This is a genomic window from Rubrivivax gelatinosus (genome assembly GCF_016583785.1).
GTDB lineage: Bacteria > Pseudomonadota > Gammaproteobacteria > Burkholderiales > Burkholderiaceae_C > Rubrivivax > Rubrivivax gelatinosus_B.
The window spans coordinates 1-56,335 of record NZ_NRRU01000020.1; the positions used below are offsets into that span (position 1 = coordinate 1).

Genomic DNA, 56,335 nt, shown 5'->3' on the forward strand with positions numbered 1-56,335 from the left:
GGGCCGTCCTCGGGGATCTCGCGCCGGCGCTGGCGTTCCTGCTGGATCGCGCGCTGTGTCAAAACTCTGCCGCGGTCCCTCGCGGTAGAATCAAAAGCTTTGCCAAGTCCTTGATTGAAGGAGAATTTTTAGATGGCCATCGAACGCACCCTCTCGATCATCAAGCCTGACGCCGTCGCCAAGAACGTCATCGGCCAGATCTACGCCCGCTTCGAAGGCGCCGGTCTGAAGATCGCTGCCGCGCGTCTGGCGCAACTGTCGCGCGCCGAGGCCGAAGCCTTCTACGCCGTGCACAAGGCGCGTCCGTTCTTCAACGACCTCGTCAGCTTCATGATCTCGGGCCCGGTGATGATCCAGGTGCTCGAAGGCGAAGGTGCGATCGCCAAGAACCGCGAGCTGATGGGCGCGACCGACCCGAAGAAGGCCGACAAGGGCACGATCCGCGCCGACTTCGCCGACAGCATCGACGCCAACGCCGTGCACGGCTCCGACGCCCCGGAAACGGCGGCCGTCGAGGTCGCGTTCTTCTTCCCGGCGATGAGCGTCTACAGCCGCTGAGTCTGCGATGGCCGTCAATCTTCTCGATTTCGACCTCGAGGGGCTGGCGGCCTTCTGCGACAGCCTGGGCGAGAAGCGCTTCCGCGCCGTCCAGCTGTTCCGCTGGATCCATCAGAAGGGCGAGTCGGACTTCGACAAGATGTCCGATCTCGCCAAGTCGCTGCGCGGCAAGCTCGCCGGCGCGGCGCTCGTGCAGTCGCTGCCCGTGATCAGCGAGCACGTCTCGGCCGACGGCACGACCAAGTGGCTGTTCGACGTCGGCGGCGGCAACGCCGTCGAGACCGTCTACATCCCCGAGGACGACCGCGGCACGCTGTGCGTGTCCTCGCAGGCCGGCTGCGCCGTCGGCTGCCGCTTCTGCTCGACGGGGCACCAGGGCTTCAGCCGCAATCTGAGCACCGGCGAGATCATCGCCCAGCTGCGCTACGCCGAGCACCGCCTGCGCGGACCCGATGGCGAGCGGGTCGTGGACAACGTCGTGATGATGGGCATGGGCGAGCCGCTGCAGAACTACGCCGCCGTCGTGCCGGCGCTGCGTGTGATGCTCGACGACCACGGCTACGGCCTGTCGCGCCGCCGCGTGACGGTCTCGACCTCGGGCATGGTGGCGATGATCGACCGCCTGCGCGAAGACTGCCCGGTGGCGCTGGCGGTGTCGCTGCACGCGCCCAACGATGCGCTGCGCGACATGCTGGTGCCGATCAACCGCAAGGACGGCATAGACGCGCTGCTCGACGCCTGCGTGCGTTATGTCGAGGCCGCGCCGCGCGACTTCGTCACCTTCGAATACTGCATGCTCGACGGCGTCAACGACGCGCCCGAGCAAGCCGAGGAACTGGTGCAGCTGGTGCGCCGCCGGCGCGTGCCCTGCAAGTTCAACCTGATCCCGTTCAACCCCTTCCCCGAGTCGGGGCTCAAGCGTTCGCCGCGTGACCGCGTGACGGCCTTCGCCAAGCTGCTGCAGGACGCCGGCTTCGTGACCACGATCCGCAAGGTGCGCGGCGACGACATCGATGCCGCCTGCGGCCAGCTTGCCGGCGAGGTGCAGGATCGCACCCGGGCGCGCGAACGTTTGCTGGAGCGCCGGCGCACGATCCCGATCGCCGCGGCGGAGGGCGGACGGTGAGGCTGGCGACAGTTCTGCTCCTGCTGTTCAGCGCCGTCGTCGCCGCCTGTGTCGCCCAGCCGACCACAGTCGACGGCGGCCGCGAGATCCGCACCGCGTCCGACCAGACCGACGCCGACCGCCGCGCGCGTGTGCGCCTGGAGCTAGCCTCGGCCTACTTCACGCGCGGCCAGACGACGACCGCGCTCGACGAGGTCAAGCTGGCGCTGGCGGCGCGCCCCGACATGCCCGAGGCGCTGGGGCTGCGTGGCCTGATCTACGCCGCGCTCGGCGAGCCGGCGCTGGCCGAGGAGAGCTTCAAGCGCGCGCTCGCGCTCGCCCCGCGCGACGCCGACATGCGTCACAACTACGGCTGGTTCCTGTGCCAGGAGCGCCGTTACGTCGACGCCGACCGCGAGTTCGACGGCGCGCTGGCGCAGCCGCAGTACCGCGGCGCGGCCCGCACCCTGCTCGCCAAGGGGGTCTGCGACGCGCGCGAGAACCGCTGGGCCGAGGCCGAGGTGGCGCTGTTCCGCAGCTTCCAGCTCGACGCGTCCAGCCCGTCGACCGCCTACAACCTCGCCGACGTGCTCTACCGCCGCGGCGACCTGGAACGTGCGCGCTTCTACGTGCAGCGTGTCAATGCGGTCGCACCGCAGTCCAACGCCCAGTCGCTGTGGCTGGCCGCCCGCATCGAGCGGCGCCTCGGCAACCTGGTGTCCATGCGCGAGTTCGGCCGCCAGTTGCGCGACCGCTTCCCCCAATCCCCCGAAGCTGTCCTGTTCGAGCAAGGCCGGTTCGATGACTGATTCCGTGACTCCCCCGGCGCCCGAAGCCTCTGCCGGCGCGCTGCTGCGCGCCGCGCGCGAGAAGCAGGGCCTGCACATCGCGGCGCTGGCCGCGTCGATCAAGGTGCCTGTGGCCAAGCTCGAGGCGCTGGAGGCCGATCAGTATTCGCTGCTGCCCGACGCCGCCTTCACGCGTGCGCTGGCACATGCCGTCTGCCGCGCGCTCAAGACCGACCCGCAGCCGGTGCTCGCGCGGCTGCCGCTGACCGACACCTCGTCACTCGACCACGTCGTGGGCAACCTCAACGCGCCTTTCCGTGAGCGTTCGGGGCCCGACCTGCCGAGCGTGAACCTGGGCGCGGTCCGGCCGATGGCCTGGGCGGGCGGGGTGCTGCTCGTCGCCGCCGCGGTCGTCTACTTCCTGCCGGGCGATGTCTGGCAGCAGCGTCCCGCGGCCGAAGAGCCGGCGCAGGCCGTGGCGCCGGCGGCGTCAGAGGCCGCAGCATCCGAGCCCGCCGCGGTGGCCGAGGCCACGCCGGCGGCACCGGCGCTGGTGGCCGCCGCGCCGGCCTCGGCAGTGGCCGCGCAGCCGATGGTCGAGACGGTGCACGACGCGCCGGCGATCGAGCAGGCGGCGTCGGTGGGTGCGCCGGCGACGCTGGTGCAGTTGCGCGCCGACGAGCCGTCCTGGGTCGAGGTCTTCGACGGCAAGGGGCAGGTGCTGTTTTCGCGCCTGCTGCTGGCCGGGGAAACCGTCGGTGTCGACGGCCAGACACCGATACGCCTGAAAATCGGCAACGCGCCGGCGACGCGGCTCAGCTTCCGCGGCAAGCCGGTCGACCTGACGCCGCTGACGCGCAACGCCGTCGCCCGCGTCGAGCTGCAGTGAGCGCAGCAGTCATAGCAGTGAGGTTTCGATGAACGCTCCGCAAACGCCCGCCACCATTCCCTGTGCAGCGCCGTTGGCGCGCCGTTCGCGCCAGGCGCGTGCGGTCTGGGGCGACCGGGTCGTCACGATCGGCGGCGACGCACCGGTGCGCCTGCAGTCGATGACCAACACCGACACGACCGACGTCATCGGCACCGCCATCCAGGTGAAGGAACTGGCCCAGGCCGGCTCCGAGCTGGTGCGCATCACCGTCAACACGCCCGAGGCCGCCGAGGCCGTTCCGCACATCCGCGAGCAGCTCGACCGCATGGGCATCGACGTGCCGCTGGTCGGCGACTTCCACTACAACGGCCACCGCCTGCTCACCGAGTACCCGGCGATGGCCCAGGCGCTGTCCAAGTACCGCATCAACCCGGGCAACGTCGGCAAGGGCGACAAGCGCGACCGCCAGTTCGCGATGATGGTCGAGGCCGCCTGCCGCTGGGACAAGGTGGTGCGCATCGGCGTCAACTGGGGCAGCCTGGACCAGGAACTGCTCGCGGCCATGATGGACGAGAACGCACACCGCGCCCAGCCGCTGGACGGTAAGCAGGTGATGTACGAGGCCTTGGTGCAGTCGGCGCTGAGCTCGGCCACGGCCGCGCGCGAGCTCGGCCTGAACCCCGACCAGATCGTCATCAGTTGCAAGGTCAGCGGCGTGCAGGACTTGATCTCGGTCTACCGCGGCCTGGCGCTGCGCTGCGACTACGCGCTGCACCTGGGCCTGACCGAAGCCGGCATGGCGACCAAGGGCACGGTCGCGTCCAGCGTCGCGCTCGGCATCCTGCTGCAGGAGGGCATTGGCGACACGATCCGCGTCAGCCTGACGCCGCAGCCGGGCGAGGCGCGCACCCAGGAGGTCGTCGTCGCCGGCGAGATCCTGCAGTCGCTGGGCCTGCGCACCTTCAATCCCAGCGTCACCGCCTGCCCGGGCTGCGGCCGCACGACCAGCACCACCTTCCAGGAGCTGGCCAAGCAGATCGACGACTTCCTGCGTGCGCAGATGCCGGTGTGGAAGAGCCGCTACCCTGGCGTCGAGAACCTGAAGGTCGCGGTCATGGGCTGCATCGTCAACGGCCCCGGCGAGAGCAAACATGCCGACATCGGCATCAGCCTGCCCGGCAACGGCGAAGCGCCGGCGGCGCCGGTCTTCATCGACGGCGAGAAGGCGCTGACGCTGCGCGGCGAGGCAATAGCGCAGGAGTTCCACAAGATCGTCGAGGACTACATCGAGCGCCGCTTCGGCGCCGCCGCGACCGCGGCCTGATCCTCTTTCGGGCGGGCCGCCGGCCCGCCGCAGCAACCTGTTTCCCATGGCCGAGAAGATCGTTGCCGTCAAAGGCATGAACGACATCCTGCCGCCCGAGTCGGCGCGCTGGGAGTGGTTCGAAGACACCGTGCGCGCGCTGATGCGCCGCTACGCCTACCTGAACGTGCGCACGCCCATCGTCGAGCACACACCGCTGTTCGTGCGCGGGCTGGGCGAGGTGACCGACATCGTCGAGAAGGAGATGTACTCCTTCGAAGACAGCATGAACGGCGACCAGCTGTCCCTGCGCCCCGAGGGCACGGCCGGCGTCGTGCGCGCCATCGTCGAACATTCGGCGCTGTACGAGGGCGGCAAGCGGCTCTTCTACATCGGTCCGATGTTCCGCCACGAGAAGCCGCAGCGCGGGCGCTACCGCCAGTTCCACCAGGTCGGCGTCGAGGCGCTGGGCTTCGGTGGCCCGGACGTCGACGCCGAGGTCATCCTGATGTGCCGCGCGCTCTGGAAGGACCTGGGCCTGGGCGAGGTGCGGCTGGACATCAACAGCCTGGGCCAGCCCGAGGAGCGCAAGGCGCACCGCGCGGCGCTGATCGCCCACTTCGAGCAGCACGCCGAGCTGCTCGACGAAGACGCGCGCCGCCGCCTGCACAGCAACCCGCTGCGCATCCTCGACACCAAGAACCCGAACATGCAGGCCATGGTCGAGGCCGCGCCGCAGCTCATCGACTACCTCGGCGAAGCCTCGCTGAAGCACTTCGACGCGCTCAAAGCCATCCTCGACGCCGCCGGCCAGCCCTACCGCGTCAACCCGCGCCTGGTGCGCGGCATGGACTACTACAACCTGACCGTCTTCGAGTGGGTGACCGACAAGCTCGGCGCCCAGGGCACGATCTGCGGTGGCGGGCGCTACGACGGCCTCGTCGAGCTGATCGGCGGCAAGCCCGCGCCGGGCATCGGCTGGGGCATGGGCATCGAGCGTGTGCTCGACCTCGTGCAACAGTTGGGCGTGGCGCCGCCGGCACCGGTGCCCGACGCCTACGCCGTCGTGCCCGACGCCGCCGCGCTGCCGCAGGCGGTGCGTGTCGTCGAGGCGCTGCGCGGCGCCGGCGTCTCGGTGCAGCTGCACGCCGGTGGCGGCAGCATGAAGTCGCAGTTCAAGAAGGCCGACGCCAGCCAGGCGCGCTACGCGCTGATCTTCGGCGGCGACGAACTCGCCCGGGGCGAGGTCGCCGTCAAGCCGCTGCGCGACGCCGCCGCGGCCCAGTGCACGCGTACCATCGCCGACCCCGCCTCCTGGGCGAGCGAACTGCTCCCCGCATAATCGACCGTTTTTCGTCCGCATCACCGACATGGCCACACAACTCGACCTGCAGGAGCAGGAGCAGCTCGACGCCCTCAAGGCGTTCTGGAAGCGCTACGGCAACCTGGTCACCTGGGTGCTGATCGCCGCGCTGGCCGCGTATGCGGGCTGGAACGGCTGGAACTACTGGCAGCGTGGCCAGGCGCTGAAGGCGAGCGCGATGTACGACGAACTCGACCGCGCCGCGCTCGCCGGCGACGCCGACAAGAGCGGCCGCATCTTCGCCGACCTGAAGGAGCGCTACCCCGGCACCGCCTACGCGGAGCAGGGCGGGCTGGCAGCCGCCAAGGTCCAGTTCGAGAAGGGCCAGGTCGAAGCCGCCCAGGCGACGCTGACCTGGGTCGCCGAGAAGGCCGTCGAGGACGAATACCGCACGATCGCGCGTCTGCGCCTGGCGGCGCTGCTGGCTTCGGCCAAGCAGTTCGAGCCGGCGCTGGCCCAGCTCGACGGCGCCAAGGCTGCGGGTTTCGAGGCGCTGGTGGCCGACCGCCGCGGCGACGTGCTTGCCGCCGCCGGCCGCAGCGACGAGGCGCGCACCGCCTACGAAGCCGCGTACAAGGCGATGGACGACAAGATCGACTACAAGCGCCTGATCGAGGCTAAGCTCACCGCGCTCGGCGCCTCCCCGGCGCCGGCGGCCGCGGCTTCCGGAGCCGCATCGTGATGCGCCGCCTCACCCTCGTGCTGGCGGTCGCCGCCGGCGTGCTGGCAGGCTGCGGCTCGTCCAAGCCCAAGCCGATGGCGCTCGAGTCCTTCAAGCCGACGATCGCCGGCCGCGAGGTCTGGAGCGCGCGCCTGGACAGCGTCGAGTTCCCGCTCACGGTCGTCGTGCGCGACGGCAAGTTCCGCGTCGCCGGCAGCGACGGCTCGGTCGTCGTCTTCGACGCCCAGAGCGGCCAGGAGCTGTCGCGTGCCAAGGTTGCCGCCAAGCTTGCGGCCGGTGTCGGCAGCGACGGGCGCTTCGACGCCGTCGTCACCGTCGGCAACGAACTCGTCGTGCTCGAAGGCGCGCGTGAAGTCTGGCGCCAGCGCCTGTCCTCGCGTGTCGTGACCGCGCCGCTGGTGGCCGGCGAACGTGTCTTCGTGATGGGCGTGGACCGTGTCGTGCACGCTTTCGACGTGCTCGACGGCCGCCGCCTGTGGAAGCTGCAGCGCCCGAGCGACGCGCTGACGCTGTCGCAGGCTGGCATCGTCGTGCCGTTCAAGGACACGCTGGTCGTCGGCCAGGGGCCGCGTCTGACCGGGCTCGATCCGCTGCGCGGCTCGGTGCAGTGGGAAGTGGCAATGGCCGCACCGCGCGGCACCAACGAGGTCGAACGCCTGGCCGACCTGCTCGGGCCGCCGCTGCGCCTGGGCGACCGGATCTGCGCGCGCTCGTTCCAGTCGGCGGTCGCCTGCGCCGATGTGGCCAAGGGCACGCTGCTGTGGTCGCGCAACGTCGGCGGCACGCAGCCGATCGGCGGCAACGTGACTGCGATCTTCGGCGCCGACGGCACCGACCGCGTCGGTGCCTGGCGCACCGACACCGGCGAAGTGCTTTGGAGCAACGAAAAGATGCTCTACCGCGGCCTGAGCGCGCCGCTGGCCGTCGGCCCCAGCGTCGTCTTCGGCGACGCCGAAGGCTACGTTCACTTCCTGTCGGCTGCCACTGGCGAGGCCCAGCTGCGCCTGCCGACCGACGGCTCGCCGGTTGTCGCGGCGCCGGTGCTCTCGGGCACGACGATGCTTGTCGTCACCCGCAAGGGCGGGCTGCACGCCTTCCGGCCGAACTGAGGACTTCCATTTGAAACCCGTCATCGCGCTCGTCGGCCGGGCCAACGTCGGCAAGTCGACGCTGTTCAACCGGATCACGAAGAGCCGCGACGCCATCGTCGCCGACTTCGCCGGCCTCACGCGCGACCGCCACTACGGCGATGCGCGCCTGAACGGCCGCGAGTTCATCGTCGTCGACACCGGCGGCTTCGAGCCCGACAAACCCACCGGCGTCGTCGCCGAGATGGCCAAGCAGACGCGCCAGGCCGTCGCCGAAGCGGACGCCGTGATCTTCGTCGTCGACGTGCGCAACGGCCTCGCGGCGCAGGACCACGACATCGCGCGTTTCCTTCGCACCCAGCACAAGAAGGTGCTGCTGGCGGCGAACAAGGCCGAGGGCATGGTCGAGTCGCCGCTGCTGGCCGAGTTCCACGAGCTCGGCATCGGCGACCCGCATCCGATCTCGGCCGCGCACGGGCAGGGCATCCGCAGCCTGCTCGAAGCTGCGCTCGAGGACTTCCCCTTCGACGAGGACGCCGAGGAGGCAGAGCCCGATCCGGATGCTCCCATTCGCCTGGCCGTTGCCGGCCGCCCCAACGTCGGCAAGTCCACGCTGATCAACGCCTGGCTCGGCGAGGAGCGGCTGGTCGCCTTCGACCAGCCCGGAACGACGCGCGACGCGATCAGCGTGCCGCTGGAACGCGAGGGCCGTCGCTTCGAGCTGATCGACACCGCCGGCCTGCGGCGCAAGGGCAAGGTCTTCGAGGCGATCGAGAAGTTCTCGGTCGTCAAGACGCTGCAGGCCATCGCCGACGCCAACGTCGTCGTGCTGATGGTCGACGCGACCATCGGCGTCAGCGAGCAGGATGCGCACATCGCCGGCTACGTGCTCGAGTCCGGCCGCGCGGTGGTGCTGGCGCTCAACAAGTGGGACGCGACCGACGAGTACCAGCGCCAGCAGCTGCAGCGCTCGATCGAGAGCCGCCTGGCCTTCCTGAAGTTCGCGCCGCTGCTGCAGATCTCGGCCCGCAAGCGCACCGGCCTGAGCGCGCTCTGGAAGGCCATCCTGCAGGCGCACGCTTCGGCGACGGTGAAGATGCCGACGCCGGTGCTGACGCGCCTGCTGATCGACGCCGTGCAGCACCAGGCGCCGCGCCGCGACGGGCGCTTCCGGCCGAAGATGCGCTATGCCCACCAGGGCGGCATGAACCCGCCGCTGGTGGTGGTCCACGGCAATTCGCTGGAACACATCACCGACGCCTACAAACGTTTTCTGGAAGGGCGTTTCCGCGAGCACTTCAAACTCGTGGGGACACCGATGCGGATCGAGTTCCGCTCGGCGAAAAACCCCTTCGACGACCGCAGCCCCTGAGGCAATCTGCTTTTCCCGTCGGGGTTGCCCCTGTGTGATAACGTGGGCGACTCGACCTCTAACACGGAGCATATCGTGAGCAACAAAGGCCAACTTTTGCAGGACCCCTTCCTGAACCTGCTGCGCAAAGAGCACGTGCCGGTTTCGATCTACCTGGTCAACGGCATCAAGCTCCAAGGCCATATCGAATCCTTCGACCAGTACGTCGTCCTGCTGCGCAACACCGTCACCCAGATGGTTTACAAGCACGCGATCTCGACCGTCGTGCCCAGTCGCGCGGTCAACTTCCACCCGAACGAAACGCCCGAGCAGGCCTGAAGCCCGGCCCCCGGCCCGTCAACCCAGACCCGTCGCCCCACAAGCCTTGAGTTCCGCTTCACCGCAGACGTTGTCGCACGAGAGCGGCCCGACGCGCGCCGTGCTCGTCGGCGTCGATCTCGGTGCCGGCAGCCACTTCGACCCCAGCCTCGACGAGCTGGCGTTGCTGGCCGAATCGGCCGGCGACGTCGCCGTCGCGCGCGTGACCGCGCGCCGCAAGGCGCCGGATGCAGCGCTGTTCATAGGATCGGGCAAGGCCGACGAGGTCAAGGCGATGGTCGCCGCGACCCAGGCACACGGCGTCATCTTCGACCAGGCGCTGTCGCCGGCGCAGCAGCGCAACCTGGAGCAGCATCTGGGCGTGCCGGTCGCGGACCGCACCTCGCTGATCCTGGACATCTTCGCGGCCCGTGCGCAGAGCCACGAAGGCAAGCTGCAGGTCGAACTCGCGCGCCTGCAGTACATGGCGACGCGGCTGGTGCGGCGCTGGTCGCACCTGGAGCGCCAACGTGGCGGCATCGGCACGCGCGGCGGCCCGGGTGAAGCCCAGATCGAACTCGACCGGCGCATGATCGGCGACCGCATCAAGTCGGTGAAGGCGCGGCTGGAGAAGGTCAAGCTGCAGCGCGGCACGCAGCGCCGGGCGCGCGAGCGCCGGGGCACCTTCCGCGTCTCGCTCGTCGGCTATACCAACGCCGGCAAGTCGACGCTGTTCAACTCGCTCGTCAAGGCGCGCAGCTACGCCGCCGACCAGCTCTTCGCGACGCTGGACACGACCACGCGTTCGCTCTGGCTGGGCGAAGCCGAGATGTCGGTGTCGCTGTCGGACACGGTCGGCTTCATCCGCGACCTGCCGCACAAGCTGGTCGAGGCCTTCGAAGCGACGCTGCGCGAGGCCGCCGACGCCGACCTGCTGCTGCACGTCATCGACGCCGCCAGCCCGGCGCTGCCGGAGCAGCAGGCCGAGGTCGAGCGTGTGCTCGAGGAGATCGGCGCCGCGGGCGTGCGCCAGGTCCTGGTCTACAACAAGTGCGACCTGCTCGAGGAGTCCCGGCGTCCGCGCCAGGCACTCGACGAGGTCGAGGCCCATCCCGGCGTGCGCCGAGCGCGCGTCTTCGTCAGCGCGCGCGACGGGCAGGGGCTCGATGTCCTGCGCCAGGTCGTCGCCGACGCCGCGCGTGCCGCGCGCGAGGCGCAACTGATCATCACCGAATGAAGCACACACCACCGTTTCGAGTCTCGCGGCTGCGCGCTGCGCTGGCAGGCTGGGTCTTCAGCAACCGCAACGACGGCCCGCCCGACCTCGACGAACTCTGGCGCGATTTCAACCGCAAGCTGAGCGGCCTGTTCGGCGGCAAGGGCGCGGGCGGCGGCGGCAACCGCAACGACGGCGGCGGCTCCGGCGGCCCGTCGTTCCAGCCCGACATGAAGAGTGCCGGCATCGGCATCGGCCTGATCTCGGCCGTCGTCGTGCTGGTCTGGCTGGGCAGCGGCTTTTTCATCGTCCAGGAAGGCCAGCAGGCGGTCGTCACCACCTTCGGCAAGTACAGCCACACGGCGGACGCCGGCTTCCAGTGGCGCTTCCCGTACCCGATCCAGGCGCACGAGACGGTGTCGGTGACGCAGCTGCGTTCGGTCGAGGTCGGCCGCAGCACCGTCGTCCAGGCCACCGGGCTGCGCGACTCGTCGATGCTGACGCAGGACGAGAACATCATCGACATCCGCTTCACCGTGCAGTACCGGTTGAGCGACGCGCGCCAGTACCTGTTCGAGAACCGCAACCCCGACGAGGCCGTGGTCCAGGCCGCGGAATCGGCGGTGCGCGAGATCGTCGGCCGCAGCAGTGTCGACTCGGTGCTCTACGAGCAGCGCGACGCGCTCGCTGCCGACCTCGTGAAATCGGTGCAGAACCAGCTCGATCGCCTGCGTGCCGGCATCATCGTCGCCAACGTCAACGTCCAGAACGTCCTGGTGCCCGATGCGGTTCTGGCCGCGTTCAACGACGCCGTCAAGGCCGGTGCCGACCGCGACCGCTTCAAGAACGAAGGCCAGGCCTACGCCAGCGACGTGATCCCGAAGGCACGCGGCAACGCCTCGCGCCTGGCCGAGGAGGCCGAGGGCTACCGCGCACGCGTCATCGCCCAGGCCGAGGGTGACGCCCAGCGCTTCCGCTCGGTGCTGGCCGAGTACCAGAAGGCACCGGCGGTCACGCGCGACCGCATGTACATCGACGCGATGCAGCAGATCTATTCCAACGTCAGCAAGGTGATGGTCGACTCGCGCAGCGGGTCCAACCTGCTGTATCTGCCGCTGGACAAGCTGATCCAGCAAACCGGCCCTGCCGCCGCGCCCCAGGCGCCGGTGGCGGTGCCGACGCCGGCGAGCACGCCCGACCCGCTGGGCGGCAGCTCCGACATCCGGTCCCGCGACGCCGCGCGCGCCCGCGACCGCGAAGGCCGCTGACCCAGGAGCACGCGCCCCATGAATCGAATCGGTATTTTTGTCGCTGGCGTGCTGGTCGCGCTGATGCTCGCTGCCTCGACGCTGTTCGTCGTCGACCAGCGCCAGGTGGCCGTGGTCTACGCCCTCGGCGAGATCAAGGAAGTCGTCACCGAACCCGGCCTGAAGTTCAAGATGCCGCCGCCGTTCCAGAACGTCGTCTTCCTGGACAAGCGGGTGCAGACGCTGGACAGCCCGGAGACGCGGCCTATCTTCACCGCCGAGAAGAAGAGCCTGGTCATCGACTGGCTGGTCAAGTGGCGCATCACCGAGCCGCGCCAGTTCATCCGCAACAACGGCACCGACATCCGCAACCTCGAGTCGCGGCTGGCGCCGGTGGTGCAGGCCGCGTTCAACGAGGAGATCACCAAGCGCACCGTGCGCGGCGTGCTCGCGACCGAACGCGAACGCGTGATGAACGACGTCAAGAGCCGCCTCTCCGACGAGGCCAAGGGCTTCGGCATCGAGATCGTCGACGTGCGCATCAAGCGCGTGGACTTCGTTGCCGACATCACCGACTCGGTCTACCGCCGCATGGAGTCCGAGCGCAAGCAGGTCGCCAACGAACTGCGTTCGCAGGGCGCCGCCGAGGGCGAGAAGATCCGCGCCGACGCCGACCGCCAGCGCGAGATCATCCTCGCCGAGGCCTATCGCGACGCCCAGAAGATCAAGGGCGAGGGCGACGCCAAGGCGTCCGCGCTCTACGCCGAGGCCTTCGGCCGCGACGCGCAGTTCGCGCGCTTCTACCGTAGCCTGGAGGCCTACCGCGCCTCGTTCCGCTCCAAGAGCGACGTGATGGTGCTCGACCCGAACAGCGAGTTCTTCCGCGCGATGCGCGGCGGCGACGCGCCGGCCGCGGCGGCAGGCAAGGGCCGCTGACGCCCCTGGGCCCGGGCCGTGTCCGATGCCTTGTGGGGTGCGCTGGCGCTGGTGCTGGTGTTCGAGGGGCTGCTGCCCTTCGCCAGCCCGGCCAGTTGGCGCCGCATGTTCGAGCAGATGACGCGGCTGCAGGACGGGCAGATCCGCTTCTTCGGCCTGGCCTGCATTTCTTTGGGACTGCTGCTGCTCGCGCTTTGGTGAAGCAGCCGCCCTGCGCCGCGGTCGCCGATCGGCGACCCGGCCGCCGGTGCCCCGTACAATCCCCTTTTTAAGCGCTCCAGGCCTTTCGAATGTTGTCAGCTTGGCTCCTGCCCGAGCATTTCGCCGACGTCCTGCCCGCCGACGCCCGACGCATCGAGGAACTCCGGCGCCGCCTGCTGGACCGGGCCCGCGGCTACGGTTTCGAGCTCGTGATGCCGCCGCTGCTCGAGCACCTCGAGTCGCTGCTGTCGGGCACCGGGCGTGAACTCGACCTGAAGACCTTCAAACTCGTCGACCAACTGAGCGGCCGCACGCTCGGCCTGCGCGCCGACACCACGCCGCAGGCCGCGCGCATCGACGCCCACCTGCTCAACCGCGAAGGCGTGACCCGGCTGTGTTACTGCGGCCCGGTGCTGCACACCCGGCCTTCGGGCCTGAACGCGACGCGCGAGCCGCTGCAGTTCGGCGCCGAGATCTTCGGCCACGCCGGTCTGGAAGCCGACCTCGAGGTCACCGAACTCGCGCTCGACTGCCTGCATGCGGCGCGCCTGGACGCGCTGACGATAGACCTGGCCGACGCGCGCATCCTGCGCGGCGTGCTCGCCGGCGCGCCGGTGGACGCCGCGCGGCTGCAGGACGTCGTCGCCGCGCTGTCCGAGAAGGACGCGCCGGCGCTGGAGACGCTGGCCGCCGTGCTGCCCGACGAGACGCGCCGCGGCCTGCGTGCGCTGCTGCGCCTGTACGGCGGCGACGAGGTGCTGGCCGCGGCGCGCACCGGGCTGCCGCAGCGCCCGCTGGTCACGGCCGCGATCGAGCAGCTCGAGTGGACGGCGCGCCATCTGCGTGCCGCCTTCCCGCGGCTGGCGATCGGCTTCGACCTGTCGGACATGAGCGGCTACGCCTACTACAGCGGGCTGCGCTTCGCCGTCTATGGCAGCGGCAGCGCCGACGCACTCGCACGTGGCGGCCGCTACGACGAGGTCGGTGCCGTCTTTGGCCGCAACCGGCCGGCCGTCGGCTTCAGCCTGGATCTGAAGGCGCTGTCCGAACTGGCGCCGGCCGTCGCCGCCGGCCGCGCGATCCGCGCACCCTGGGGCGACGACGCTGAGCTGCGCGCCGCGGTGCGCAGTCTGCGCGCAGCCGGCGAGACCGTCATCGCCGCGCTGCCTGGCCACGAGGTCGAGACCCAGGCTTTCGAATGCGACCGCGAGCTCGTGCTGCTGGACGGCAGCTGGCAGCTTCGCGCCTGCTGAACCTTCCGAAGGAAACACCATGCAAACAGGCATCCTCCCGACCGCGGGACGCAACGTCGTGGTCGTCGGCACCCAATGGGGTGACGAGGGCAAGGGCAAGATCGTCGACTGGATGACCGACCACGCCCAGGGCGTCGTGCGCTTCCAGGGCGGCCACAACGCCGGCCACACGCTGGTCATCGCCGGGCGCAAGACGGCGCTGCAGCTGATCCCGTCGGGCATCATGCGCGAGGGCGTCAAGTGCTACATCGGCAACGGCGTCGTCGTCGACCCGCAGCATCTGATCGGCGAGATCGAGCGTCTGGAGGCGCTGGGCCTGGAGGTGCGTTCGCGCCTGTTCATCAGCGAGTCCTGCCCGCTGATCCTGCCCTTCCACGTCGCGCTCGACCGCGCGCGCGAAGCGCAGCGCGAGAACGTCGGCAGCGGCAAGATCGGCACCACCTGCAAGGGCATCGGCCCGGCCTACGAGGACAAGGTCGCACGCCGCGCGCTGCGCGTGCAGGACCTGAAGCACCCCGAGCGCCTCGAAGCCAAGCTGCGCGTGTTGCTCGACCTGCACAACGCCGAACTGACCGGCGTGCTCGGCGCCCCGGCGCTGGAGCTGCAGCCCATCCTCGACGCCACGCTGCTTGCCGCCGAGCAACTGCGCCCGATGATGGCCGACGTCGGCTACCTGCTGTTCAACGCCCATGCCAAGGGCGCCAACCTGCTGTTCGAAGGCGCGCAGGGCACGCTGCTGGACATCGACCACGGCACCTACCCCTACGTCACCTCGAGCAACTGCGTCGCCGGCAACGCCGCCGCCGGCTCGGGCCTGGGCCCGGGGCTGCTGCACTACGTGCTCGGCATCACCAAGGCCTACACGACGCGCGTCGGCAGCGGCCCGTTCCCGACCGAGCTCGACATCGACACCGCCGGCACCGTCGGCCACCACCTGTCGACCGTCGGCCAGGAGCGCGGCACCGTCACCGGCCGTGCGCGCCGCTGCGGCTGGCTCGACGCCGCCGCGCTCAAGCGCTCGATCATCATCAACGGCGTCTCGGGCCTGTGCATCACCAAGCTCGACGTGCTCGACGGCCTGCCCGAGATCCAGATCTGCACCGGCTACCGGCTCGATGGCCGCACGCTGGACGTGCTGCCGCTGGACGCCGACGAGATCGTCGCCTGCCAGCCGATCTACGAGACGATGCCCGGCTGGAGTGAAACGACGGCCGGGCTGACGAACTGGGAACAACTCCCGCTCGCCGCGCGTCGATATCTCGAGCGTGTGCAGACGCTGATCGGCGCGCCGATCGACATGGTTTCCACCGGCCCCGATCGGGTCCACACCATCCTGCTGCGGCATCCGTTCCGCGCCTGAATCCACGATTGCGACAAGGAGAATCCATGCTCACCGACGACGGCAAGCACCTCTATGTTTCCTGGGACGAGTTTCACCTGCTGATCGAGCGCCTGGCGCTCAAGGTGCATGCCTCTGGTTGGGAGTTCGACCAGATCCTGTGTCTGGCGCGCGGCGGCATGCGCCCCGGCGACGTCCTCTCGCGGGTATTCGACAAGCCGCTGGCGATCATGTCGACGAGTTCCTACCGCTCCGACGCCGGCACCATCCAGGGCCGCCTGGATATGGCCAAGTACATCACCATGCCCAAGGGCGAACTCGCCGGCCGGGTGCTGCTGGTCGATGATCTCGCCGATACCGGCGTGACGCTGCGCGCCGTCGTCGACCGCCTGCGCGGCATGCCGTCGATATCCGAACTGCGCGCTGCGGTGCTGTGGGTGAAGGGCGTCTCGAGCTACGTCCCCGACTACTACTGCGAAATGCTGCCGACCAGCCCCTGGATCCACCAGCCGTTCGAGGAGTACGACAACCTGCGCCCCGACGGTCTCGCGAAGAAATTCGCCGTTTGACCGCCCATGAAAAAGGCCAGCATGTTGCTGGCCTTTTTTATTTTTCGCCCCCTGAAAAGACTAACGGGGTTTCGAAGACAATCTTCGAAACCCCGCAGTTTGTTTGGTGCCCAGAAGAGGACTCGAACCTCCACGCCGTTAAGCGCTAGTACCTGAAACTAGTGCGTCTACCAATTCCGCCATCTGGGCGTCTCAGGGAAGAAAGAACTATAGCATCGGAATATGGACTCTGCAAGCCCCCCCGCAAATTTTTCTGCTGCCGGACTGTTGGCCGAGGTCGAAGGCCGTGTCGAAGGACACCGTGACGGCCATGGTTTCGTCGTGCCCGACGTCGGTGACACCTGGATCTATCTGTCGCCTCAGGAGATGCGCTCGGTACTGCACCGCGACCGCGTGCGTGTGCGCATCGTGCGTTTCGATCGCAAGGGCCGGCCCGAAGGGCGCGTGCTCGACATACTCGAGCGGCGCAAGACGCCGATCATCGGCCGGCTGCTGCACGAAGGCGGCCAATGGGTCGTCGCACCCGAGGACCGGCGCTACGGCCACGACATCCTGATACCCAAGAACGCCACCGCCAGCGCGGCGGTGGGGCAGGTGGTCTCGGTCGAACTGACCGAGCCGCCGTCGCTGCACTCGCAGCCGGTGGGCCGCGTCGCCGAGGTGCTGGGCGAGATCGACGACCCCGGCATGGAGATCGAGATCGCGGTGCGCAAGTACGAGGTGCCGCACCGCTTCACGCCCGAGACCCTGGCCCAGGCCGCGGCGCTGCCCGAGAAGCTGCGCGCCGCCGACCGCAAGCACCGCGTCGACCTGAGCGACGTGCCGCTGGTCACGATCGACGGCGAGGATGCACGCGACTTCGACGACGCCGTCTACTGCGAGCCCTTCAAACGCGGCCGCGGCAAGACCGCGGTCGAGGGCTGGCGGCTCATCGTCGCCATCGCCGACGTCAGCCACTACGTCAAACCCGGCGAGGCGCTGGACGAGGACGCCTACGAACGCGCGACCTCGGTCTACTTCCCGCGCCGCGTGATCCCGATGCTGCCGGAGAAGCTGTCCAACGGCCTGTGCTCGCTGAACCCCGAGCAGGAGCGGCTGGCGATGGTCTGCGACATGGTGATCGCGGCCGACGGCGCGCTCGACGCCTACCAGTTCTATCCGGCGGTGATCTGCTCGCAGGCGCGGCTGACCTACAACGAGGTCGCCGCGGTGCTGCAGAACACGCGCGGCCCCGAGGCCCAGCGCCGCGCCGAACTGGTGCCGCACCTGGTGCACCTGCACGAGGCCTACCGCGCGCTGCTCAAGCAGCGCGGCCTGCGCGGCGCGATCGACTTCGACACCGTCGAGACCCAGATCGTCTGCGACGAGAACGGCCGCATCGAGAAGATCGTGCCGCGCGTGCGCAACGACGCCCACCGGCTGATCGAGGAGGCGATGCTCGCGGCCAACGTCTGCGCCGCCGACTTCATCGCCCAGGCCGGCCACCCGTCGCTGTACCGCGTGCACGAAGGCCCGACGCCCGAGAAGCGCCAGGCGTTGCAGGCCTACCTGAAGGCCCTCGGCCTGGGCCTGCACCTGAGCGAGGAGCCCAAGCCCGCCGAGATGCAGGCGATCTCGCAGGCGGTGCAGGGTCGGCCCGACGCGCAGCAGATCCAGACCATGCTGCTGCGCTCGATGCAGCAGGCCATCTACACCGCCAGCAACGCCGGCCACTTCGGCCTGGCCTACGGCGCCTACACCCACTTCACGAGCCCGATCCGGCGCTACCCGGATCTGCTGGTGCACCGCGTCATCAAGGCGCTGCTCGGCCAGCGCCACTACCACCTGGTGCCCAGCGCGAAGACGCGCGTGCCCGAGGTGCGCCGCGGCGCCCGGGGCGCCAAGGCGGTGGTCAAGCCGGCCAAGCCGATGACGCAGGAGATGGAGTCCTGGGAAGCCGCCGGCGCCCACTGCAGCGCCAACGAACGCCGCGCCGACGAAGCCTCGCGCGACGTCGAGGCCTGGCTCAAGTGCCGCTACATGCGCGAGCACCTGGGCGAGGAGTACCCGGGCACCGTCAGCGCGGTCACGGCCTTCGGCCTGTTCGTGACGCTGGACCCGCTCTACGTCGAAGGCCTGGTGCACATCACCGAGCTCGGCGGCGAGTACTTCCGCTTCGACGAGACGCGCCAGGAGCTGCGCGGCGAACGCACCGGCGTGCGCTACGCGATCGGCACCCGGGTGCAGGTGCAGGTCAGCCGCGTCGATCTGGACGGCCGCCGCATCGACTTCCGCATGGTGCGCGAGGGCGAGGGCGAACGCCTGCTGTCGCGTGGCCGTTCGCAGGCCGAGCGCGCCGGTGCCGACAAACCGGGATCGGCGAGCGAGGAGCTGGCGGCAGTGCGTGCAGCCGACCGCGCCGCCAAGGCCGCCACCAAGGCGCGCAAGACGGCGACGGTGCCGCGCAAGGGCGGCGCCCGCAAGACGGCGCCCAAGCCGCGCACGCGGCGCTGAGGCCGGCCGCGGCCGGCCTCAGGCCGCGGCGTGCAGCGCGTCGATCAGCGCACTCGCGAGCAGCGGGTGTGTCGCGCCGCACGCCAGCGCCAGGTCGGCCGCGCGCCCGTGCTGCCAGACGGCGTCCACCGCGACCGGGTGCGCCTCGCGCCCCGGCATCCAGCCGCCGGCCATCCAGCCGGCGAGCACGTCGCCGGTGCCGGCGCTGGCCAGCAGCGCGTTGCCGGTCGGGTTCAGTGACGGTTTCGCGCCCGGCGCGGCGACGATGCTGCCCGAGCCTTTGAGCACGACGACCGCGGCAAAACGTGCGGCCAGCCGCTCGGCCGCCGCGATGCGGTCGGACTGGACTTCGGCGGCGCCGGTGCCGAGCAGGCGTGCTGCTTCCAGCGGGTGCGGCGTGAGGATGGTCTGCTGGCCGCGGCCGGCGCGCCCGGCGAGCAGCCGTTGCAGCGAGGGGTCGGAGGCGACCGCGTTCAGCGCGTCGGCGTCCAGCAGCAGGCGTACGGCGTGCGCCAGCAGCGGCGGCAGCGCCGCCCGCACCGCGCCACCGCCGCCGCAGCCGCAGACCACCGTCGCCGCCGCGAGTTCGGCGGGCGGCGAACGCCACCAGGTGCCGCGTCCCATCAGCTCGGGGTGGGCCGGGTCCAGCAACGCCGCCGCCGGGTCCAGCGGGCTGCAGTAGACGCGGCCCGCGCCGGCGGCGAGTGCGGCGCGCGCCGCGAGCCAGGCGGCGCCACCCATGCCGGGTGCGCCGCCGACGACGACGACGTCGCCGAAGCTGCCTTTGTGCTGGACGTGGGCGCGCGGCCGCGGCTCGGGTGCAGGCGCGAGACGGGCGCTTTCGGCCCCGGCCTCGACGCCGAGGGTGTCGAGCCAGACGCTGCCGGCGAGGTCGCGCCCGGCGCCGGTGAACAGGCCGGGTTTGAGCGTCAGCAGCGACAGCGTGGCCGTCGCCCGCACGCAGGCGGCTCCCAGCGGCTGGCCGGTGTCGGGGTGCAGCCCGGTGGGCAGGTCGACCGCGAGCACCGGGCCGCCGCGGGCGGCGGCCCAGGCGATCGCCTCAGCGATGCGGCCTTCGGGCGCGCGTGTCGTGCCCAGGCCGAGCAGGGCGTCGACGACGAGATCGGCAGGGGCCTCGTCCAGGCGGTCGGTGATCGGGACGCCGGCCGCGCGCGCCGCCTGCAGCGCATCGGCGGCGTCGGCCGGCAGCCGCTGTTCGTCGCCGAGCAGCACGACGCGCAGCGCCTTGCCGGCGGCGTGCAGGTGACGAGCTGCGACCAGGCCGTCGCCGCCGTTGTTGCCGGGGCCGGCCAGCACGGCGATCGTGCGCGCGTGCGGCGCCAGCGCGAGCGCGAGACGGGCGACGCCGAGGCCGGCGCGCTGCATCAGCGCGTGTGGCGGCGTCACCGCCAGGGCCGCAGCTTCGGCGGCGCGCGAGGCGGCGCTGGTGTGCAGCGGCCAGCCGCGTTCGGGGGTGACGGGAACCGGGCTCATGCGCCGATTCTCCGTCCGCCCCGGGGTCAGCGCAGGCGCTCGATGCCGAGTGCCGTCATGTCCAGCGGCGCGGCGCGGCCGGCCACCTGTTCGGCCAGCACCCGGGCCGAGCCGCAGGCCAGGGTCCAGCCGGCGGCGCCGTGGCCGAGGTTGAGCCAGACGCCGGCGGCGCCGCTGGCTCCCAGCACCGGTGGCCCGTCGGGCAGCGCCGGGCGTGCGCCCTTCCAGCGCTGTGCCTGCGTCGGCACGAAGGCGCCCGGGAACCAGTCTTCCAGCACGCGGTAGAGCGTGCGCAGCGCGCGTTCGTCGTAGTGCTCGGCCGAGCCGCCGATCTCGCTGCAGCCGGCGACGCGCACGCGCTGGCCCAGCCGCGTCACCGCGACGCGGTACTTCTCGTCGAAGACCGCCGAACGCGGGCCGAGATCCGGATAACCCTCAAGCTGGCGCAAGGGTGCCGTCACCGCGTAGCCCCAGACCGGCGCCAGCGGCAGGTGCAGCTTCAAGGCGCGCAGCAGATGGGTCGCCGCGCCGCTGCACAGCACGACGGCGTCGAAGGCGTGTTCGCTGCCGCCGGCGACGACCACCGGCCGCGTGCCGGGCACGACAGCCTGGACCTCGGTGCCGAAGCGGAAGTCGGTGCCGCGCAGCACGGCCTCGGTCTTGAGCTGCTGCGCGAACTGGCGACAGTTGCCGACGCCGTCGTGCGGCAGGTGCACGGCGGCGCGCAGTGCGGTCTCGGGGTTGAGCCCTGGCTCGACCTGGCGTGCGCGCGCGGCATCGAGCAGCTCGAAAGGCACGCCGAGTTCGGCCAGCAGCTTGAGCCCCTGGCGTGCGCGCGCGAGTTCGCGGTCGCTGCGCAGCAGCACCGTGTAGCCGCGGCTGTGCTCGTAGTCCAGCCGCAGCACCTGCGTCAGCATCGTCAGCCGCTCCTGGCTCAGCCGCGCCAGGCGCAGCATCGCCGCACGGTTGGTCGCGTGCACCGCCGGGCGGCAGGCGCGCCACCAGCGCCACAACCACGGGATCTGGCCCCAGACGCCCAGCCGGTCCAGCGTCAGTGCGCCTTCGCGGCTGAACAGCTGGCCGAGCAGCTTCAGCGGCATGCCGGGTGCGGCCGAGGGCATCAGCGAACCGGGTGCCAGCACGCCGGCGTTGGCGAAGCTGGTTTCGGCCGCGACGCTGCCGCGGCGCTCGAAGACGACGACCTCGTGCCCGTCGGCGGCGAGTTCGAACGCGGTGCTGACGCCGACGATGCCGGCGCCGATGACGGCGACCCGCATCGTCAAACCTCCCGCGCGGCCAGCGCGCGCTCGATCTCGAGCGCGGCGCCGAGCACGCTGTCGTCGGCCAAGGCCGGTGCCCAGAGCATCAGCCCGACCGGCAGCGTGCCCTCGCGCTGGCAGGGCAGCGACAGCGCGCAGCCGTCGAGAAAGTTGACGACCGCCGGGTTGCGCAGCACGAGGCCGTTGGTGGCGAAGAACTGCGTGTCGTCGGCCACCAGCGGTGCCAGCGGCGGCGCGACGATGGGTACCGTCGGCGAGAGCGCGGCGTCGAAGCCGGCGAGCGCCGCCGTGACGCGGGCGATCCAGTCGCGGCGGGCACGCTGCAGATCCAGGTAGTCGGCCGCGGCCATCGTCTCGCCGCGGCGGATGCGCGCCGCGACACGCGGGTCGTAGCGCTTGCCGCGGTCGGCGAGCAGGCGGCGGTGCCAGGCCCAGGACTCGGCCGCCGGGAAACCGCCGGCGGCGTTCAAGACCGCCAGTTCGGCCAGTTCGGGCAGTGCGATCTCGACGATGCGGGCACCACCGGCAGCCAGCGTTGCCAGCGCGGTCTCGAAGGCGCGGGCGACGGTGTCGTCCAGGCTGTCGAGCATCAGCGTGCGCGGCAGCGCCAGGCGCAGGCCGGCCAGCGGGCGCGGGGCCGGGCGCACCTCGCGTGCGGCGAGGATGCCGTGCACCAGAACCGCGTCGGCGACCGAGCGTGTGATCGCGCAGGCCGTGTCCAGCGTGGGCGACAGCGGTATGCAGCCATCCAGCGGCACCAGCGCCTGCGTGCTCTTGAAGCCGACCAGGCCCTGGAAGGCGGCCGGGATGCGGATCGAGCCGCCGGTGTCGGAGCCCAGCGCGGCCCAGGCGGCGCCGGTGGCAACGCTGACGGCGCCGCCCGAGGTCGAGCCGCCCGGCACGCGCGGCGTGCTGTCGAGCGCGGCCGTGACCGGGTTGGCCGGCGTGCCGTGATGCGGGTTCAGCCCCAGGCCGGAGAACGCGAACTCGGACAGGTTGGTGTGGCCGACGAGCGCCGCGCCGGCGGCGCGCAGCCGGGCCACCGCGGGGCAGTCCGCCGTGGCCGGCTCGGCGTCGGTGAGGGCCGCGGACGCCGCGGTCGTCGGCTGGCCGGCGACCTCGAACAAGTCCTTCACCGAGACCGCCAGCCCGGCCAGCGGCGGCAGCGGGGCGCCGCCGGCGCGCTGCAGGTCGACCGCGGCGGCGGCGGCGCGCGCCGTCGCGTCGAAGCGGCGCACGAAGGCGCCGCGGCAGGCTTCGGAGCCAGCGGCGGCGAACGATTCCTCGAGCATCGAGGCGGCGCTCGATGCGCCGGACACGATGCGGTTCCGGGCGTCGCCCAGATCGGGGGCGCCGCGGCGTGCTAAACTCATTGGGTTTGTCTCAGACAGGGTGCAGGCAGATTGCCTTGATGCCCGATTTGTTCGAGGCAAACACATCCGCGAACCCGGGCACCTGAGGTGTCGCTGACGGAACGACGCGAGATGCTCAACATTGAGCGACTCCGTCACTTTCGGCAACGATCAAGCGCCGGGATTCTAGATCCAACCTTCGGAGTCTCCATGACTGTCTCCATGCGTGAAATGCTGGAAGCCGGTGTCCATTTCGGGCACCAAACGCGCTTCTGGAACCCCAAGATGGCCCCGTACATCTACGGCCATCGCAACAAGATCCACATCATCAACCTCGAGAAGACGCAGCCGCTCTTCGAGGACGCGATGAAGTTCGTGCGCCAGCTGTCGGCCCGCCGCGGCACGATCCTGATGATCGGCACCAAGCGCCAGGCCCGCGACGTCGTCGCGCTGGAAGCCCAGCGCTGCGGCATGCCCTACGTCGACCAGCGCTGGCTGGGCGGCATGCTGACCAACTTCAAGACGGTCAAGGGCTCGCTGAAGAAGCTCAAGGACATGCAGACGACCAAGGACGCCGGCACCGAGCTGATGATCAAGAAAGAAGCGCTGCTGTTCGATCGCGAGCTGGTCAAGCTCGAGAAGGACATCGGCGGCATCCAGGACATGAACGCGCTGCCTGACGCGATGTTCGTTATCGACGTCGGCTACCACAAGATCGCCGTCGCCGAAGCCAAGAAGCTCGGCATCCCGGTGATCGGCATCGTCGACACCAACCACTCGCCGGTGGGCATCGACTACGTCATCCCCGGCAACGACGACTCGGCCAAGGCCGTCGCGCTGTACGCGCGCGCCGTCGCCGACGCGGTGCTCGAAGGCAAGGCCAGCGCGACCAACGAGGTCGTGCAAGCCGCTGCCGGCGCCGACGAGTTCGTCGAGGTCCGCGAAGAGGCCTGATCCGCGCGGGGCCGCCTGCGGCCCCGCCCCGAATCCGTGAGTCCGCCGCCGGCGCTTCGCGCCACGGCGGTTTCCTGCCATCCGAATGGAGTAGAGAGATGCCCGCAATCACCGCCAGCATGGTTGCCGAACTGCGCGCCAAGACCGACGCGCCGATGATGGAGTGCAAGAAGGCGCTCACCGAGGCCGACGGCGACAGCGCCCGCGCCGAGGAGATCCTGCGCGTCAAGCTCGGCAACAAGGCCGGCAAGGCCGCCAGCCGCGTCACCGCCGAAGGCGTGGTGGCCGCTGCCGTCGAAGGCGCCACCGGTGCGCTCGTCGAAATCAACTGCGAGACCGACTTCGTTTCGAAGAACGACTCGTTCCTGGCCTTCGCCAAGGCCACGGCCCAGCTCGTCGCCGAGAAGAACCCGGCCGACGTCGCCGCGCTCGGCGCGCTGGCCTACGAGCAGGACGGCTTCGGCCCGACGCTCGAGGACGTGCGCAAGGGCCTGATCGGCAAGATCGGCGAGAACATGTCGATCCGCCGCTTCAAGCGCTACGCCGGCGGCGGCCAGCTCGCCAGCTACCTGCACGGCACGCGCATCGGCGTCGTCGTCGAGTTCGAAGGTGACGCCGTCGCCGCCAAGGACGTCGCGATGCACGTCGCCGCGATGAAGCCCAAGGCGCTGGCCGCCAGCGAAGTCCCGGCCGACCTGGTCGAGGCCGAGCGCCGCATCGCCGCCGAAAAGGCGGCCGAGGACGCCGCCGCCGCGACCGCCGCCGGCAAGCCGGTGCAGTCGCCGGAGATCGTCGCCAAGCGCGTCGAGGGTTCGGTGCAGAAGTTCCTGAAGGAGGTCTCGCTGCTGAACCAGGCCTTCGTCAAGAACGACAAGCAGACCGTCGAGCAGATGCTCAAGGCCGCCGGCACCACGGTCAAGGGTTTCACCCTGTACGTGGTCGGCGAGGGCATCGAGAAGAAGGTCGACGACTTCGCTGCCGAAGTGGCCGCCCAGGTGGCCGCCGCCAAGGGCCAATAAGCTAGGCCCGTCAAATATGGGGGCCTCGTGCCCCCTTACACTCTCTCTCGCATCACCACCGTCTCAGGAGTTTTTCGCATGCCGGCATACAAGCGCATTCTGCTCAAACTGTCGGGCGAAGCGCTGATGGGGGACGACGCCTACGGCATCAACCGCGGCACCATCGTGCGCATGGTGCGCGAGGTCCAGGAGATCACCAACCTGGGCTGCGAGGTCGCCGTCGTGATCGGCGGCGGCAACATCTTCCGTGGTGTCGCCGGCGGCTCGGTCGGCATGGACCGGGCCACCGCCGACTACATGGGCATGCTGGCCACGGTGATGAACTCGCTCGCGCTGGCCGACACGATGCGCCAGGAAGGCATGACCGCTCGCGTCATGTCGGCGATCTCGATCGAGCAGGTCGTCGAGCCTTATGTGCGCCCGAAGGCGCTGCAGTACCTCGAGGAAGGCAAGATCGTCGTCTTCGCCGCCGGTACCGGCAACCCGTTCTTCACCACCGACACCGCAGCGGCGCTGCGAGGTGCCGAGATCGGCGCCGAGGTGGTGCTCAAGGCGACCAAGGTGGACGGCGTCTACAGCGCCGACCCGAACAAGGACCCGACCGCGACGCGCTACGCGACGATCGGCTTCGACGAGGCCATCTCGAAGAACCTGCAGGTCATGGACGCGGCCGCGTTCGCGCTGTGCCGCGACCAGAAGCTGCCGATCCGGGTCTTCAGCATCAACAAGCCCGGCGCCTTGAAGCGCGTCGTGCTGGGCCAGGACGAAGGCACGCTCGTGCACGTTTGACGAGGCTCCACTCTCATGACCATCGCTGACATCCACAAGACCGCCGCCGACAAGATGGCCAAGTCCATCGAGGCGTTCAAGAACGAACTGCAGAAGATCCGCACCGGCCGTGCCCACCCGGGCATCCTCGACCAGGTGCACGTCGACTACTACGGCTCGATGCTGCCGATCAGCCAGGTCGCCAACGTCACGCTGCTCGACGCCCGCACGATCAGCGTCCAGCCCTGGGAAAAGGGCATGGGCGCCAAGATCGAGAAGGCGATCCGCGAGTCCGATCTCGGCCTGAACCCGGCGGCACAGGGCGACCTGCTGCGCGTGCCGATGCCCGCGCTGACCGAGGAGCGCCGCAAGGAGCTGACCAAGGTCGTGCGCCACGCCGGCGAGGACGCCAAGATCCATGCGCGCGGGGTGCGCCGCGACGCCAACGAGCAGCTGAAGAAGCTCGTGAAGGACAAGCTCGTGTCCGAGGACGACGAGCGTCGTGGCCAGGACGATGTCCAGCGTCTGACGGACCGTACCATCGCCGAGATCGACAAGCTCGTCCAATCGAAGGAAGCGGAGGTCATGGCCGTCTGAGCCGTCCTGCGCAACCGATGACGCATCTACCGCTGACCGAAAACCTCGCGCCCAACGGCCAGGCGCCTGACCGCGCGACGCCGCGCCATGTCGCCGTCGTGATGGACGGCAACGGGCGCTGGGCGCGACAGCGCTACATGCCGCGTTTCTTCGGCCACAAGCAGGGCGTGGACACGCTCGTGCGGGCGGTCAACTCCTTCGCCGAACGCGGCGTCGAGTACCTGACGGTCTTCGCCTTCTCGTCCGAGAACTGGAAGCGGCCGTCCGACGAGGTCTCGGGCCTGATGGGCCTGGTGCTGGTCGCGGTCTCCAAGTACCTGACGAAGATGGCCGGCGACGGCGTGCGCATCCGCATCATCGGCGACCGCTCGGCGGTCTCCGACAAGCTGCGTGCCGCCTGGGACCAGGCCGAGTCGCTGACCGCGAACAACCGCCGCATCACGCTGTCGGTGGCCTTCAACTACGGCGGCCGCTGGGACGTGGTCCAGGCCTGCCGGCGCGCACTCTCCGAAGGCGTCAAGCCGGAGGACTTCGACGAGTCCTATCTGTCGCGCCACATGGCGCTGTCCTTCGCGCCCGATCCCGACCTGTTCATCCGCACCGGCGGCGAGATGCGGATGAGCAACTTCCTGCTGTGGCAGGCGGCGTACTCGGAGCTGTTCTTCACCGAGTGCCTGTGGCCCGATTTCGGCGAAGCCGAGATCGACGCCGCGCTCGCCGCCTTCGCCCAGCGTGACCGCCGTTTCGGCGGCATCCGTCCGGCGCAGGTGGTGCCCCAGAGCACCTGAACCCCATGCTGCGACAGCGGGTCATCACGGCCGTCGTCCTGCTCCTGATCCTGATCGCATCGCTGGCGGCCCCCGGGCCGGCCTGGTTCGCGATGCTCACGCTCGTGCTGCTGGCCGCGGCGGGCTGGGAGTGGGGGCGGCTGAACCAGGCCGGACAAGCGGCTTCGATCGCGATGGCGCTGCTGCTGGCGGCTGCCTGCGGCGCGGCGCTGTTCTCCGGCTGGGTCGATCTGGCGCCAGCTGGCGCCTGGTGGCTCGCCGCGCTGCTGTGGGTGGCGGGCAGTGTCGTCGCGCTGCGCGGCGGGCCTTCGGCCTGGCCGCAGCTGCCGCGTGCCGCGCGCTGGGCGCTCGGGCTGGTGATGCTGTGGGCGGCCTGGCTGGCGATCGCCCACGCCCACGTCGTCGGCCTGAACTTCATGTTCTCGGTCTTCTGCCTCGTCTGGGCGGCGGACATCTGCGCCTACTTCGGCGGCCGCGCCTTCGGCCGGCGCAAGCTGGCGCCGGCCATCAGCCCGGGCAAGAGCTGGGAAGGCGTCTGGAGCGGGCTGGCCGGCGTGCTGCTGCTGGCGGCCGCCTGGATCGCCGTCGATCGCCACTGGGTGCTGGACGGCCCCAGCCTGTACTCGCGCCTGCTGGACACGCTCGGCCCGGTCGGCGGCGTGTTCGCGCTGCTGGCGCTGACGGCGATGAGCGTCGTCGGCGACCTGATCGAATCGCTCGTCAAGCGTGCCGCCGGCGCCAAGGACAGCAGCCGGCTGCTGCCGGGCCACGGCGGCGTGCTCGACCGGGTCGACGCGTTGCTGCCGGTGTTCCCGATCGCGCTGGCCCTGGCCGCGGTCTGATCCTCATTCCCCCATCTCCGCCAGAACCATGAGCACCCCCCAGCGCCTGGTCATCCTCGGCTCGACCGGCTCCATCGGCACCAGCACGCTGGACGTCGTCGCGCGCCACCCCGAACGTTTCGAGGTCTACGGCCTCAGCGCCTTCCAGCGTGTCGACGAGCTGGCGGCGCAGTGCCGGCAGTTCCGCCCGCGCGTGGCGGTGGTGCCGAACGACGAACGCGCCGCGGCGCTGCGTGCGCTGCTGGCCGGCTGCGGCACCGAAGTCCGTGTCGGCGCCCAGGCGCTGTGCGAGCTGGTCGCCGAACCCGAGGTCGACAGCGTGATGGCCGCGATCGTCGGTGCCGCCGGTCTGCCCTCGTGCATGGCCGCGGCGCGCGCCGGCAAACGCCTGCTGCTGGCGAACAAGGAGGCGCTGGTCGTCGGCGGCGCGCTGTTCATGCAGGCGGTGGAGCAGGGCGGGGCGACGCTGCTGCCGATCGACAGCGAGCACTCGGCGATCTTCCAGTGCCTGCCCGAGGACCGCCGCGTCTGGGGCGAACGCATCGACCATCTGCTGCTGACCGCCAGCGGCGGCCCGTTCCGCCAGCGCGACCCGGCGACGCTGCACGATGTCACGCCCGAGCAGGCGGTGGCGCATCCGAACTGGGTCATGGGCCGCAAGATCTCGGTCGACTCGGCGACGATGATGAACAAAGCGCTCGAGGTGATCGAGGCGCGCTGGCTGTTCGGCCTCGAGCCCGAGCAGGTGCGCGTCGTCATCCACCCGCAGAGCATCATCCACTCGATGGTCGTGTGCCGCGACGCCTCGGTGCTGGCGCAGCTGGGCACACCCGACATGCGCGTGCCGATCGCCTACGGCCTGGCCTTCCCCGAGCGCATCCCCTGCGGCGCCTCGCGCCTGGACTTCCTGAAGCTGTCGGCGCTGACCTTCGAGGAGCCCGACCTGAAGCTCTTCCCGGGCCTGGCGCTGGCCTGGGACACGCTGCGCGGCCCGCTGGGTTCGACCGCGGTGATGAACGCGGCCAACGAGGAGGCGGTCGCCGCCTTCCTCGACCGCCGCATCGGCTTCACCGCGATCCACGCCGTCAACGCCGGCACCGTCGAGCGCCTGGCCGCGACGCTGGGGCCGGTGTCCTCCATCGACGACCTGCTGGCGCTGGACGAACGCGCCCGGGCAACCGCGCGGACCCTCATCGGAGCGCTGGCCGCGTGATCGCGACCGTCCTCGGCTTCGTGCTGACGCTCGGCGTGCTGATCGTCGTGCACGAGTACGGGCATTACCGCGTCGCGGTCGCCTGCGGCGTCAAGGTGCAGCGCTTCTCGGTCGGTTTCGGCCGTGTGCTGCTGCGCCGCGTGCGCGGTGCCGACCGCACCGAGTTCGTCCTCTGCGCGCTGCCGCTGGGTGGCTACGTGAAGATGCTCGACGAGCGCGAGGAGCCGGTCGCGCCGCACGAGCTGCACCGCGCCTTCAACCGCCAGACGCTGCCGCGGCGCGCGGCCATCGTCGCCGCCGGGCCGATCGCCAACCTGCTGCTGGCGGTGCTGCTGTACGCCGGCGCGCACTGGATCGGCATCGAGGAGCCCAAGGCCGTGCTCGGCAGCCCGCCGGCCGGCAGTGCGGCCGAGGCCGCCGGGCTGCGCGGCGGCGACTGGGTGCGCGCGGTCTCGCGCGACGGCCTCGCCTGGGACGAGGTCGACTCGATGACCGACCTGCGCTGGCAGATCACGCAGGCCGTGCTCGCCGGGCGTTCGATCGAGCTCGAGGTGAGCGACCGCGAAGGCCACGGCGCGCGCAGCCTGCACCTGGACCTCGGCGCCTATTCGGCGCGCGACGTCGACACCCGGCTGCTGGCGCAGATCGGCTTCGGCGCCCCCTTTAGCGAGGCCCGCATCGGCGAGGTCCGCGCCGGCAGCCCGGGTGCCGCGGCCGGGCTCCAGCCCGGCGACCGGGTGCTCGCCGTGGACGGCGGGCCGGTCGACGACGCCACGGCGCTGGTGCAGCGTGTGCGCGGCGCGGTGAACCAGGGCGAGGGCGTCGCGATGCGCTGGCGTGTCGAACGCGCCGGCCGTGAACTCGAGCTGACGGTGCTGCCGCGTGTCGTCATCGACGCCAGCGGTGCCGTCGGCCGCATCGACACCGTCGTCGGCGGCATGCCCGACACCGTGGTCGTGCGCCACGGCGCCATCGACGGGCTGGTGCAAGGGGCCTCGCGCACCTGGGAAGTCTCGGCGCTGACGGTCAGGATGCTGGGCAACATGCTGGTCGGCGAGGCCTCGCTGAAGAACCTCAGCGGGCCGCTGACGATCGCCGACTACGCCGGCCAGTCGGTGCAGCGCGGGCCCGCGGTCTACCTGGCTTTCCTCGCGCTGGTCAGCGTCAGCCTGGGCGTGCTCAACCTGTTGCCACTGCCGATGCTCGATGGCGGCCACCTCATGTATTACATTTTCGAAGCCGTCACCGGACGGCCAGTCTCCGAACTGTGGCTGGCGAGGCTGCAGCGCGGCGGGATCGCGGTGCTGCTGATGATGATGTCGCTCGCCCTCTTCAACGACGTGGCCCGCTTGCTGGGCCTGCACTGAACTCCATGCTTCCTGTCATTCCGACCGCTCCGCAGCGCGCGGCTGCCGCCCTGATCGCGGCCTCGGCCGTCCTGGTGACACCGGCCGCCTACGCGGTGACGCCATTCGTCCTGCAGGACATCCGCATCGAGGGCCTGCAGCGTACCGACCCCGGCACCGTGTTCGGTGCGCTGCCGTTCCGCATCGGCGACACCTACAACGACGAGAAGGGTGCCGCCGCGCTGCGTGCGCTGTTCGCGACCGGCCTCTTCAACGACGTGCGCATCGAGATCGACGGCCAGGACGCCATCGTCGTCGTCGACGAACGTGCCGTCGTCGCCTCGGTCAACTTCGTCGGCCTGAAGGAGTTCGACTCCGAGCCGCTGGTCAAGTCGCTGCGCGACGCCGGCATCGGCGAAGGGCTGCCCTTCGACAAGGCCCTGATCGACCGCGCCGAGCAGGAGATCAAGCGCCAGTACCTGACGCGCAGCCTCTACGGCGCCGAGGTCGTCACGACCGTGACGCCGCTCGAGCGCAACCGCGTCGGCGTCACCTTCACGATGAACGAAGGCGAGGCCGCGCGCATCACCGACATCCGAATCGTCGGCGCCCAGGCCTTCAAGGAATCGAGCCTGCTCGACCTGTTCGACCTGACGCCCAGCGGCTGGCTGACCTGGTACACGAAGAACGACCGTTATTCGCGCACCAAGCTCAACGCCGACCTGGAGAAGCTGCGCGCCTGGTACGTCAACCGCGGCTACCTCGAGTTCAACATCGAGTCCACCCAGGTCACGATCTCGCCCGACAAGCAGTCGATCGCGATCACGATCTCGGTGCGCGAAGGCCAGCCCTACACCGTCACCGCGGTCCGGCTGGAAGGTGACTACCTGGGCAAGGACGACGAGTTCCGAGCACTGGTGGGCATCCGCCCGGGCACACCCTACAGCGGCGACGCGGTCGCCGAGACCGGCCGCCGCATCACCGAGCGTTTCGGCCTCTACGGCTACGCCTTCGCCCGCGTCGAGCCGCGCCCCGAGATCGACCGCGAGAAGGGCCAGGTCGCGCTCGTGCTCTTTGCCGAGCCGCAACGTCGCGTCTACGTGCGCCGCATCGAGCTGGCCGGCAACTCGCGCACCCGCGACGAGGTCATCCGGCGCGAGTTCCGCCAGTTCGAGTCGTCCTGGTACGACGGCGACCGCATCAAGCTCTCGCGCGACCGCGTCGACCGCCTGGGCTACTTCAGCGACGTCGCCGTCGACACCAACGAGGTGCCGGGCGCGCCGGACCAGGTCGACCTCGCCGTCAAGGTCGAGGAAAAGTCCACCGGCAACCTGATGCTGGGCGCCGGCTACTCGAACGCCGAGCGCCTGTCGCTGACGGCCTCGATCCAGCAGGACAACGTCTTCGGCACCGGCAACTACCTGGGCATCCAGGTCAACACCAGCAAGTCGCAGCGCACGCTGGTGCTGAGCACGACCGACCCCTACTTCACCCAGGACGGCGTCTCGCGCGCGGTCGACATCTACTACCGCACGACCCGGCCCTACAACAGCCTGGGCGACAGTTACGACCTCGCGACGCCGGGCTTCTCGGTGCGTTTCGGCGTGCCGTTCTCGGAGTACGACACCGTGTTCTTCGGTGCCGGCGCCGAGATGACCAAGATCGGCACCTCGTCGGGCATCCCGCTGTCCTACCTGAACTACCGGGCTCAGTATGGCGAGACCAGCTACTCGGTGCCGCTGACGCTGGGCTGGCAGCGCGACCGCCGCGACAGCGCGCTCGTTCCCAGCCGCGGCCGCTACACGCGCGTCAACGCCGAGCTGAGCTTCATCGGCGACGTGCGCTACCTGCGCACGAACCTGCAGTACCAGGAGTACTGGGCGATGCCGCTGAAGACGACGCTGGGCTTGAACACCGAGCTTGGCTGGGGCGAGGGCCTGGGCGGCAAGGCCTTCCCGATCTTCAAGAACTTCTACGGCGGCGGCCTGGGCACGGTGCGCGGCTTCGAGCAGAACTCGCTCGGCGTCGTCGACCCGACAGGTGCCTACATCGGCGGCTCCAAGCGCCTGAATATCAACGCCTCGCTGTACTTCCCGGTGCCCGGCACCGGCAACGACAAGACGCTGCGGGTGTTCGCTTTCGGCGACGCCGGCAACGTCTGGCGCGACGGCGAAACCGTCGACCTCGGCACGCTGCGCGCCTCGACCGGCCTGGGTTTGAGCTGGGTTTCCCCGGTCGGGCCGCTGCAGTTGAGTTATGCCATCCCGGTTCGGGTTGAGCGCAACGATAAAATCCAACGTTTCCAATTCCAGATCGGGACCGCGTTCTGATGAAGATGCAGCCTATGAAATCCCTCGTTGCCGCCGCCGCCCTGATGGTGCTGGTGCCGCTGGCGGGCGCACAGGAGTTGAAGATCGGCTACGTCAACAGCGAGCGCGTGCTGCGCGAGGCCGTTCCGGCCAAGGCAGCGCAAGCGAAGCTGGAGACCGAGTTCAGCAAGCGCGAGAAGGAACTCGCCGACCAGGCCGCCAAGCTCAAGACGGCGGCCGACAAGCTCGAGAAGGACGGCCCGACGCTCGCCGAAAGCGAACGCAGCCGCCGCCAGCGCGAGCTCGTCGACCAGGACCGCGAGTTCCAGCGCAAGCGCCGCGAGTTCCAGGAAGACCTGAACCAGCGCCGCAACGAAGAGTTGGCTGGTGTCGTCGAGCGTGCCAACCGCGTCATCAAGCAGATCTTCGATCAGGAAAAGTACGACCTGATCCTGCAAGAGGTCGTGTTCGCCGGCCCGCGCGTGGACATCACCGACAAGGTGCTGAAGTCGCTGAACGCGTCCGCTGCCGCGGGCAAGTGACCCCGCATCCGTCGTGCAAGCGCGTATCGGCGACCTGGCCGCGCTGCTCGGCGGCGAACTGATCGGCGACCCGGATCACACGGTCGTCCGCATCGGCCCGCTCGAGCGCGCCGGGGCCGACACGATCGGCTTTCTCGCGAACCCCCGCTACCAGTCGCAGCTGGCCGCTTCAGCGGCCGGCTGCGTCATCGTCGCGCCGGCGATGCGCGAGGCCGCGGCGGCGCGTGGGGCGGCCATCGTCGTCGCCGACCCCTATCTCGCCTACGCCCGGCTGTCGCAGTGGTGGGCGGCGCAGGGGCGCGAGCGGCCGGCGGCCGGCGTGCACGCCAGCGCCGTCGTCGAGCCGGGCGCGCGCGTCGCGCCGGGCGCGGCCATCGGCGCGCTGGCCTTCGTTGGCGCCGGTGCCGTCGTCGAGGATGGCGCCATCGTTTCGGCGCAGGCCCATGTCGGCGAGAACGCTTTTGTCGGCGCCGGCACGCGGCTGATGCCGCGTTCGATGCTGTCCTTCGGCTGCCGCATCGGTGCGCGCGGCATCGTGCACGGTGGTGCGGTGATCGGTGCCGACGGCTTCGGCTTCGCGCCCGAGGCCGGCCGCTGGACCAAGATCGAGCAGCTGGGCGCGGTCTGGATCGGCGACGACGTCGAGATCGGCGCCAACACCTGTGTCGACCGCGGGGCGCTGGAAGACACCTTCATCGACGACGGCGTCAAGATCGACAACCTGGTGCAGATCGCGCACAACGTGCGCATTGGCGCCCACACCGCGTTCGCGGGCTGCTCGGCGGTGGCGGGCAGCACGCGCATCGGCAGCCGCTGCACGATCGGGGGCGCCGCCAACATCGTCGGCCACCTGGACATCTGCGACGGCGTGCACATCAGCGCGGCGACGCTGGTCACGGCCTCGATCCGCAAGCCCGGCCACTACACCGGCGTCTTCCCCTGCGACGAGCACGCCTCGTGGGAGAAGAACGCCGCCACCCTGAAGCATTTGCATTCCCTGCGTGAGCGCCTGCGGGCGCTGGAGAAAAAAACATCATGAGCGAGCCGGTGCTGGACATCCACAAGATCCTGAAGAAGCTGCCGCACCGCTATCCGATCCTGCTCGTCGACCGCGTCGTCGAGCTCGAGAAGAACGTGCGCATCAAGGCGCTGAAGAACGTGACGATCAACGAGCCGTTCTTCATGGGCCACTTCCCGGCGCGCCCGGTGATGCCCGGCGTCATGATGCTCGAGGCCCTGGCGCAGAGCGCCGCGCTGCTGTCTTTCGAGTCGATGGGCACCGAGCCCGGCGACGATACCGTCGTCTACTTCGTCGGCATCGACGGCGCACGTTTCAAGCGTGTCGTCGAACCCGGCGATCAGCTCGTGCTAGAGGCCTGGATCGACCGCGTCAAGGGTGGCATCTACAAGTACAAGACGCGCGCCAGCGTCGACGGCGAGACCGCCGTCGAAGCCGAGCTGATGTGCACGATGCGCAAAGTGGCTTGAGGACCGCGAACCCATGAGCCGGATCCATCCGACAGCCGTCATCGACCCGAAGGCCGAACTCGACTCGTCGGTCAGCGTCGGTCCATACACGATCGTCGGCGCCGGCGTGCGCATGGCCGCCGGTACCTCGATCGGCCCGCACTGCATCGTCGAAGGGCCGACGACCATCGGTCGCGACAACACGATCTACGGCCACGCCGCGATCGGCACCGCGCCGCAGGACATGAAGTACCGCGGCGAGCCGACCGAGCTCGTCATCGGCGAGCGCAACACGATCCGCGAGTTCTGCCACTTCAACCGCGGCACGACCCAGGACGGCGGCGTCACGCGCGTCGGCGACGACAACTGGGTCATGGCCTACGTGCACATCGCCCACGACGTGCAGCTGGGCAGCCGCTGCATCCTGGCGAACAACGCGACGCTGGCCGGCCACGTGCATGTCGGCGACTGGGTCATCGTCGGCGGGCTCAGCGGCGTGCACCAGTTCTGCCACATCGGCGCGCACGCGATGATCGGTTTCCAGAGCCACGTTTCGCAGGACGTGCCGCCGTTCATGATGGTCAGCGGCAACCCGCTGGGCGTGCACGGCTTCAACGTCGAGGGCCTGCGCCGGCGCGGCTTCTCGCGCGAGCGCATCGGCCAGGTCAAGCAGGTCCACCGCCTCCTCTACCGCGACGGCCTGACGCTGGACAAGGCGCGCGATGGCATCGTCGCGCTACGCGGCCAGGTCGAAGGCGGTGACGCCGACGTCGACCTGGTGCTCGATTTCCTCGCCGCGTCCACGCGGGGCATCGCCCGATAAACGATATGCGGCTGGCGATGGTCGCGGGCGAAGCATCCGGCGACCTGCTCGCCGGCCTGCTGCTGGGCGGGCTGCAGGAGCGCTGGCCCGAGCTGCAGGCCAAGGGCATAGGCGGGCCGAAGATGGCCGCCCGGGGGTTCGACGCCTGGTGGCCCAACGACCGGCTGGCCGTGCACGGCTACGTCGACGCGCTGCGCCATTACCGCGAGATCAAGGCGATACGCGACCGGCTCGCCGAACGCCTGCTCGACGACCCGCCCTCGGGCTTCGTCGGCGTCGACGCACCCGACTTCAACCTCGGCCTGGAGCGGCGGCTGAAGTCCGCCGGCATCAAGTCCATCCACTTCGTCTGCCCGTCGATCTGGGCCTGGCGCGGCGGCCGTGCGAAGAAGATGGCCGAGAGCTGCGACCACGTGCTCTGCCTGTTCCCGTTCGAGCCCGAGCTGCTGCAGCGCCACGGCGTCGCCGCGAGCTACGTCGGCCACCCGCTGGCCGACACGATCCCGCTGGAGCCGCCGCGGGCCGCGGCGCGCCAGGCCCTGGGTCTTGCCGAGTGTGACGCCGTCGTCGCGCTGCTGCCCGGCAGCCGGCGCGGCGAGATCGAGCACATCGCGCCGGCCTTCCTGCAGGCCGCGGCACGGCTGCAGCGTGCGCGCCCGGGCCTGCGCCTGCTGCTGCCGGTGGCGCCCGGCCTGCGGCCGCTGCTGGAGCCGCTGCTGGCCGCGCACGCGCCCGACGTGCCGATCGAGCTGCTCGACGGCCGTTCGCACGAGGTCATGGCCGCCTGCGACGTGACGCTGATCGCCAGCGGGACCGCCACGCTCGAGGCCGCGCTGTTCAAGCGGCCCATGGTCATCGGCTACCGCATGGCCGGGCTGTCCTGGCAGATCATGCGGCGCATGGGTTATCTGCCCTGGGTCGGCCTGCCCAACATCCTGTGCCGCGACTTCGTCGTGCCCGAGCTGCTGCAGGACCGCTGCGAGCCCGAGGCGCTGGCACGCGAGACACTCGCCTGGCTGGACGATGCGGCGCGCGTGCGCGCGCTGCAGAGCCGTTTCCTCGACCTGCACCACCTGCTGAGGCGCGATACCGCGCGCCGTGCCACCGATGCCATCGCGCAAGTCCTCGAAGGCCGTTCCTGAGCAGCTCGACCTCGGCTGGCACCCGCCCGGCCTGATCGCCGGCGTCGACGAGGCCGGCTGCGGCCCGCTGGCCGGCCCGGTGGTCGCGGCCGCGGTGATCCTCGACGATCTGGCGCCGGTTGCCGGCCTGGCCGATTCGAAGGCGCTGACGGCGCTGCAGCGCGAGCGCCTGTACGCCGAGATCCACGCGCGTGCGCTCTGCGTCTCGGTGGCACTCGCCAGCGTCGAGGAGATCGACACGCTCAACATCCTGCAGGCACGGCTGCTGGCGATGAAACGTGCGGTCGAGGCGCTGCGCCTGCTGCCCAAGCGTGTGCTCGTCGACGGCAACCGGCTGCCGGTGCTGCGCATCCCCGCCGACGCGATCGTGCGCGGCGACGCGCTGGTGCCGGCGATCTCGGCCGCGTCCATCGTTGCCAAAGTCGAGCGCGACCGCCTGTGCGCCGAACTGCACCAGCGCTGGCCCGACTACGGCTTCGGCGGCCACAAGGGCTATCCGACGCGCGAGCACCTGGACGCGCTGCGCCGCCTGGGCGCCTGCCCGGCGCACCGGCGCAGCTTCGCGCCGGTGCGGGCCGTGCTGGCCGGTATGCCCGCCGACGCGGAGACTGCATGAGCGACACGCTGCGTTTCATCAGGTCGCGCGACAACCCGCTGCTGGCGCGTGTGCGCCGGCTGGCGCAGGACGGCAACGCCTATCGCCGCGTCGGCCAGGTCTGGCTCGAAGGCGACCACCTCTGCGCCGCCTTGCAGGCCCGCGGCCGGCCCGCGGCCCAGGCCTTGATCGCCCGCAGCGCCTGGGAAAAGGACGAGCGCCTGCAGGCGCTCGCCGCCTGGGCGCAGGCGGTCGCCGTCGTCGACGACGTGCTGTTCGCGGCCGCGAGCGGCCTGGAGTCGCCGGCGAAGATCGGCTTCCTGCTCGACGCGCCTGCCGGCGGCGCGGTGCTCGCCGACGTGCACACGGTCGTGCTCGACCGGGTGCAGGACGCCGGCAACGTGGGCAGCATCCTGCGCAGCGCCGCGGCGCTGGGCGTGGCCCAGGTGCTGGCCTTGAAGGGCACGGCCTCGCTCTGGTCGCCCAAGGTGCTGCGCGCCGGCATGGGCGCGCACTTCGCGCTCAATCTCGTCGAGGGCCTGGACGAGGCCGGGCTCGACACGCTGGCGGTGCCGCTGGTGGCGACGTTGCCGCATGCCGGCTCGACGCTGCGCCAGGCCGCGCTGCCCGCGCGCTGCGCCTGGGTGCTGGGACACGAAGGGCAGGGCGTCACGGCTTCGCTGCAGGCCCGCTGCGCGCTCGCGGTGCGCATCCCGCAGCCGGGTGGCGAGGAGTCGCTGAACGTCGCCGCCGCCGCCGCGATCTGCCTGTACGAATCGGCGGCGCGCGCGGATCAGTAGATCAGGCGGTCCGGGCGGATGTCGCGCAGGATGGTCGTCGCGATCTCCTCGATCGACTTGTGTGTCGACGACAGCCACTGGATGCCGTCGCGCCGCATCATCGCCTCGGCCTCGTTGACCTCGTAGCGGCAGTTCTCGATCGCCGCGTAGCGGCTGCCCGGGCGGCGCTCGTTGCGGATCTGCGCCAGGCGCGTCGGCTCGATCGTCAGGCCGAAACACTTCTTGCGGTGCGGCGCCAGCATCGACGGCAGCTTGCCGCGTTCGAAGTCTTCCGGGATCAGCGGGTAGTTGGCCGCCTTCACGCCGTGCTGCATCGCCAGATACAGCGAGGTCGGCGTCTTGCCGCAGCGGCTGACGCCGACCAGGATGACGTCGGCGCGGTCGAGGTTGCGCGAGCTCTGGCCGTCGTCGTGCGCGAGGCTGAAGTTGATCGCCTCGATGCGGTCGTTGTATTCCTGGCTCTGGCTGGCGTCGTTGAAGCGGCCGACGCGGTGGTTGGACTTGACGCCCAAGGCATCTTCCAGCGGCTCGACGAATGTGCGGAACATGTCCAGGACCAGGCCGTTGCAGCCGGGGCCTGTGACCTGGGTGCGGATCTTCGGCTCGACCAGCGTGATGAAGACGATGGGCTTGCGGCCTTCGCGCAACGCGACGTCGTTGATCTCGGCGACGACGGCATCGGCCTTCTCGAGCGTGTCGATGAAGGGCCGGCGCACGTGGCGCATCTTCACCGGGAACTGGTTGAGGATCGAGTTGCCGAAGGTTTCGGCGGTGATGCCGGTGCCGTCGGAGACGAAAAAGACACTTCTTTCGATCATGGATGCTTGCGCGGCCGGGCCGTCCTGGTTTTGGTCATCATATGGAAAGACTTCCGTAGAATGGCTCGAAGCATCCTGCCTTCACCTCGACGTGACCACCCCCAGCCGACAAACAGAATCCACAAGTGCTGGATCGAGGGGTCCGAGCGTGCCTGCGGCAGCACCGGTTTTCTCACATCACGGAGCTTTACCACCATGCCTCAGGCCACTCTGGCGACCGCCCTGGTCGTACCGTTCGAACAACTGCGCATGAGCGACGTCGAGGTCGTAGGCGGCAAGAACGCCTCCCTCGGCGAAATGATCAGTCAACTGGCCGCCACCGGCGTGCGCGTTCCCGGCGGGTTCGCGACGACGGCGCACGCCTTCCGCATCTTCCTGCGCCACGGCGGTCTGGCCGAGCGCATCGAGGCGCGCCTGGCCGCGCTCGACACCGACGACGTGCGTGCGCTGGCCGAAGCCGGCGCCGAGATCCGGCGCTGGATCATCGAGACGCCGTTCCCGGCCGAGCTCGAGGCCGCGATCCGTTCGCAGTTCAAGCTGCTCGAAGGCGACAACCCCGGCGCCAGCTTCGCCGTGCGCTCCTCGGCCACCGCCGAAGACCTGCCCGACGCGTCGTTCGCCGGCCAGCAGGAGACCTTCCTTAACGTCAGCGGCATCGACTCGGTGCTGCACCACATGAAGGAAGTCTTCGCGTCGCTCTACAACGACCGCGCGATCAGCTACCGCGTGCACAAGGGCTTCGCCCACGCCGATGTCGCGCTGTCGGCCGGCGTGCAGCGCATGGTGCGTTCGGACGTCGGTGCCGCCGGCGTGATGTTCACGATCGACACCGAGTCGGGCTTCGACCAGGTGGTGCTGATCACCTCCAGCTACGGCCTGGGCGAGACCGTGGTCCAGGGTTCGGTCAACCCCGACGAGTTCTACGTCTACAAGCCGACGCTGGCCGCCGGCAAGTTTCCGATCATCCGCCGCGTGCTCGGCAGCAAGCTGCAGCGCATGGAGTTCGCGAGCGACGCCGAGAAGGCCGCCAGCGGCCGCCTCGTCAAGATCGTCGACAACCCGCCGGAGCAGCGCAACCGCTACTCGCTGGCCGACGCCGACGTCATCGAACTGGCGAAGTACGCCCAGATCATCGAGAAGCACTACGGCCGCCCGATGGACATCGAGTGGGGCAAGGACGGCGGCGACGGCCGCATCTACATCCTGCAGGCCCGGCCCGAGACCGTGAAGAGCCAGGCCGCCGGCAAGGTCGAACACCGCTTCAAGTTGAAGGGCCAGGGCACCGTGCTCGCCGAGGGCCGCGCGATCGGCCAGAAGATCGGCGCCGGCCCGGTGCGCCTGGTGCGCTCGCCGGCCGAGATGGACCGCGTGCAGCCCGGCGACGTGCTCGTCACCGACATGACCGACCCGAACTGGGAGCCGGTGATGAAGCGTGCCGCGGCCATCGTCACCAACCGCGGCGGCCGCACCTGCCACGCGGCGATCATCGCGCGTGAACTCGGCATCCCGGCCGTCGTCGGCTGCGGCGACGCCACCGAGCGTGTGCTCGACGGTGCCCTCGTCACCGTCGCCTGCTCCGAAGGCGACACCGGCCGCGTCTACGACGGCTTGCTCGAGACCGAGGTCAGCGAGGTGCAGCGCGGCGAGATGCCGTACAGCCCGGTGAAGATCATGATGAACGTCGGCAACCCGCAGCTGGCGTTCGACTTCGCGCAGATGCCGAACTCCGGCGTGGGCCTGGCCCGCCTCGAGTTCATCATCAACAACAACATCGGCGTGCACCCGAAGGCGATCCTCGACTACCCGAACATCGACTCCGAGCTGAAGAAGGCGGTCGAGTCGGTGGCGCGTGGCCACGCTTCGCCGCGTGCGTTCTACGTCGACAAGCTGGTCGAAGGCATCGCGACGATCGCCGCCGCGTTCTTCCCCAAGCCGGTGATCGTGCGCCTGTCGGACTTCAAGTCCAACGAGTACCGCAAGCTGATCGGCGGCACGCGCTACGAGCCCGAGGAAGAGAACCCCATGCTGGGCTTCCGCGGTGCCAGCCGCTACATCAGCGGCGACTTCGCCGAAGCCTTCGCGATGGAGTGCGAGGCCTTGAAGCGTGTGCGCACGGAGATGGGGCTGAACAACGTCGAGATCATGGTGCCCTTCGTTCGCACCGTGCGCCAGGCCGAACGCGTGGCGCAGATGCTCGCCGAGCGTGGCCTGAAGCGCGGCGTCGACGGCCTGCGCCTGATCATGATGTGCGAGGTGCCGAGCAACGCCATCCTGGCCGAGCAGTTCCTCGAGCACTTCGACGGCATGTCGATCGGCTCCAATGACCTGACGCAGCTGACGCTGGGCCTGGACCGCGACTCGGGGCTGGAGTTGCTGGCCAACGACTTCGACGAACGCGACCCGGCGGTCAAGGCGATGATCTCGCGTGCCATCGCCGCCTGCCGCGCCACCGGCAAGTACATCGGCATCTGCGGCCAGGGTCCCAGCGACCACCCCGACTTCGCCGAATGGCTGGCGGCCGAAGGCATCGTGTCGATCTCGCTGAACCCGGACACGGTCGTCGAGACCTGGCAGCTCCTGGCCAAGCGCTGAGAACCCGCCGCGGCTGATGTCCTCGGTCGGCAGCGGCGCAGGCGGCAGCGGCGTGCGGGGCTTCCGCCGCCGTCTGCACGGCGCCTATCTGCTGTACACGCTGGCGCTGGCCGGCTTCATCGGTGCGATGGCGGCGGCCGAGCGCTTCGGCCTCGGCCGCAACCTGATCGGCCTGACGATGCTGCTGGGCACCGTCGTGCTGTACGCGGCCATCGGGCTGCGCTGCCGCACTTCGGACGCTGCCGAGTACTACGTCGCCGGCCGGCGCGTGCCGGCCTTCTACAACGGCATGGCGACCTCGGCCGACTGGATGAGCGCGGCCTCGTTCATCGGCCTGGCCGGCACGCTCTACCTCAGCGGCTACAACGGCCTGGCCTTCGTCATCGGCTGGACCGGCGGTTTCTGCCTGGTCGCGCTGCTGATCGCGCCCTACCTGCGCAAGTTCGGCGAGTACACGATCCCCGACTTCCTCGGCGCACGCTACGGCGGCACGCTGCCGCGGCTGGTGGGCATCGTTGCCGCGGTCGTCGTCTCCTTCGTCTACGTCGTCGCCCAGATCTACGGCGTCGGCCTGATCGTCGCGCGCTTCACCGGCTTCGGCTTCGAGATCGGCATCTTCGTCGGCCTGGGCGGCGTGCTCGTCTGCTCCTTCCTCGGCGGCATGCGCGCGGTCACCTGGACCCAGGTGGCGCAGTGCATCATCCTCGTCGTCGCCTATCTGGCCCCGGTGGCCTGGCTGTCGCTGAAGGTCAGCGGCAACCCGGTGCCGCAGGTGGCGATGGGGCAGGTGCTGCAGGCGGTGAGCGAGCGCGAGGCGCAGCTCGTCGCCGACCCGGGCGAGCGCGAGGTGATGGCGGCCTACGCGCAGCGCGCCGCGGTCGCCGGCGCCAAGCTGCTGGACGTGCCGGCGGCGATGGCCGAGGACCGAGCCGCGGCCCAGCGCCGCGTCGAGCGGCTGACCGAGGCGGCGGCGCCGCTGGCCGAAGTGCAGGCGGCGCGGCGCACGCTGGCGGCGCTGCCGCGCACCGAGGACGAGGCACGGCGCCTGTACGGCGAGGAGCAGGCTTCGGCCGAAGCCTGGTCGCAGCCGCTGGGCGGCATGCCGCCGCACGCGCAGGCCTTCGCCGCCAACCCGCGCGGCGCACCGGCGTCACGGCCCGGCGAAGAACATTCACGGCGCAACTTCCTGGCGCTCGTCTTCTGCCTGATGCTGGGCACCGCCGGGCTGCCGCACATCCTGACGCGCTTCTACACCACGCCCTCGGTGCGCGAGGCGCGGCGTTCGGTCGGCTGGACGCTGCTGTTCATCTGCGCGCTCTATCTGACGGCGCCGGCGCTGGCGCTGCTGGTCAAGCACGAGGTCTTCAACGGCCTCGTCGGCACGCCGTTCGACAGCCTGCCGTCCTGGATCGCGAGCTGGTCCAAGGTCGACCCGTCGCTGGTGCAGGTCAGCGACGTCAACGGCGACGGCATCCTGCAGCTGGGCGAGCTGCACATCGGCGCCGACCTGGTGACGCTGGCCGCACCCGAGATCGCCGGGCTGCCCTACGTGATCTCGGCGATGGTCGCCGTCGGCGGGCTGGCCGCGGCGCTGTCCACCGCCGACGGGCTCTTGCTGACGATCTCGAACGCGCTCTCGCACGACCTCTACTACCGCGTCATCGACCCCAAGCGCCCGAGTTCGCGCCGCGTCGCCGTCTCCAAGGTGCTGCTGCTGGTGGTGGCGCTGGCCGCGGCCTACGTCGCGTCGATGCGCATTGCCGACATCCTGTTCCTGGTCGCGGCGGCGTTTTCGCTCGCCGCCTCGTCCTTCTTCCCGGCGCTGGTGCTGGGTGTCTTCTGGAAACGCGCCAACCGCTGGGGCTGCGTCGGCGGCATGCTCACCGGGCTGGTGGTCACCAGCTACTACATGGCGACGACCCAGCCCTGGCTGCGCGGGCTCTTCGGTGTCACGCAGCCGCTGGAGGACTGCCTGTGGCTGGGCATCGCGCCGATTGCCGCCGGCGTCTTCGGCGTGCCGGCGGCTTTCGTCGTGATGCTGCTGCTGAGCCTGGCAACGCCGCGGCCCGACGGCGCGAGCGAGCGCCTGGTCGACCGCATCCGCGACCCCCGGCCCGGCGGCTAGGGCGGCGCCTCGCCAACGAGCGGCCGGCGGGTTATACTCGCAGGCTTTTCGCCTTGCCGCCCCCCATTGAACCAGACGCAACGGGGCGGCTTTCCTCAACGGGAATCCACAAGGAGACTCAATGCGTCACTACGAGATCGTTCTGCTGATCCATCCGGATCAAAGCGAACAGGTTCCGGCCATGCTGGAACGCTACAAGACCCTGGTCACCGCCGGCGGCGGCAAGGTCCATCGGGTCGAAGATTGGGGCCGTCGTCAGCTGGCCTACATGATCCAGAAGCTCGCGAAGGCGCACTACCTGTGCCTGAACATCGAAGCCAGCAGCGCTGTGCTCGAAGAGCTGGAGACGGGCTTCCGCTTCAACGACGCCGTCCTGCGCCACCTCACGGTGCGCAAGGAAAAGGCCGAGACGACGCCGTCGATCATGATGAAGGCGGTCGAACGCGAAGAATCGCGCAAGGCCAGCCAGCAGGAGGCTGCGGCCTGACGCACACGTTTGCGCCTGCCACCGCGGGGTGTCGATGAACCGGCTGGTTCTCTCGGCGCAACTGGTGGAGCGGGGCGCACTGCGGTACACCCCCGCCGGCCTTCCGGCCCTGGACCTGAGCTTGAAGCACGAGTCCGAGGTCGTCGAGAACGGCAGTCCGCGCAAGGTCTCGCTGGAGATCCGGGCGCTGGCAATCGGGGCGGACATCACCGCGGTGCTCGCCAAGCTGGCGCTGGGCAGCGACGCCGAATTCGGCGGCTTCCTGGCAGCCCTGCGCAACGGACGCGGCATGCGGTTCCACATCACGTCGGTCGCCCCCGTGGGCTGACCGGTTCACTGTTCCGGATAGTTTTCAGCATTCCCAGGAGGTCTTATGGCTCCCCCCCGTGGCAAGGGTCGCTTCTCGAAGGACAAGCGTCCGAAGCGCAACACCCAGTCGCTTCTCTTCCGCCGCAAGCGTTTCTGCCGCTTCACCGTGGCCGGCGTCGAGGAAATCGACTACAAGGAAATCGACACGCTGCGTGACTTCATCAGCGAGAACGGCAAGATCACGCCGGCTCGCCTGACCGGCACGCGCGCCTACTACCAGCGCCAGCTGACGACGGCCATCAAGCGCGCCCGCTTCCTGGCGCTGCTGCCGTACTCCGACCAGCACAAGGTCTGAGGAGCACCGACATGCAAGTGATCCTTCTCGAAAAGGTCGTCAAACTCGGCAACCTCGGCGACATCGTCAAGGTCAAGGACGGCTACGCCCGCAACTTCCTGATCCCGACCAAGCTCGCGCGCCGCGCGACCGAAGCCGCGATCAAGGAATTCGCCGAGCGCCGCGCCGAACTGGAAAAGACCGCCGCCGCCAAGCTGGCTGCCGCCCAGACCCTGGGTGAACAGCTCGCCGGTTCCGCCGTGCGCATCACGCAGAAGGCCGGCGTCGACGGCCGTCTGTTCGGCTCGGTGACCAACGCCGACATCGCCGACGCGCTGACCAAGGCCGGCAAGCCGGTGCAGAAGTCGCAGGTGCGACTGCCCAACGGTCCGCTGAAGACCACCGGCGACCACACCGTCGCGGTTGCGCCGCACGGCGACGTCGTCGTCGAGCTGACGGTCCAGGTGGTTGCGCAGGTCGACTGAAGCGCCTACGCTTTTACCTCCCGTCTGAAGAAGGCCGGCGTTTCGCCGGCCTTCTTCGTTTTGCGGTCGCCGAGTTGTCCACCGCTCGTCCCCGCTGAGTTCCCAGGCTGTCCACAGACTTGCCCACAAGGCCGACCATGTCCGCGCTGTTCGAATCCCGTGGTTCCGCTCCCGATGACGAAGTCGCGCGCCTGCGCGTGCCGCCGCATTCGAACGAAGCCGAACAGAGCGTGCTCGGCGGCCTGCTGATCGACAACCTGTCCTGGGACCGCGCCGCCGACCTGCTGACCGACAGCGATTTCTACCGCTTCGAGCACAAGCTGATCTTCTCGGCCATCGCCGGGCTGGTGAACCAGAGCAAGCCGGCCGACGTCATCACCGTCTTCGAGCAGTTGCAGAGCCTGGGCAAGGCCGAGGACTGCGGCGGCCTGGGCTACCTGAACGCGCTGGCGCAGAGCGTGCCGAGTGCCGCCAACATGCGGCGCTACGCCGAGATCGTGCGCGAGCGCGCGATCCTGCGAAAGCTGATCGCCGCCAGCGACGAGATCGCCACCAACGCCTTCAACCCGCAGGGCCGGCCGGTCAGCACCATCCTCGACGAGGCCGAAGGCAAGATCTTCAAGATCGGCGAAGAGGGTTCGCGCCAGAAGCAGGGCTTCCAGGGCATAGACAAGCTGGTCGTCGACCTGATCGACCGCGTGCAGGAACTGCACGACAACGGCGCCGAGGAAGTGACCGGCGTCCGCACCGGCTTCTTCGACATGGACCGCATGACCGCCGGGCTGCAGAAGGGCGACCTGATCGTGCTCGCGGCGCGGCCGTCGATGGGCAAGACCGCGTTCGCGCTGAACATCGCCGAGAACGTCGCCGTCGCCGAGGGCCTGCCGGTGCTGGTCTACTCGATGGAAATGGGTGCTTCGCAGCTGGCGCTGCGTCTGGTCGGCTCGCTCGGCCGCATCGACCAGCAGAACCTGCGCACCGGGCGCCTGCGCACCGAAGAGTGGGAGCGGCTGACCGAGGCCGTCGACAAGCTCGGCCGGGTGCAACTGTTCATCGACGAAACGCCGGCGCTGACCTCGCCTGAACTGCGTGCGCGTGCGCGCCGCATGGCGCGTCAGTACGGCCAGCTCGGGCTGATCGTCATCGACTACCTGCAGCTGATGAGCGGCTCGTCGTCGAGCAACGGCGAGAACCGTGCGACCGAGATCGGCGAGATCTCGCGCGGCCTGAAGGCGCTGGCCAAGGAACTGCAGTGCCCGGTGATCGCGCTGTCGCAGCTGAACCGATCGGTCGAAACGCGCACCGACAAGCGGCCGATGATGAGCGACTTGCGCGAATCGGGCGCGATCGAGCAGGACGCGGACATCATCATGTTCATCTACCGCGACGAGTACTACAACAAGGACAGCAAGGATCCGGGCGTCGCCGAAGTCATCATCGGCAAGCAGCGTAACGGCCCGGTCGGCACCGTGCGCCTGGCCTTCCTGAAGCCGCTGACCAAGTTCGAGAACCTCGCCCCGGACGCGATGTCGGATTACTGAGTCAGGACGAGAGAGGCCGGAAGGCCTCGCTCGTCTGAGGCCGCACGGCGCCCGGCGACATGCTGTATAAAACAACAGCATGCCAGCGCCCACCATCCCGTCCCCTCGCCCGGCCGCCGCAGCGCCGGCAAACGCCGCCGTCAAGGGGCGTGGCACGACCTGGGCCATCGCCCACCGTTTCGAGGCCGACGCGCGCGAGGCCTTCGACGACGGCTGGGACGGCGATGCCTCGGCGCTGGAGGCGCCGCCGCTGCCGCCGACTCTGGTCGTCGACGAACAGGCCAGGCGCATCCTGAGCGAGAACGACTCGCCCGACATCGGCTTCGAGCTCTCGCTGAACCCCTACCGCGGCTGCGAGCACGGCTGCATCTACTGCTACGCGCGGCCGACGCACGCCTACCTCGGCTGGTCGCCGGGCCTGGACTTCGAGACCCGCATCGTCGCCAAACGCAACGCCGCCGAGCGCCTGCAGGAAGCGCTGCGGGCACGTGGCTACCGGCCGCATGCGATCGCGATCGGCACCGTCACCGATGCCTACCAGCCGGTCGAGCGCCGGCTGCAGCTGACGCGCGCGGTGATCCAGGTGCTGCACGACACGCGGCACCCGTTCTCGGTGATCACGAAGTCGGCGCTGGTCGAACGCGACCTGGACTTGATCGCGCCGATGGCCGCCGAGCGCCTGGCCTGCGTCGACCTCACGCTGACGACGCTGGACGCGGCGCTCGCCCGGCGTCTGGAGCCGCGGGCGGCCTCGCCCGAGCGGCGGCTGCGCACGATCCGAACGCTGGCCGAGGCGGGCGTGCCGGTAGGCGTCAGCGTCTCGCCGCTGATCCCGTTCCTGAACGAGCACGAGCTCGAGCGCATCCTGGAGGCGGCGCGCGAGGCCGGCGCGAGCCGGGCCTTCGCGATCCCGCTGCGCCTGCCGCACGAACTGTCGCCGCTGTTCAGGGACTGGCTGGTCCAGCATGTCCCGGAGCGGCGGCGCGCGTGATGGCGCGTGTGCGCGAGATGCGCGGCGGCCGCGACAACGACCCGCGTTTCGGCAGCCGCATGCGCGGCGAAGGGATCTGGGCCGAGTTGCTTCGCCAGCGCCTGCACAAGGCCTGCGCACGCCTGGGCCTGGCGCGTGCGTGGCCCGAACTCGACGTTTCGCGTTTTTGCCCGCCGCCCGAAGCCGGCGCGCCGCAGCAGGGCGCGCTGTTCTGAACTCAGGCCGCGGCCGGGGCTGCGGCGAGCGCCTCGGCTTCGGCGCCGAGCGCGTTCGCGACGGCGCTGCGCAGCGCCAGCCCGCCGGCCTTGCGGCCGGGGCCGTCGCCGATCGGCAGCTTGCCCGCCACGCTCAGATAACGCAGGCGCAAGTCCTCGATCGTGGCCTTCAGGTCGTCGGCGCCGGCGATCTTGTCGTGGTGGCGCTGCAGCACCAGGCGCGCGGTGTCGATCAGCTTGGCATTGAGCGACGCGCGGCCGTTCTCGAGCAGGGTGCGCACTGCGGACCCCGGGTCGCCGGCGATGCTGTAGGCCATCGCGGCCTCGGAGACCTCGAGCACCCGGTGCTGACAGAGGCGGATGCGTTCGACGAAGGGCGGATGCGGCCCCGCGGCGCGCGCCAGCAGCTCCGTCAGCGCCTTGGACGAGCAATGGCGCAGGCCGATGGCGTCGACCCAGGCCTCGGCTTCCTCGATCGCATAACCGGCATCCACCAGCCGCGACAGCAGCGCGAGCATGTTGCTCGCGGCTTCGAGGTCGAAGGAGGCTTCGCGCACCTCGAGCGCCAGGTCTGCGATCCCCTGCAGTGCGTCGTTGTGCTGCAGGCGCAGGGCCAGCTCGAGCGCGCGCACGACACCCCCGAAACGCCGCAGGCGCTGACTGTCGGGTGCGTGCGAGATCGCGTGCTCCAGGTTCTCGGCGCAGCGCTGCAGGCCCTTGGTGTCGGACTGGCGCCAGCGCAGGAAGGCCAGCAGCACCAGCGTCTGTGGATCGAACATCTTCGAGTTGATGCCGATACTGACCGCACGCTCGAGCGAACGCAGCGCGTCGTCGTAGCGCTGGAGATAGAAGGACAGGATGCCGAGCTTCTGCAACCGGCCGACCGAGTCCGGGGTCAGCGACGCGGCGCGCAGCAGCACCGACGCCGCCTCCTCCAGGTTGCCCTGGTCGAGGTGGATGCGGCCCATCACGTCATAGGCGTCGACGAAGTTGGGTTGGTCCTCGATCAGGCTCTCCAGCGTCGACAACGCCTTGTTCGGCTCGTTGCCGTCCTCCTGGGCGCGTGCCACGCCCAGGCGGGCCCAGGGCAGGGCCTGGGCCTTGATGACTGCTTCGTAGAGTTCCCAGGCCTCGCGGTGGCGGCCGCTGGACAGCAGCAGCTCGGCGCCGATGCGCGCGGCAAACAGCCAGAACTCGCCGCGTTCCTGGAATCGTTTGATGCACAGCCCGGCGGCGTCGTCGAAACGGCCTTCGTCGACGGCTTCGAAAATCTGCTTGAGCACGCGCTTGCGCCGTCGTGCGTGCAGCAGGCGGTCGCCGAGCGCGGAGGCAGTGTGCGGCTTGATCAGGAAGCTGTCGAGCGCCGATTCGGCCGCCTCGGCCACCTTGTTGTAGGTGGCTTCGCCGCTGATCATGATGAAGACCGTCGACAGCGGCAGCAGCTGGTGGCGGCGCAGGTCGTCGAGCAGCTGCTGGCCGGCGGCGTCGTTGCCGGCGAAGTTGTTTTCGCACAGCACGATGTCGAACGGGCGTGACTCCAGCTGGCTGCGGGCGTCAGCCACCCGGCCGCACTGCGAGACCGTGCCGATGCCGAAGTCGCGCAGCTGGGCCACGAGGATGCTGCGCGAGGTCGGGTTCGGGTCTATGACCAGCGCCTTGCTCAGATGGATGTCACGGTCGAGCATCAAGGCCGGCCTCCGGCGGACGAAAACCCGCACCCCGTGCCCTGCGGGCAGCGTTGAAGACGGGCAGGGGCGGGCGCAGCCATTTCTGACCGTTTTCGGTCATCCGGGTGTCGCGCTTGAGGAGAGATTTCCCGGACTGCGGGAAATTACCTACTTGAACAGGTCTTTGACGCGGTCGGTCCAGGACTTGGCGTTGGGCGAATGGCGGTCGCCGGCCTTGCGGAAGGACTCGTCGAGTTCCTTCATCAGCTTGCGCTGGTGCTCGGTCAGCTTGACCGGCGTCTCGACCGTGATGTGCGCGTACAGGTCGCCCGGGTAGCTGGAGCGTATGCCCTTGATGCCCTTGCCGCGCAGGCGGAAGGTCTTGCCGTGCTGGGTGCCTTCGGGCAGCTCGATCTCGGCCTTGGCGCCCAGCGTCGGCACCTCGATCGTGCCGCCCAGCGCCGCGGTCGTCATGCTCACCGGCACGGTGCAATGCAGGTCGTCGCCGTCGCGCTCGAAGATCTCGTGCTGCTTGATGCGGATCTCGATGTAGAGATCCCCCGGCGGCCCGCCGTTGGTGCCGGGCTCGCCGTTGCCAGCCGAGCGGATGCGCATGCCTTCGTTGATGCCGGCAGGGATCTTCACCTCCAGCGTCTTCTGGCGCTTGATCTTGCCGGCGCCGTTGCAGGTGGGGCAGGGCTCGGGAATGATCTTGCCGTTGCCGTGGCAGTGCGGGCAGGTCTGCTGGATGCTGAAGAAGCCCTGGCGCAGGTGCACGGTGCCCGAGCCCGAGCAGGTCGGGCAGGTCTTGGGGCTGGTGCCGGGCTTGGCGCCGCTGCCGTGGCAGGTCTCGCAGCCGTCCCAGCTCGGGATGCGGATCTGCGTCTCCTTGCCGGCGGCGGCTTCCTCCAGCGAGATCTCCATCGCGTAGCTGAGGTCGCTGCCGCGATAGACCTGCTGGCCGCCGCCGCGCCGGCCACCGGCAGCACCGCCGAAGATGTCGCCGAAGATGTCGCCGAAGGCCTCGGCGAAGCCGCCGAAACCTTCCGGGCCGGCGCCGCCGCGGCCGCCCATGTTCGGGTCGACGCCGGCGTGGCCGTACTGGTCGTAGGCGGCGCGCTTCTGGGCGTCGGAGAGCATCTCGTAGGCCTCCTTGACCTCCTTGAACTTCTCTTCCGCCTTCTTCGCGTCCTCACCCTGGTTGCGGTCAGGGTGGAACTTCATGGCCAGTTTGCGATAGGCCTTCTTGATGTCGTCGTCCGAGGCGTTCTTCGCAACGCCGAGGATTTCGTAGTAGTCGCGCTTTGCCATGAGGGTGCCGTTTACAGCCAGTCGTCAAGCGTAAACGCCGCGCAGGGGCACCGGAAGCTGCCGGTGCGCCTGGACGCGGCGGGAAGTCACGGCCGGACGCTCGACGTCCGGCCGCGGGAAGATCACTTCTTCACTTCCTTGAACTCGGCGTCGACGACGTTGTCGTCGGCCGGCTTGGACGCGGCCTGCGGCGCCTCGCCGCCCGGGGCGGCACCGGCTGCGGCACCGGCAGCGGCCTGCGCCGCCTGGGCTTCGGCGTAGACCTTCTCGCCGAGCTTCTGGCTGGCCGTCATCAAGGCCTCGGTCTTGGCCTCGATGCCGGCCTTGTCGTCGCCCTTGAGGGCTTCCTCGAGCTCCTTCAGCGCGGCCTCGATCTTCTCCTTCTCGCCCGCGTCGAGCTTGTCGCCGTGTTCGCCCAGCGTCTTGCGCACCGAGTGCAGCGAGGCCTCGCCCTGGTTGCGCGCCTGCACGATCTCGAGCTTCTTCTTGTCGTCGGCGGCGTTGGCCTCGGCGTCCTTCACCATCTTCTCGATCTCGGCCTCGGACAGGCCCGAGTTCGCCTTGATGGTGATCTTGTTCTCCTTGCCGGTGCCCTTGTCCTTGGCGCTGACGTGCAGGATGCCGTTGGCGTCGATGTCGAAGGTGACCTCGATCTGCGGCAGGCCACGCGGCGCCGGCGGGATGCCTTCGAGGTTGAACTCGCCCAGGCTCTTGTTGCCCGAGGCCAGCTCGCGCTCGCCCTGGAAGACCTTGATCGTCACCGCCGGCTGGTTGTCGTCGGCGGTCGAGAACACCTGCGAGAACTTGGTCGGGATCGTGGTGTTCTTCTTGATCATCTTGGTCATCACGCCGCCCAGGGTCTCGATGCCCAGCGACAGCGGGGTGACGTCCAGCAGCAGCACGTCCTTGCGCTCGCCGCCCAGGACCTGGCCCTGGATCGCGGCGCCGACGGCGACGGCTTCGTCAGGGTTGACGTCGCGGCGCGGCTCCTTGCCGAAGAACTCCTTGACCTTGTCCTGCACCTTGGGCATGCGGCTCATGCCGCCGACCAGGATGACGTCGTCGATCTCCGACAGCTTGACGCCGGCGTCCTTGACCGCGATGCGGCAGGGCTCGATCGTGCGCTCGATCAGCTCGTCGACCAGGCTCTCGAGCTTGGCGCGCGTGAGCTTGATGTTCAGGTGCTTCGGGCCCGACGCATCGGCCGTCACGTACGGCAGGTTGATGTCGGTCTGGGTGCTGTTGGACAGCTCGATCTTGGCCTTCTCGGCCGCTTCCTTCAGACGCTGCAGCGCGAGCACGTCCTTGGTCAGGTCGACGCCTTGTTCCTTGCGGAACTCGGTGACGATGTAGTCGATGATGCGCTGGTCGAAGTCTTCGCCGCCGAGGAAGGTGTCGCCGTTGGTCGACAGCACCTCGAACTGCTTCTCGCCGTCGACGTCGGCGATCTCGATGATCGAGATGTCGAAGGTGCCGCCACCCAGGTCGAAGACGGCGATCTTGCGGTCGCCGGTGCCGTGTTTGTCCAGGCCGAAGGCCAGGGCCGCGGCGGTCGGCTCGTTGATGATGCGCTTGACCTCGAGGCCGGCGATGCGGCCGGCGTCCTTGGTCGCCTGGCGCTGGCTGTCGTTGAAGTAGGCCGGCACCGTGATCACGGCTTCGGTCACTTCCTCGCCGAGGTAGTCCTCGGCGGTCTTCTTCATCTTGCGCAGCACTTCGGCGCTGACCTGCGGCGGCGCCAGGCGCTTGCCACGCACCTCGACCCAGGCGTCGCCGTTGTCGGCGGCCGAGATCTTGTAGGGCATCAGGTCGAGGTCCTTCTGCACTTCCTTCTCGGTGAACTTGCGGCCGATGAGGCGCTTCACCGCGTACAGCGTGTTCTTCGGGTTCGTGACCGCCTGGCGCTTGGCCGAGGCGCCGACGAGGATCTCGCCGTCGTCCTGGTAGGCAATGATCGACGGCGTGGTGCGCGCGCCTTCACTGTTCTCGATGACCTTGGTCGTGTTGCCTTCCATCACGGCAACGCACGAATTCGTGGTGCCCAGGTCGATGCCGATGATCTTTCCCATGGTGTTCTCCTGAAATCTGGATTCCGGTTGTCTTGGAGTTGTGGCTGCCGGGCCGGCTTTCAAGCCCGCAACTTGCGTTCGTTCAGGCCTTGGGCCCTGCGACCGTGACCAGCGCCGGGCGCAGCACGCGGTCGGCGATCAGGTAGCCGCGCTGCAGCACGGCGACGACGGTGTTGGCTTCCTGGTCGGCGGGCACGACGCTGATCGCCTGATGCTGGTGCGGGTCGAACTTCGTGCCGGCCGGCGGCGCGATCTGCACGACCTTGTTGCGCTCGAGCGCCTGGGTCAGCTGGCGCAGCGTCGCGTGCGTGCCCTCGAGCAGCTGCTCGGGCGTCGCGTTGTGGATCGCGATCGCCGCTTCCAGGCTGTCCTTGACCGGCAGCATGCTCTCGGCGAAGGCATCGATGGCGAACTTGCGCGCCTTCGCCAGCTCTTCTTCGGAGCGGCGGCGCACGTTTTCGGTCTCGGCCTTGGCTCGCAGATAGGCGTCGGCGACCTCGGCGTGACGGGCCTCGAGTTCGGCCAGGCGCGCCTCGGCGCTCGCCGGGGCCGCAGCGGCCTGCGCGGCGTCGGCCGCAGCGGTCTCGGGGGACGGGGTGTCGGGGGTGTTCGAATTCGCGTTCATTGGCGTCTCGGGGCAAAACATGGATGCAGGTGGGGACTTCGCGCGGGACTTCAAGAGCGCTCGTCGTCGACGCTCGCGCTCCAGCGGTTCCAGTCGGCGAGCTGGCGGCGGTCGCGTTTGGTCGGACGGCCTTGCTCGATCGAGGCGGCGGGCTCGGGCTGCAGGCGGCGCGCCTCGGCGGCGCGTTCGCGGGCGGCGATGCTCTCGGCGGTCTCGCAGTACAGCGTCTGCGCCACCGGCGCCGGGCCGCGCACGGTGCCGAGCACGAGCACGTCGACGACCCGTTCGACGCTGCCCTGGCGCAGCGCGACGCGGTCGCCGACGTGCAGCTCGCGCGCCGGCTTGGCCGCCAGGCCGTTGACGCTGACGCGGCCGCGGTCGGCCTCGTCGGCGGCCAGCGCGCGGGTCTTGTAGAAGCGGGCCGCCCAGAGCCATTTGTCCAGGCGCACGCGGGTGTCGTTCATCGGGTCTCTCGGGCCGGGTGGCCGCTGCGCGGCCGGTTCAGATCGTTGCGCCCAGCGCCGCGGCACGTTGCCGGCGCTGTGCCGTCTCCTGCGCATCGGGCAGCGCGCGTGTTTCCCAGCCGGCCATGTGGCGTTCGGCGATCGAAGCCAGCGCCTCGATCCACGCCCCCTGGTCGTTCAGGCAGGGGATGTACTCGAAGCGTTCGCCGCCGCAGGCCAGGAAGGTGTGGCGCGCCTCCTCGTTGATCTCCTCGAGCGTCTCCAGGCAGTCGGAGACGAAACCCGGGCACATCACGTCGACGCGGCGCACACCGTCGGCGGCCAGCTGGCGCAGCGTCGGTTCGGTATAGGGCTCCAGCCACTTGGCGTTGCCGAAGCGGCTCTGGAAGGTGACGACCACCTGTTCCGGCGTCAGCTCGAGGCGTTCACGCAGCAGGCGCGCCGTCTTGTGGCACTGGCAGCAATAAGGGTCGCCGAGCAGCAGCGTGCGGTGCGGCACGCCGTGGAAGCTCAGCAGCAGTTTTTCGCCCTGGCCGTGCTCGCGCCAGTGCGTGCGCACGCGCTCGGCGAGGGCGCCGACGTAGCCGGCGTCGTCGTGGTACTCGTTGACGAAGCGGAACTCGGGGATGCGGCGGGCGCCGGCGGTCCACTTCATCACCGCGTCGGCGACGCTGCCGGTGGTGGCGCCGGCGTACTGCGGGTACAGCGGCAGCACCAGCACGCGGGTCGCACCTTCGGCACGCAGCGCGTCCAGGCCACGCGCGACCGAGGGTTCGCCGTAGCGCATCGCCACCCGCACCTGCACCCGGTGGCCGCGTGCCTGCAGGGCCTGCGACAGGCCGACGGCCTGGCGGTCGCTCCAGACGGCCAGCGGCGAGCCTTCGGGTGTCCAGATCGTCGCGTACTTGGCCGCCGACTTCGCCGGCCGCGCGCTCAGCACGATGCCGTAGAGGATGGGCAGCCAGAGGATGCGCGGGATCTCGACGACGCGCGGGTCGGACAGGAATTCGGCGAGATAGCGGCGCAGCGCGGCCGGCGTCGGCTCGGTCGGTGTGCCCAGGTTGACCAGCAGCAGGCCGACGCGTTCGTCTTCGCCGTGGCGATGCGGCGGTTCCGGTCGCAGCGTCATGCCGCGGGCCCGCCGTCGGCGCGATGGAGTTCGGCGAGCATGGTCTCGACGGCTACCGGCTTGGTCCAGCAGCCGTCGAAACCGGCGGCCGCCGCCTGTTCGGCGACCAGCGCCGGTTCGTCGGCGGTGCAGAGGAAAGCTGGCAGGGCCTCGGCCCGCAGCGCGCGGCGCAGCGCCGGCAGCAGCTCGAAGCCGTTGGTGTCGGGCAGGTGCAGGTCGATGACCAGCGCGTCGGCGGCGAAGCCGGCGGCGAGTTCGAGCGCTTCCGCGCCGGTGGCGGCGCAGGCGACCTCGATCCCGCCGGCGCAGCGGCAGGTCTCTTCGAAGAGCAGGGTATTGATACGGTCGTCGTCGACGTACAGCACGCGCATGTCGTGGGCCCGTGAAGGGCTAGAGCAGGTCGGCCGCGAGAAGCGGTTGGGTGTCGCCGAAGCGCAGGACGTCGAAAAGAACACAGGTGGCCGCCGGGTCGCCCGGAGAACCGCCGAGGCCGATCTCGCCGCTGCCGTGCAGCGTGCAGCCGCCGCGGCGCAGACTCACGATCTCACCGTCGGCAAATCGCACATAGGTGCCGTTGTAGCTCAGATCGGTGAGCTGGAACGCGCCGCCGTGCCAGTCGACTCGTGCATGCGAGCGAGAGACGCGGGAGTCGTCGACGCGGAACTCGGCCTGCGGCCCGCGGCCCAGCACCACCGGCATCTGCCGGCTGGCGAAGATCCGGTTGTGGTTGACCCATTCCAGCCGCAGGCCGTCGGGCTCTGAGACCGGCTCGGCGTCGCCGGCGAACTGCGTCGGCGGCAGCTCGGCACCGAGCCGGCCGCTGAGCACGAAGACCTGCACCGGCTCGACCCGGCCGCGCAGCACGAGCCGGTCCAGGCTGCGAAAGCGCGAACGCGTCTGCTCGGCCAGGCCTTGCAGGACCTCGCCTGTGACCAGGGTCTCGTTGTCGCCAGCGTGGTCGAGCAGCCGGGCGGCGACGTTGACGGCATCGCCGTAACAGTCGCCCGCCATCTCGACGACCTCGCCTCGCGCCATCGCGATCTGCATCTTCAGGTCGCGCAGCCCGGTCGAGGCGCCGTGGTCGTGGCCTCGGCTGGTGATGCCGTCGAGCACCTCGTGCATCAGCGCGGCGGCCTGCAGCGCCATCATCGGCCGCGGGAA

At 69.8% G+C, this 56,335-nt stretch carries 53 protein-coding genes, 1 tRNA gene and 1 pseudogene (1 of these 55 cut by a window edge); 42 read left to right on the plus strand and 13 right to left on the minus strand.

Going from position 1 to position 56,335, the window contains the following annotated elements; translation table 11 throughout:
• Positions 1-132 precede the first annotated feature (132 nt).
• The 17 genes from ndk (at position 133) to CKO43_RS07205 (ending at position 16,188) form a co-directional block, all read left to right on the plus strand.
• A complete protein-coding gene (gene ndk / locus CKO43_RS07125) occupies positions 133-558 on the plus strand; it encodes a nucleoside-diphosphate kinase (protein WP_200228629.1) in 426 nt (141 codons plus the stop codon).
• A gap of 7 nt (positions 559-565) precedes the next feature.
• Positions 566-1,684, plus strand: coding sequence for a 23S rRNA (adenine(2503)-C(2))-methyltransferase RlmN (gene rlmN / locus CKO43_RS07130; protein ID WP_200228630.1), 1,119 nt, complete (start codon positions 566-568; stop codon positions 1,682-1,684).
• Positions 1,681-2,472, plus strand: coding sequence for a type IV pilus biogenesis/stability protein PilW (pilW, locus tag CKO43_RS07135; protein WP_200228631.1), 792 nt, complete (start codon positions 1,681-1,683; stop codon positions 2,470-2,472). Before rlmN ends, pilW begins: the two co-directional genes overlap by 4 nt.
• The gene (locus CKO43_RS07140) at positions 2,465-3,340 is read left to right on the plus strand and encodes a helix-turn-helix domain-containing protein (RefSeq protein ID WP_200228632.1); all 876 of its coding nucleotides are present in this window, start codon (positions 2,465-2,467) and stop codon (positions 3,338-3,340) included. The genes pilW and CKO43_RS07140 overlap by 8 nt, the downstream gene beginning before the upstream one ends.
• Before the next feature lie 28 nt (positions 3,341-3,368).
• Positions 3,369-4,646 carry a flavodoxin-dependent (E)-4-hydroxy-3-methylbut-2-enyl-diphosphate synthase gene (gene ispG / locus CKO43_RS07145; RefSeq protein ID WP_200228633.1) on the plus strand — a complete coding sequence of 426 codons (1,278 nt, stop codon included), beginning with the start codon at positions 3,369-3,371 and terminating at the stop codon, positions 4,644-4,646.
• Positions 4,647-4,692: 46 nt separating this feature from the next.
• Positions 4,693-5,967, plus strand: coding sequence for a histidine--tRNA ligase (gene hisS / locus CKO43_RS07150; RefSeq protein ID WP_200378262.1), 1,275 nt, complete (start codon positions 4,693-4,695; stop codon positions 5,965-5,967).
• Positions 5,968-5,995: 28 nt separating this feature from the next.
• Positions 5,996-6,670, plus strand: coding sequence for a YfgM family protein (locus CKO43_RS07155; RefSeq protein ID WP_200378263.1), 675 nt, complete (start codon positions 5,996-5,998; stop codon positions 6,668-6,670).
• A complete protein-coding gene (gene bamB / locus CKO43_RS07160) occupies positions 6,670-7,779 on the plus strand; it encodes an outer membrane protein assembly factor BamB (protein WP_200228637.1) in 1,110 nt (369 codons plus the stop codon). The genes CKO43_RS07155 and bamB overlap by 1 nt, the downstream gene beginning before the upstream one ends.
• 10 nt (positions 7,780-7,789) lie before the next feature.
• Complete coding sequence (gene der, locus CKO43_RS07165; RefSeq protein ID WP_200228639.1) at positions 7,790-9,130, plus strand: ribosome biogenesis GTPase Der; 1,341 nt, start codon at positions 7,790-7,792, stop codon at positions 9,128-9,130.
• Between the two features lie 75 nt (positions 9,131-9,205).
• Positions 9,206-9,448: an RNA chaperone Hfq gene (gene hfq / locus CKO43_RS07170; RefSeq protein WP_200228641.1), complete on the plus strand. Its 243-nt coding sequence runs from the start codon at positions 9,206-9,208 to the stop codon at positions 9,446-9,448.
• A gap of 46 nt (positions 9,449-9,494) precedes the next feature.
• Positions 9,495-10,664, plus strand: a complete 1,170-nt coding sequence (hflX, locus tag CKO43_RS07175) for a GTPase HflX (protein ID WP_200378264.1) — start codon at positions 9,495-9,497, stop codon at positions 10,662-10,664.
• Positions 10,661-11,911: an FtsH protease activity modulator HflK gene (gene hflK / locus CKO43_RS07180; RefSeq protein ID WP_200228645.1), complete on the plus strand. Its 1,251-nt coding sequence runs from the start codon at positions 10,661-10,663 to the stop codon at positions 11,909-11,911. Before hflX ends, hflK begins: the two co-directional genes overlap by 4 nt.
• A gap of 18 nt (positions 11,912-11,929) precedes the next feature.
• The gene (hflC, locus tag CKO43_RS07185) at positions 11,930-12,826 is read left to right on the plus strand and encodes a protease modulator HflC (protein ID WP_200228647.1); all 897 of its coding nucleotides are present in this window, start codon (positions 11,930-11,932) and stop codon (positions 12,824-12,826) included.
• A gap of 18 nt (positions 12,827-12,844) precedes the next feature.
• Positions 12,845-13,027, plus strand: a complete 183-nt coding sequence (locus tag CKO43_RS07190) for a DUF2065 family protein (protein WP_200228649.1) — start codon at positions 12,845-12,847, stop codon at positions 13,025-13,027.
• Between the two features lie 92 nt (positions 13,028-13,119).
• Positions 13,120-14,280, plus strand: a complete 1,161-nt coding sequence (locus CKO43_RS07195) for an ATP phosphoribosyltransferase regulatory subunit (protein ID WP_200378280.1) — start codon at positions 13,120-13,122, stop codon at positions 14,278-14,280.
• 19 nt (positions 14,281-14,299) lie between these two features.
• The gene (locus CKO43_RS07200) at positions 14,300-15,640 is read left to right on the plus strand and encodes an adenylosuccinate synthase (protein ID WP_200378265.1); all 1,341 of its coding nucleotides are present in this window, start codon (positions 14,300-14,302) and stop codon (positions 15,638-15,640) included.
• Positions 15,641-15,666: 26 nt separating this feature from the next.
• Positions 15,667-16,188, plus strand: coding sequence for a phosphoribosyltransferase (locus CKO43_RS07205; protein ID WP_200228653.1), 522 nt, complete (start codon positions 15,667-15,669; stop codon positions 16,186-16,188).
• A gap of 104 nt (positions 16,189-16,292) precedes the next feature.
• Here CKO43_RS07205 and CKO43_RS07210 read toward each other — a convergent pair.
• Positions 16,293-16,377 (minus strand) — tRNA-Leu (locus tag CKO43_RS07210).
• A gap of 78 nt (positions 16,378-16,455) precedes the next feature.
• On the opposite strand from CKO43_RS07210, the gene rnr reads away from it, so the two are divergent.
• Positions 16,456-18,681, plus strand: coding sequence for a ribonuclease R (gene rnr, locus CKO43_RS07215; RefSeq protein WP_430699145.1), 2,226 nt, complete (start codon positions 16,456-16,458; stop codon positions 18,679-18,681).
• A gap of 18 nt (positions 18,682-18,699) precedes the next feature.
• Here the strand turns inward: rnr and CKO43_RS07220 are convergent, their stop codons facing one another.
• Genes CKO43_RS07220 through CKO43_RS07230 form a run of 3 tightly spaced genes read right to left on the minus strand, consistent with a single transcriptional unit; the run spans position 18,700 to position 22,828 of the window.
• Positions 18,700-20,175: an NAD(P)H-hydrate dehydratase gene (locus CKO43_RS07220; protein ID WP_200378266.1), complete on the minus strand. Its 1,476-nt coding sequence runs from the start codon at positions 20,173-20,175 to the stop codon at positions 18,700-18,702.
• Positions 20,176-20,201: 26 nt separating this feature from the next.
• Entirely contained in the window at positions 20,202-21,452 is a 1,251-nt protein-coding gene (locus tag CKO43_RS07225; RefSeq protein WP_200378267.1) for an FAD-dependent oxidoreductase, read from the minus strand.
• 2 nt (positions 21,453-21,454) lie between these two features.
• Positions 21,455-22,828, minus strand: a complete 1,374-nt coding sequence (locus CKO43_RS07230; RefSeq protein ID WP_200378268.1) for an amidase — start codon at positions 22,826-22,828, stop codon at positions 21,455-21,457.
• A 189-nt stretch (positions 22,829-23,017) separates the two neighbouring features.
• Between CKO43_RS07230 and rpsB the strand changes: the two genes are divergently transcribed.
• The 16 genes from rpsB (at position 23,018) to CKO43_RS07310 (ending at position 38,012) form a co-directional block, all read left to right on the plus strand.
• Positions 23,018-23,761 (plus strand): 30S ribosomal protein S2, encoded by a 744-nt coding sequence (gene rpsB / locus CKO43_RS07235; protein ID WP_200228663.1) that lies wholly within the window; start codon positions 23,018-23,020, stop codon positions 23,759-23,761.
• A gap of 98 nt (positions 23,762-23,859) precedes the next feature.
• Complete coding sequence (gene tsf, locus CKO43_RS07240) at positions 23,860-24,780, plus strand: translation elongation factor Ts (RefSeq protein WP_200228665.1); 921 nt, start codon at positions 23,860-23,862, stop codon at positions 24,778-24,780.
• A 78-nt stretch (positions 24,781-24,858) separates the two neighbouring features.
• A complete protein-coding gene (gene pyrH, locus CKO43_RS07245; RefSeq protein WP_200228667.1) occupies positions 24,859-25,569 on the plus strand; it encodes a UMP kinase in 711 nt (236 codons plus the stop codon).
• 15 nt (positions 25,570-25,584) lie between these two features.
• Positions 25,585-26,145 (plus strand): ribosome recycling factor, encoded by a 561-nt coding sequence (gene frr, locus CKO43_RS07250; RefSeq protein WP_200228669.1) that lies wholly within the window; start codon positions 25,585-25,587, stop codon positions 26,143-26,145.
• Between the two features lie 17 nt (positions 26,146-26,162).
• On the plus strand, positions 26,163-26,933 hold the full coding sequence (gene uppS, locus CKO43_RS07255) for a polyprenyl diphosphate synthase (RefSeq protein ID WP_200228671.1): 771 nt from the start codon (positions 26,163-26,165) through the stop codon (positions 26,931-26,933).
• A gap of 5 nt (positions 26,934-26,938) precedes the next feature.
• The gene (locus tag CKO43_RS07260) at positions 26,939-27,775 is read left to right on the plus strand and encodes a phosphatidate cytidylyltransferase (RefSeq protein ID WP_200378269.1); all 837 of its coding nucleotides are present in this window, start codon (positions 26,939-26,941) and stop codon (positions 27,773-27,775) included.
• A gap of 28 nt (positions 27,776-27,803) precedes the next feature.
• Entirely contained in the window at positions 27,804-28,988 is a 1,185-nt protein-coding gene (locus tag CKO43_RS07265; RefSeq protein ID WP_200378270.1) for a 1-deoxy-D-xylulose-5-phosphate reductoisomerase, read from the plus strand.
• Positions 28,985-30,355 (plus strand): RIP metalloprotease RseP, encoded by a 1,371-nt coding sequence (gene rseP / locus CKO43_RS07270; RefSeq protein ID WP_200378271.1) that lies wholly within the window; start codon positions 28,985-28,987, stop codon positions 30,353-30,355. The genes CKO43_RS07265 and rseP overlap by 4 nt, the downstream gene beginning before the upstream one ends.
• Positions 30,356-30,360: 5 nt before the next feature.
• Positions 30,361-32,664 (plus strand): outer membrane protein assembly factor BamA, encoded by a 2,304-nt coding sequence (gene bamA, locus CKO43_RS07275; protein ID WP_200228678.1) that lies wholly within the window; start codon positions 30,361-30,363, stop codon positions 32,662-32,664.
• Between the two features lie 14 nt (positions 32,665-32,678).
• Positions 32,679-33,185 (plus strand): OmpH family outer membrane protein, encoded by a 507-nt coding sequence (locus CKO43_RS07280; protein WP_200228679.1) that lies wholly within the window; start codon positions 32,679-32,681, stop codon positions 33,183-33,185.
• A 13-nt stretch (positions 33,186-33,198) separates the two neighbouring features.
• Positions 33,199-34,224, plus strand: coding sequence for a UDP-3-O-(3-hydroxymyristoyl)glucosamine N-acyltransferase (gene lpxD / locus CKO43_RS07285; protein WP_200228680.1), 1,026 nt, complete (start codon positions 33,199-33,201; stop codon positions 34,222-34,224).
• An 8-nt stretch (positions 34,225-34,232) separates the two neighbouring features.
• Entirely contained in the window at positions 34,233-34,673 is a 441-nt protein-coding gene (fabZ, locus tag CKO43_RS07290; protein WP_200228712.1) for a 3-hydroxyacyl-ACP dehydratase FabZ, read from the plus strand.
• Between the two features lie 13 nt (positions 34,674-34,686).
• Positions 34,687-35,475 (plus strand): acyl-ACP--UDP-N-acetylglucosamine O-acyltransferase, encoded by a 789-nt coding sequence (gene lpxA / locus CKO43_RS07295; protein ID WP_200228681.1) that lies wholly within the window; start codon positions 34,687-34,689, stop codon positions 35,473-35,475.
• 17 nt (positions 35,476-35,492) lie between these two features.
• Positions 35,493-36,617 (plus strand): lipid-A-disaccharide synthase, encoded by a 1,125-nt coding sequence (lpxB, locus tag CKO43_RS07300; RefSeq protein WP_242481087.1) that lies wholly within the window; start codon positions 35,493-35,495, stop codon positions 36,615-36,617.
• The gene (rnhB, locus tag CKO43_RS07305; RefSeq protein WP_200228683.1) at positions 36,583-37,233 is read left to right on the plus strand and encodes a ribonuclease HII; all 651 of its coding nucleotides are present in this window, start codon (positions 36,583-36,585) and stop codon (positions 37,231-37,233) included. Before lpxB ends, rnhB begins: the two co-directional genes overlap by 35 nt.
• Entirely contained in the window at positions 37,230-38,012 is a 783-nt protein-coding gene (locus CKO43_RS07310) for a TrmH family RNA methyltransferase (protein WP_200228684.1), read from the plus strand. Before rnhB ends, CKO43_RS07310 begins: the two co-directional genes overlap by 4 nt.
• On the opposite strand, the gene ppsR is transcribed toward CKO43_RS07310, so the two are convergent.
• Positions 38,006-38,830: a posphoenolpyruvate synthetase regulatory kinase/phosphorylase PpsR gene (gene ppsR / locus CKO43_RS07315; RefSeq protein ID WP_200378273.1), complete on the minus strand. Its 825-nt coding sequence runs from the start codon at positions 38,828-38,830 to the stop codon at positions 38,006-38,008. The genes CKO43_RS07310 and ppsR overlap by 7 nt on opposite strands.
• Positions 38,831-39,025: 195 nt before the next feature.
• Here ppsR and ppsA point away from each other — a divergent pair, with 195 nt between their 5' ends.
• From ppsA to CKO43_RS07355, 8 genes and pseudogenes are all read left to right on the plus strand, one after another.
• Complete coding sequence (gene ppsA / locus CKO43_RS07320) at positions 39,026-41,422, plus strand: phosphoenolpyruvate synthase (RefSeq protein ID WP_200228686.1); 2,397 nt, start codon at positions 39,026-39,028, stop codon at positions 41,420-41,422.
• 16 nt (positions 41,423-41,438) lie between these two features.
• Entirely contained in the window at positions 41,439-43,547 is a 2,109-nt protein-coding gene (locus tag CKO43_RS07325) for a sodium:solute symporter family protein (protein ID WP_200378274.1), read from the plus strand.
• 121 nt (positions 43,548-43,668) lie between these two features.
• Positions 43,669-44,034, plus strand: a complete 366-nt coding sequence (gene rpsF, locus CKO43_RS07330) for a 30S ribosomal protein S6 (RefSeq protein WP_200228688.1) — start codon at positions 43,669-43,671, stop codon at positions 44,032-44,034.
• 34 nt (positions 44,035-44,068) lie between these two features.
• Positions 44,069-44,362: a primosomal replication protein N gene (gene priB / locus CKO43_RS07335; protein ID WP_200228689.1), complete on the plus strand. Its 294-nt coding sequence runs from the start codon at positions 44,069-44,071 to the stop codon at positions 44,360-44,362.
• 45 nt (positions 44,363-44,407) lie between these two features.
• Positions 44,408-44,698, plus strand: coding sequence for a 30S ribosomal protein S18 (gene rpsR, locus CKO43_RS07340; RefSeq protein WP_200228691.1), 291 nt, complete (start codon positions 44,408-44,410; stop codon positions 44,696-44,698).
• 11 nt (positions 44,699-44,709) lie between these two features.
• Entirely contained in the window at positions 44,710-45,162 is a 453-nt protein-coding gene (gene rplI / locus CKO43_RS07345) for a 50S ribosomal protein L9 (protein ID WP_200228692.1), read from the plus strand.
• A gap of 137 nt (positions 45,163-45,299) precedes the next feature.
• Positions 45,300-46,703 carry a replicative DNA helicase gene (gene dnaB / locus CKO43_RS07350; protein ID WP_200228693.1) on the plus strand — a complete coding sequence of 468 codons (1,404 nt, stop codon included), beginning with the start codon at positions 45,300-45,302 and terminating at the stop codon, positions 46,701-46,703.
• Between the two features lie 79 nt (positions 46,704-46,782).
• Positions 46,783-47,909 (plus strand): annotated as a pseudogene (locus tag CKO43_RS07355) (PA0069 family radical SAM protein).
• 2 nt (positions 47,910-47,911) lie between these two features.
• On the opposite strand, the gene CKO43_RS07360 reads toward CKO43_RS07355, so the two are convergent.
• The 8 genes from CKO43_RS07360 to CKO43_RS07395 all read right to left on the minus strand — a co-directional run.
• Positions 47,912-49,594 carry a response regulator gene (locus CKO43_RS07360; RefSeq protein ID WP_242481088.1) on the minus strand — a complete coding sequence of 561 codons (1,683 nt, stop codon included), beginning with the start codon at positions 49,592-49,594 and terminating at the stop codon, positions 47,912-47,914.
• Between the two features lie 150 nt (positions 49,595-49,744).
• Entirely contained in the window at positions 49,745-50,887 is a 1,143-nt protein-coding gene (gene dnaJ, locus CKO43_RS07365; RefSeq protein WP_200228696.1) for a molecular chaperone DnaJ, read from the minus strand.
• 122 nt (positions 50,888-51,009) lie between these two features.
• The gene (gene dnaK / locus CKO43_RS07370) at positions 51,010-52,956 is read right to left on the minus strand and encodes a molecular chaperone DnaK (protein WP_200378276.1); all 1,947 of its coding nucleotides are present in this window, start codon (positions 52,954-52,956) and stop codon (positions 51,010-51,012) included.
• A gap of 82 nt (positions 52,957-53,038) precedes the next feature.
• A complete protein-coding gene (gene grpE / locus CKO43_RS07375) occupies positions 53,039-53,581 on the minus strand; it encodes a nucleotide exchange factor GrpE (protein ID WP_200228698.1) in 543 nt (180 codons plus the stop codon).
• 50 nt (positions 53,582-53,631) lie between these two features.
• A complete protein-coding gene (locus tag CKO43_RS07380; RefSeq protein ID WP_200378277.1) occupies positions 53,632-54,045 on the minus strand; it encodes an RNA-binding S4 domain-containing protein in 414 nt (137 codons plus the stop codon).
• A gap of 37 nt (positions 54,046-54,082) precedes the next feature.
• A complete protein-coding gene (gene hemH, locus CKO43_RS07385) occupies positions 54,083-55,174 on the minus strand; it encodes a ferrochelatase (protein WP_200378278.1) in 1,092 nt (363 codons plus the stop codon).
• The gene (locus CKO43_RS07390; RefSeq protein WP_200228704.1) at positions 55,171-55,545 is read right to left on the minus strand and encodes a response regulator; all 375 of its coding nucleotides are present in this window, start codon (positions 55,543-55,545) and stop codon (positions 55,171-55,173) included. The genes hemH and CKO43_RS07390 overlap by 4 nt, the downstream gene beginning before the upstream one ends.
• A 19-nt stretch (positions 55,546-55,564) precedes the next feature.
• Positions 55,565-56,335, minus strand: partial view of an adenylate/guanylate cyclase domain-containing protein gene (locus CKO43_RS07395; protein ID WP_200228706.1) — the 3' portion only. Its footprint extends 186 nt past the window's final position; 771 of the gene's 957 nt are visible here — the last part of the coding sequence; the start codon falls outside the window, past its right edge — the gene reads right to left on this strand; the stop codon is at positions 55,565-55,567.

What these genes read in the sequence shown, in the direction of transcription:
- CKO43_RS07265 (WP_200378270.1), top strand. Translation starts at nt 27,804, where the DNA reads ATGAGCACCCCCCAGCGCCTGGTCATCCTCGGCTCGACCGGCTCCATC.
- pyrH (WP_200228667.1), top strand. Translation starts at nt 24,859, where the DNA reads ATGCCGGCATACAAGCGCATTCTGCTCAAACTGTCGGGCGAAGCGCTG.
- CKO43_RS07140 (WP_200228632.1), top strand. Translation starts at nt 2,465, where the DNA reads ATGACTGATTCCGTGACTCCCCCGGCGCCCGAAGCCTCTGCCGGCGCG.
- CKO43_RS07260 (WP_200378269.1), top strand. Translation starts at nt 26,939, where the DNA reads ATGCTGCGACAGCGGGTCATCACGGCCGTCGTCCTGCTCCTGATCCTG.
- grpE (WP_200228698.1), bottom strand. Translation starts at nt 53,581, where the DNA reads ATGAACGCGAATTCGAACACCCCCGACACCCCGTCCCCCGAGACCGCT.
- rnhB (WP_200228683.1), top strand. Translation starts at nt 36,583, where the DNA reads ATGCCATCGCGCAAGTCCTCGAAGGCCGTTCCTGAGCAGCTCGACCTC.
- bamB (WP_200228637.1), top strand. Translation starts at nt 6,670, where the DNA reads ATGCGCCGCCTCACCCTCGTGCTGGCGGTCGCCGCCGGCGTGCTGGCA.
- ndk (WP_200228629.1), top strand. Translation starts at nt 133, where the DNA reads ATGGCCATCGAACGCACCCTCTCGATCATCAAGCCTGACGCCGTCGCC.
- CKO43_RS07325 (WP_200378274.1), top strand. Translation starts at nt 41,439, where the DNA reads ATGTCCTCGGTCGGCAGCGGCGCAGGCGGCAGCGGCGTGCGGGGCTTC.
- CKO43_RS07360 (WP_242481088.1), bottom strand. Translation starts at nt 49,594, where the DNA reads ATGCTCGACCGTGACATCCATCTGAGCAAGGCGCTGGTCATAGACCCG.
- CKO43_RS07200 (WP_200378265.1), top strand. Translation starts at nt 14,300, where the DNA reads ATGCAAACAGGCATCCTCCCGACCGCGGGACGCAACGTCGTGGTCGTC.
- ppsR (WP_200378273.1), bottom strand. Translation starts at nt 38,830, where the DNA reads ATGATCGAAAGAAGTGTCTTTTTCGTCTCCGACGGCACCGGCATCACC.
- CKO43_RS07280 (WP_200228679.1), top strand. Translation starts at nt 32,679, where the DNA reads ATGAAATCCCTCGTTGCCGCCGCCGCCCTGATGGTGCTGGTGCCGCTG.
- lpxB (WP_242481087.1), top strand. Translation starts at nt 35,493, where the DNA reads ATGGTCGCGGGCGAAGCATCCGGCGACCTGCTCGCCGGCCTGCTGCTG.
- dnaJ (WP_200228696.1), bottom strand. Translation starts at nt 50,887, where the DNA reads ATGGCAAAGCGCGACTACTACGAAATCCTCGGCGTTGCGAAGAACGCC.
- rlmN (WP_200228630.1), top strand. Translation starts at nt 566, where the DNA reads ATGGCCGTCAATCTTCTCGATTTCGACCTCGAGGGGCTGGCGGCCTTC.
- CKO43_RS07155 (WP_200378263.1), top strand. Translation starts at nt 5,996, where the DNA reads ATGGCCACACAACTCGACCTGCAGGAGCAGGAGCAGCTCGACGCCCTC.
- CKO43_RS07220 (WP_200378266.1), bottom strand. Translation starts at nt 20,175, where the DNA reads ATGAGCCCGGTTCCCGTCACCCCCGAACGCGGCTGGCCGCTGCACACC.
- hisS (WP_200378262.1), top strand. Translation starts at nt 4,693, where the DNA reads ATGGCCGAGAAGATCGTTGCCGTCAAAGGCATGAACGACATCCTGCCG.
- dnaB (WP_200228693.1), top strand. Translation starts at nt 45,300, where the DNA reads ATGTCCGCGCTGTTCGAATCCCGTGGTTCCGCTCCCGATGACGAAGTC.
- dnaK (WP_200378276.1), bottom strand. Translation starts at nt 52,956, where the DNA reads ATGGGAAAGATCATCGGCATCGACCTGGGCACCACGAATTCGTGCGTT.
- CKO43_RS07225 (WP_200378267.1), bottom strand. Translation starts at nt 21,452, where the DNA reads ATGCGGGTCGCCGTCATCGGCGCCGGCATCGTCGGCGTCAGCACCGCG.
- hflK (WP_200228645.1), top strand. Translation starts at nt 10,661, where the DNA reads ATGAAGCACACACCACCGTTTCGAGTCTCGCGGCTGCGCGCTGCGCTG.
- CKO43_RS07380 (WP_200378277.1), bottom strand. Translation starts at nt 54,045, where the DNA reads ATGAACGACACCCGCGTGCGCCTGGACAAATGGCTCTGGGCGGCCCGC.
- frr (WP_200228669.1), top strand. Translation starts at nt 25,585, where the DNA reads ATGACCATCGCTGACATCCACAAGACCGCCGCCGACAAGATGGCCAAG.
- CKO43_RS07205 (WP_200228653.1), top strand. Translation starts at nt 15,667, where the DNA reads ATGCTCACCGACGACGGCAAGCACCTCTATGTTTCCTGGGACGAGTTT.
- hflC (WP_200228647.1), top strand. Translation starts at nt 11,930, where the DNA reads ATGAATCGAATCGGTATTTTTGTCGCTGGCGTGCTGGTCGCGCTGATG.
- rpsR (WP_200228691.1), top strand. Translation starts at nt 44,408, where the DNA reads ATGGCTCCCCCCCGTGGCAAGGGTCGCTTCTCGAAGGACAAGCGTCCG.
- rpsF (WP_200228688.1), top strand. Translation starts at nt 43,669, where the DNA reads ATGCGTCACTACGAGATCGTTCTGCTGATCCATCCGGATCAAAGCGAA.
- rpsB (WP_200228663.1), top strand. Translation starts at nt 23,018, where the DNA reads ATGACTGTCTCCATGCGTGAAATGCTGGAAGCCGGTGTCCATTTCGGG.
- CKO43_RS07230 (WP_200378268.1), bottom strand. Translation starts at nt 22,828, where the DNA reads ATGAGTTTAGCACGCCGCGGCGCCCCCGATCTGGGCGACGCCCGGAAC.
- bamA (WP_200228678.1), top strand. Translation starts at nt 30,361, where the DNA reads ATGCTTCCTGTCATTCCGACCGCTCCGCAGCGCGCGGCTGCCGCCCTG.
- hemH (WP_200378278.1), bottom strand. Translation starts at nt 55,174, where the DNA reads ATGACGCTGCGACCGGAACCGCCGCATCGCCACGGCGAAGACGAACGC.
- tsf (WP_200228665.1), top strand. Translation starts at nt 23,860, where the DNA reads ATGCCCGCAATCACCGCCAGCATGGTTGCCGAACTGCGCGCCAAGACC.
- rplI (WP_200228692.1), top strand. Translation starts at nt 44,710, where the DNA reads ATGCAAGTGATCCTTCTCGAAAAGGTCGTCAAACTCGGCAACCTCGGC.
- ppsA (WP_200228686.1), top strand. Translation starts at nt 39,026, where the DNA reads ATGCCTCAGGCCACTCTGGCGACCGCCCTGGTCGTACCGTTCGAACAA.
- priB (WP_200228689.1), top strand. Translation starts at nt 44,069, where the DNA reads ATGAACCGGCTGGTTCTCTCGGCGCAACTGGTGGAGCGGGGCGCACTG.
- ispG (WP_200228633.1), top strand. Translation starts at nt 3,369, where the DNA reads ATGAACGCTCCGCAAACGCCCGCCACCATTCCCTGTGCAGCGCCGTTG.
- uppS (WP_200228671.1), top strand. Translation starts at nt 26,163, where the DNA reads ATGACGCATCTACCGCTGACCGAAAACCTCGCGCCCAACGGCCAGGCG.
- CKO43_RS07310 (WP_200228684.1), top strand. Translation starts at nt 37,230, where the DNA reads ATGAGCGACACGCTGCGTTTCATCAGGTCGCGCGACAACCCGCTGCTG.
- CKO43_RS07390 (WP_200228704.1), bottom strand. Translation starts at nt 55,545, where the DNA reads ATGCGCGTGCTGTACGTCGACGACGACCGTATCAATACCCTGCTCTTC.
- lpxA (WP_200228681.1), top strand. Translation starts at nt 34,687, where the DNA reads ATGAGCCGGATCCATCCGACAGCCGTCATCGACCCGAAGGCCGAACTC.